The sequence below is a fragment of the Actinophytocola sp. genome (genome assembly GCF_035634895.1).
Lineage (GTDB): Bacteria > Actinomycetota > Actinomycetes > Mycobacteriales > Pseudonocardiaceae > Actinophytocola.
This window is the reverse complement of record NZ_DASQCC010000221.1, coordinates 1-57,671: the sequence shown is the minus strand read 5'-3', so window position 1 is coordinate 57,671 and position 57,671 is coordinate 1. Positions and strand designations below refer to the sequence as shown.

Here is a 57,671-nt window from a genome sequence, read left to right as displayed (position 1 = left end):
CACGTCCTCGTCGTCCCGGCGAGACATCAGGCTCGCCTCGCGCACGGTGCCGACGGCCGCGGTGCTCGCGAGCGTCGCCCGCACCCGCACGACGACCCGCCGTCTCGGCTCGTCCAGCTCCACGTGGAAGTCCTCCGCGGCGATCGGCGCCACGGTGTCGCCGGTGAGCCCCTGCCCGCCGCCGCCGTCGTCGTTGGCCAGCGCGGTCACGGTGACCGAGTCGGGCTCGTCGTCGCTGGTGCCCACCGCCATGTGCGTGATCGGTGTGCCGAGGCCCGCGAACAGGTCCGCGATGATCCGCCCGCCCGAGCGCAGCACGGTGTTGCGTGCCACGCGCTCGTCGAGCAGCGCGCCAGTCCGGTCGCGGACCTCCATCCGCAAGGTCGCTCGCATCGTTCTCCCCTACTGGTAGGCACTTTCGTCGAAGTCGGAGCTGCCGAACAGGCCGCCGACGTCCGGCGGACCGGCGATGCCGACGGTGCCGACCTCGTAGGCCCGCATGTCGTCGATGAACACGAGGTGGTCGAGCTGCCGTTGGCTGTCGTGCAGTGGCCGCAACCGGGTCTGCGTCGCGACTCCCGCGGCGGCGAGCGCGTCGACGCCCTCGGCGACCGAGGACGCCAGCTGGTCGCGGGCCTCCAGCGCGTCGTCGAGCCGTCCGGCGTGTGCGCTCAGCACGCCACCGTCGAGGTCGACCCGCAGGCTGGCCGGCACCCGCTCCGTCCACATGAGATCGACGATGGCGCCCGGCTCCTGGTCGAACAGGGCGTGGTCGAACGTGGCCTCGTCGAAGCGCCCCTGGCGCAGGTCGAGGTCGGCGAGCGCGAGCAGCACCCGGTCAAGGCCCGGCGCGTCGAAGTGCGCGACCGGCAGGAACCAGATGTCGTTGGGGCCACGGGGAAGTTCGAGAGCGCTCGGGTTCGGCCCGGTGTCCGCGGGCGTCCACGGCCGCCCCGGCACGACCCGGTGCACGGCTTGGAGTTTCGCGGTCACGTCCTCCCGGTTCAGCCGCGCCTCGACGGTTCCGTCGCCGACGGCACGCACCCACAGCCGGTCCCCTGGCCGCAACGCGCCGAGGAACGCGATCGCCTCACCGGTGGTGAGGTTGGCGATCACCGGCACGTACTCGCCGCCGCCGCATCCGGTCAGGAGATAGGAAAGCCGGGCGGTGTCGAGGCCGGTGTTGACCACCTGCTGCCTGGTCAGCGGCGCGGCGCCGGACTGGGCGCCGAGCCGGGCACCGGTGGTGCGCGGCGGGTTCTCCACGAGCGCGTGCCCGACGCGGGTCGGCGCGGTCGACCACTCGTCGAACGGCGGGAGCGCATCGACGTCGTTGGTGGCCTCGAACGCCTCGGCGTACCGGGACACGAAGTCCCGCAGGGCGTGCACGGTCACCGCGCCGTCCCGCAGCCGGGCGGTGCGGTGGGCGTGGAACCAGGCGCGGTACTCCCCCAGGCTCTGCCACGGCGCCGGCGCGATGTCCAGCAGCGCCCCGAGCGCGGCGGCCTCGGGCAGCTCGAGCGCGGTGTCGAACCAGTGCGCGCGCTGCACCGCCCTGGCTCGCTCGTCCAGGATCTCCAGCTGCAGGCCGAGCACGCCGGCGAGGCCCCGCACCAGGTCCCCGTCCCGGTAGAGGGTCGGCAACCGGGCGGCCATGTCCTCCGCGTGGGTCATGTCCCGTCCTCCGGCACGTCCATTCCCCGGCGCCGCAGGGTTTCCGACATGCCGGGCAGGTAGCTGCCCTGGCCGTCCACGAGTTGGGTGAACTGGCCCTGGTGCTCGACCAGCACGGTCACGAGCTCCCGCACCAGGCCGAACCGCGAGTCGTCGCGGATGGCGGCGGCCAGGTTGTCGACGGAGAGCGGGTCTGCCGGCCCGCGACCCGCGAGGTGGCTGTCGACGGCGAGGGTGATCGCGTCGGTCGCCTGCGCGAGGGTCACACCCGGCACCAGGTGGATGGGCAGGACGAGGTCGACGTCGGCGGTCGTGGCGACCGTCGCACCGGCCTGTTCGGCCACCGGCGGCGGGAAGGTGAACGGGCGCACCACGTCCAGCACCTGTCCCGTCTGCAGGACAAGGGTTTCGATCGGGGTGCCGTCCTGTGCGGCGAACGCGACGGTGGCGTCGGCGACCCGCTCGTCGGACAGCGCGGCGGCGGTGAGGGCGTTGACCCGGACCGTCGCGCCGGGACCGAGCGCGGTGAGCCGGGCCGCGATCCGCTCCTCGACGCCGGCGGTCACGTCGTCGAGCTCCGCGCCGCTCACTCCGGTGCCGGTGAGGATCAGATCGACCCGTACGGTGACCGTGAGGCGGGCGGCGACGGAGGACAGCACGCGGATGCCGGCGGGGCGCAGTTCCTCGATGCGTTCGGCGACGGCGGCCGCGGCGACCGGGTCGTCCGGGCTGGCGTAGGCGACGTCGACGCGGACCTCACCCGGCACCCCGTTGGGGAACTCGGTGATCTCGACGCTCTTCACGCCGGTCACCGACAGCACACCGAACCGCAGCGCGTCGAGGGTGCCGCGGACCGCGCCGTGCAGGGCGCCCTGGGCGCGGCGGCGCAGGTCCTCGTCGCTCTCCCCCGCGGCCTGCCGGTAGGCGGGTTCGGGGTTGGTGACCGTGGAGATCCCGGCGATCAGGGTTTCCAGGCGGTCGAGCGCGCCGGCGTCGACGAGTGCGGTGTCGGCGGTCGCCCCCGCGGCGAGCACCGCACGGGACTCCTCGCCGGCCTCGAGGGTCAGCGTGGCGACGGTGGCGTAGCGGTTGGCGGCGGCGTCGGTGACGACCGTGCCCGCGGGCAGCGTGACCTTCCCGCCCGACGCGGCGTTGCGCGCGAACCGGACCGTCGCGAGTGGATGGCCGGCGGGCAGCCGGCCGACGCCGATCAGGGCCACCACACGTTCCAGCGACGGGCCTTCGGCGAGTTCTAGGTAGCCGGAGCGGTAGATCCGCTCGAGGTACTGCTCGCCGAGCGCGATCTCCCTGGCCGTGGTCTCCAGCAGCGTCCTCGCGACCGAGCCGATGTTGAGATCGGTCAGTGGCACGGGGTTCGTGCGCACCGGGTAGTAGTTGACCGTCAACGTGCTGCCTGGCGCGGGTTTGCGGCCACCGTCGCGGAACACCACCGCGTCGAGCTCGCCGTCGCCGTCGGTGTCCGCGAGGGTGAAGTCCGCGTCGGTGAAGCGAACCGGCACCTGGGTGCCACCGGCCTCGGTGACACCCTCCAGATAGGACACTCGGGCGATCGGCCGGGAGGCGAGGCGGTCCAGCACGACCGGGCCCTCGGTGGGCGCCACCGCGGACTCGCGGACCGTGCCGCCGGTGAGGGTGGTCAGCAGGTCCCGGACGATCGCCGGGTAGGTCCGCGGGGAGTACTCGGGAGTCACAGGCCCACCTCGAGTCCGATCGTCACCGGGTCGCCGCCGTCGACGGGTCGCACGGCGATCTCCACGACGAAGTCCCAGGGTTGTTCACGTCGCGGGTCGAACGTGATCGCGAGTGGTTTGTCCTCCACGCGTGGCTCCTCGCGGACGGCCTCGAGGATGTAGGCCCGGCACAGGCCGCGCAGGGCCTCGGTCTTGCGGCGGCCGATCAGCTCGCCGAGGCGGGAGCCGTAGTTCGCGTGGCCGAGGTCGGTGAGCGCGCCCCTGGGGGTGAGCAGGCGCAACACCAGTGCCTGGGCGAGGTTCTCGCGACCGGTGAGCACGCCGAGATCGGTGACCTCGGTGGCGCCGGGTGGTTCCGGCCGCCAGCCCTGCTCGCCGTCCTCGTCCGCCGTCGCGGCGCGGAGGCCGCCGGTGCGCGGGAGAATCCGTTGCGCGGGCTTCGGCACCGGCGTCAGGTCCACTGTGGACGCGTCGTGGGCGCCGAAGCCCGGGGGGCCGAGGATGACCTTCAGATCCGTGCCCAAGCTGGATGGGGCCATCTCAGTTCACCTTCACCTGGGGGCCGGAGATTTTGACACTGGACTGGCCGGTCAGCTCGATGTCGGATCCCTTCAGCGTGAGCTTCCCGGTGGCGGTGATCTCGATGTCGCCGCGGCCGGTGACGGTGAACGTGGCGTCGCCGACCTTGATCTCGGCGCGGCCGCCGCCGCCCGAGTCCACCGTGGCCTCCGCGTCACCGGCCTTGAGGTGGACCTTCTTGTCGTCGGCCTCGATGGTGACGTCCTCGCCGAGGGTCAGGGTGAGCTTCGGGTCGGCGCCGCGCACGACGGTGGTGAACGTGGGGGTGTCCTCGCCGGCGGGCAGGCGGAGCACGATGTCTCCTTCGCCGTGTTCTGGCGGGGCCAGCTCGGCGTGGTAGAGCCGGCCGACGACGACCGGGGCGTGCACGTCGGCGTCGGCGAACACGACGATCACGAGGTCGCCGGGCGCTGGGGTGGCGGCGAACCCGAGCGCGCCGACGGCGATCGGCACCTGCGGCAGCACGAGGCCCAGCTCGCGCAGCTCGACGGTGACGGCGTGGTCCTTCGGGGAGCCGGTGCCGTCGAACACGTCGACGACGGTGCCGATGGCGGCGGTGGGGCGCGCGGCGGCCTCGTGCCGGGCGATGCGGCTGATGGAGTCGAACAGCGCCGCGGTCACAGCAGCCCCCCGAGGAGTCCGCCTGCGCTCATCGCCACGGCCGTGAGCTTCGTGGTGCCGCGGGCGCCGGGGCCGACGCGGTGTTCCGCGCGGGTGACGAGCCACGGTCCGGTGGCGTCGTTGGGGCTGTCGGCGATCTCGACGGTCGAGCCGGCACGGAGCTCCGGCACGAGCCAGCAGGTGGCGGTGAGCCGTGCCGCGCCGTTGAACGCGGCGAGGGCGTCGGAGGTGTTGCTCGCGGCGCTGGGGGTGCGCAGGGCGGGCGCGGGCACGCGGATGGCGGTGGCGCTCGGGCCGTCGGCGCCGTCGGGCACCACGGCGGTGGTCTGGGTGCGGGCGTCCGGGGCGCTGGCGTTGCCCGCCGGCCCGTTGCCCGCGACGACGAGGGCCGCCTGCGGCGCGGGGGTGGTGACGCGCAGCTCGGCGATCTCGCGGCCGTAGCGCAGCGCGGTGCCGGCCGGTGGCTCCGGAATCGGGACGACGTCGAGCTTTCCGTCGGCGCTGGCCGCCACGATGCAGCCGGCCCAGGACGCGAGGGTGGTGACGTGCTCGAGTGCGGTGCGGCCCTGGTGGGCGACGTAGGTGGGCAGGTCGAGGTCGGCGTCGATGCTGCCGGTGCCGGCGTCCGCCTCGCCGGCGAGGACGTGGATGATCGCGGCGGCGGACTGCTGCTCGAAGGTGGCGCCGGTGCGGATGGCGGCCAGTGCGGCGGTGGCGTCGCCGCAGAGCACGGTGGTGCGGTCGAGGCCGCGGCGTACGGAGTGGACGGTGCCGGTGAGGACGGTGGTGGCGTCGGTGCTCTCGCCGGTCAGGGCGACCTCGACGTCGTCGCCCGGACCGGCGTCCACGGGCACGTCGCGTGGGAGGACGAGCCGCGCGGAGCCGACGCCGGGCGCGAGCGCGAGGGTCACGTGTGCTTCGGAGAGGTTCCGTTCGTAGCGCAGGGACCCGATGGTGGCGGTGGCCGTGAAGGCGAGGACGGTCATGCGTCACCACCGAAGAGGGCGGCCAGGTTCGCGGCGACGTCGGCGTAGGTGGCGGACGCGGCGCCGACGGTCCCGACGGCGTCGCTCATGGGCTGGAGCGGGCCGCTCACGTCGAGACTGCCCAGTGCGGCCAGCGCGGAGAGCTGGTCGACCGCGGCCATGGCGGCGTCCACCGCGCCGGCCAGGTCGTCCGCCAGACCGGAGATGTCCCCGGCGATGTCGTCGAGGAGGTCGGTGTCGAACCCGAGATCCCCCACCCCGAAGTCGTCGAGGCCCCCGAAGGCCCCGACCGCCGCGGGCGGCGGCAGGGGCGGGCTCTCGACGAGCGAGATCTCGTACCCGACAAGGTCATGCGTCCCGGCGACGACCCGAGCCCGCAACCCCACGACGACGACCCGCTCGAGTTCGAGCGCGGTGGTGATGTCGGCGGAGAAGGGCACCTCCTCGCCGGCGGCGGCAAGCTGTTGCAGGGAAGCGAGATCATCCAGCGCGGTATCCCCGGCGAGCACGCCCTGGACCACGAGCGTGTGCGGTCCGCGGCCGGCGCGCTGAAGCACGGCCCCGTCAAGGCCTGGCACACCAACCGACTCGAACCCGGCGCCGAGCGCATGATCGATCCGTTGCACAGCACTGAGAGCGATGTCCCCTACCAATGGGATGGGCGCGGTCATGAGCGCATCACCCCACGCAGATCGGCCTCGTCCTGGAGCGCCGCGGCCAGTTCGTCAGCGATGTCCACCATGGACTCGCCAGCCGTGGGCCGGCTCGCGTGGTGCGGCACCGTGGCCAGGCCACCCAGTGCGTGCACGGCCTGCGGCGGCCCGTCAGAACCTGCCCAGAACGCGGCGATCCCAGCACTCACGCCGAAGTCCCGTGACCTGTCACCCCACAGAGCGGCGTCGACCGCCGAGGAGCTGCCGCCAGGCAGCCAGCGCGACCGAGCGGAGGTGTGACCGGCGCTGGCTCCGTCGTCCGCTGGCACCTCGGCGCCCGGCCGGGCGTTCCCGTAGCGCAGACCAGCAGAACCGCCGGTGATGTCGGCGCCTCGCCATTCACCCTCGACGCCGCTGGAACCGTTGCCCGGCACACCGGCGCCGCCAGGCATAGGGCTCGCCGGCATACCAACCTCGGCCACGGAACCAGCCACATCCTTCGGCGCGTTGGCCCTGCCGCCCGTGCCACCCAGCGACTCGACGGCTTCGCGGACGCGCCGAAACGTGCTCAGATCAGCCGCACCGGCCCTGCCGCTCAGCCACTCGCCGCCTGTCCCCGGTGCAGCCGCCCTGCCGGCCACATGATCAACGGCCGCCGCGGCTCCGCTACCTGACCTGGCCGCATCGAGACCAGCCGGATCCTCGGCCCGGCCAGTCGCATGCCGCCTCACCTCAGCTGAGCGACCTCCCGTTCTGGTGGCAGCCTCGCTGCCACGGCCAGCCGCACCAGCCCTGCCAGCCGCGCCGCTCAGCGACTGGCCCGACGCCCCCGGTGCGCCACTCAGAACCACTGGATCGACGCGCGCACCAGCCACGTCACCAGCCGCCCCGACGCCAGGCCTTTCAGCCAGGCCGGCCGGCGCGGCGGCGCTGCCGACTGCCTCCGGTACACCCGATCCGGTCAGATCCCGACGCCGGTGCGCCGGCTCGCCGGTGCCCGCATCCGATCTGCCCACCGTCGCACCGCTCCGGCCAGCCGAACCCGGCGCGGCGGCCCGGCCGGGCGGGTGGCCCAGCCACTCCTGGGCCCCGCCAGCTCTCGATCCAGCCGGCTCGCCCTGCCAGCCAGCCGGATCGCCGGCGAGTCCGGCAATGCCGGCACCCGATCGGCCGCTCGCTTCGTGACGAGCAGCCGCGTCGCTCGACGCGGCGGGCGTGGCCACATGGCCCGGATCGCCCTCGGTCGTGCCGGGACCCGTTCCTGCCGCCGCCTCGCTTCCCCAGCGGGCATCGCCGGCACTGCCGTCGATCCCCTCCTGCTGCGGGGGTGCCAGGAGAGGCGCCCGGCGGAGCAGGTCCTCGACCAGTCGGTCCCGGACCGACGCCGCGTCCTCTCCCGTCGAGGAGGCGGCGAACGCGATGTTCGTCCAGCCGTCGTCCTGGTGGGTGGGGCGGACCGCGCGGGCAAGGCGGTCGATCATGTCCGCGTCGGCGGAGGTGATGTCCGCGGCACTCCACCCGTAGGCGGAGGCGACCGCGGCGGCCGCCTCCGCGAATGACAGGGGCTCATCGTCCGGCCGGGCACCCGCGAGGTGCAGCGCCAGTGCTTCGAGCGCCACCAGCGACGGGCCGGCAGGGAGAACACCGCGCACCCTGGCCGTCGCGAGTACCGCACCGGCCAGTGTGCCGGCGGGTGCGTCCGCGACCACCCGGGTCCGTTCTCCGAAGGTCAGCGCCCGCAGCACCACCTGCCCCGTGGCCAGGCCACCGTCGACGGGCGCGACCTCGATCACCCGGTCACCGACGACCGCCCGGCCGGCACCGAGGTCCACGACCACTCCCGCGGTGGCCACCGGTCAGTGCTCCTCGCGCACGCGGGCGGCGCTGAAGCCGTAGACCGCCTGACCGTGGCCGCCGACCGACAGGTCGAACGCCTTGTCGGTGATGAAGCACTCGTCGAACGTCACGGTCGTGGTGGTGTCACCGTGGCGCAGGTTGGCGACGATCTGGAACAGTTGCTCACCCTCGAGCGCGTCAAGGGCGACGCTGGCCGAGGCGACCCGCAGCCGCCCCTCCACCTCGTAGGCGCCCGAGGTGACCCCGATCCGCTCGGTGCTGCCGAGCGCGTAGATGTTGTTGCGTGCCCGGCGCATCCGGTAGTCGATCCCCTGAACGCCCTCGACCGGCTGACCGTCCACGAGCACGGAGCTCTCGGTCGCGGCGAAAACCGTCGGCATGCCGTCTCCTTGTGTGTTGTGTCCTGAGTAGAACGTCAGTTCTTGACGCGGATGGTCGCGTAGACGTAGTCGATCGCCCTGACCGGACGGACCGCGATGTCGACGCGCACGATGCCCTGCGCGAAGTCCTGTTGCGTGGAGTAGACGTCCACGAGGAACGCCGGGTCGCTGCCGTCGGTGCTCGGCACGAGCGCACCCGACCGCTCCAGGCGGGTGAACGTCGCGATCAGCTGCTGCTTCAACGCCTCCCGCGCATCGGCGGAGTTGAGGCGGCCGATGAAGTTCTCGCTGATCGCCTTCGTCTCGCGGATCGCACGGTCGGCCACGCGCGTCACCGAGACCTGGTCACCGGTGGTGTCGATGCCCTTCAGCACGATCACGCCGCGCCCCACCCGCTGCTGCACGACGAGCAGGTTGGTCGACGAGCCGAGGAGCCGGTTGAGCTCGCTCTCCCGGAACTTGGCCGGCGGGATTCCCAGCAGCTGCGCGGACTTGAACGTCGGGGACTCCTGCGGCTCCATCCGTCCGATGAGGCCCGCGACGACACCGGCCGCGCCGGGCGGCGCCACGAGGACGAACCGCCGGTTGCGGACGGCGGCGGCGTGGTCGCGGATGCCGTCGAGGTCGTCGGCGTCGTCCGGGGTGATCGAGCCGAACGCGATCCGCGGCGCGCCGGAGTCGGTCATCGCGACGGCGTGCGCCAACAGTGACTGGTGGATCTGCACCACGCTTTCTTTCGCCAGCGCCGGTTCGAACGAAGCGAGGACGAGGTCGATGCGGGAGTCGTCGGACAGCCGCTCGATCGCCGTCTGGTAGGCGGTGACGTTCGGTGAGGCACCGTCGGCGAACGTGGCCGGCGCGGTGGTGGCCCTGGGAAGCCGGGCGGTGCCGGCGAGTGAGCTGCGCGGTGTGGCCAGGATGAGGCGGCTCTCGGCGGAGAGCACGGCCGGCAGGTGCCGCGCGGAGTCGGGGTTCATGGTGAGACCGGTGAAGATCTCCTGGCGGGCGCCGTTGCGGAGCACCTCGACGCCGATGGCGTCGTCCGCCCCGGTGATCTTGACGGTGACGCCCGCCGGGTCGCCGACGCCGCGGATGTCCATCAGCATCGTGCCGGTGGCCCCGGACTGCGGGATGGCCACCTTGCCCTGGTTGTCGAGGGCGTAGTCGCCGGGCTCCGGGTCGTCGCCCTCGAACCCGGGCTCGATCGCGACCACGTAGGCCGACCGCGAGTTGACGACACCGAACAGGTCGAACGCCTGCCCCGGCTCGACGACGAGGTCGTCGAAGCGCTCGACCTCCTTGTCTCCCAACAGGATCCGCAGAGTGACGCGGACGACGTCGCCCGCGGCGTTGGTGACCGCGCGGACGTCGGCGCGCAGGGCGTTGCCCCAGGCCCCGTTGGACCGGGCACGCAGCCGAACGGCCGGGTCGCCCGCGGTGTTGAGAAGGGACGTCCGAGCGGGCGCCCCGCCGGCGACCGGCGAGACGACGACCTCACGGGCGCCGCTGAAGAGGGCGTGTGCTGCCTCGGGCATCGAGGCCACGGTGCCGGGACCGAGCAGGTCCTGAAGCTCCGACACCCGGCTGACACCGACGAGACCACCGTCCGTTGGCGGCCTGTCGACGATGCCGACCACGCCGATGATGCCGGCGGCCGCCGGCAAGGGCGGCAAGACGTCGAATGTGGCCTCGACGGAGACACCGGGAACAACCAGAACTGGCATGGAATCCTCCCACGCGTACTGCCGCTGAATATTCCGAATAAGCGCGAGCCGCCGAACGCGTGAAGAAGATCGCGCGACGTTGGCAACGATATTGCCGATGGGACGCCGCGCCGACCGACCATGGTCCGCCAATGTGGACCGGAGTGAATGCACTAAGAGGCACACAGATGAACGTATCTGGCAGCCCGCGCCCGCCTCGTGCATGGAACGAGGCCGTGATTGCGGTGTGTGACACCAAATACGGGCACACGGTGACCTCACCGGGCGTGAACACGTGGATGATCGTGCCCGCCTCATCCGGCCAGCGGCCGACCCTCGGTGTTGGGGAAGCGGATGTGCGCGATGTCCAGGTCCGGGCCGTCGAACGGGGCGGTCAGCTCGAAGATCTCCCGGATGTGCGGCGTCGTCTTCGCCAGCGCGCTCTTCGACGTGCCCCCGCGGCCCATGCTGCCCAACGGGTTGAGCAGCACATACCGCGTCCGTTGGCGCGGACGAACGCGCACAGCCGTGCGTACTCCTCGTTCTCGGCGAGCGTGTTCGGAGTACACAGCAGCCCTTGCAGGATCCCGGCCGCGCCGAGCTTCTCCGCGGTAGCGGCGGTGACCGCGAAAGCTCGCCCGGTCACCGCCGAACTTGCCGTGCGAGTCGGCGGCGAACCCGTCCAGCGCACGTTGCAATGCACACCCAGCCCGGCCAGTTCACCGATCTGAGCGTCGTCGAGCGTGGTGGCGTCGGTGCAGATCCCGACGCCCATCCCGGCGCCACGGAACGCGTGCACGATGGCGACGTCACCGTACGTTCGCTGTGAACGGTGCGGGTGGGCCGGTGTGCGCACCGGCCCACCCGATGTGATCCAGACGTGGGAGTGGCGAACATCCGGTGTCCTGACCGTCACCACCGCGCCCCACCTCAACTTCCGCGGCGACGGCCGTGCGGCGCTCGAGTTCCACCAGAAGCCCTCCGGCGGCGACCTGGCCGTCATCACCTACGCGGACATGGGCAACGTGGAGAACCCGGACGAGGCCGACCAGATCGTCTGGGGCCAGGTCGGCGCCGCCAGCGGCTTCCACGTAGGCCTCAGCTCCGCACCGCGAGCGAGGCCGGGCAGGACTGCGTCTCGGGGTGCTCGACCAGCCGGATGAGGACGTCGAGCCGGCTCGCGGCGTCGCGCAGCGAGGAGATCCTCTCCGCGAGCCGCTCGCGCTCGACGACGAGCGACATCAGGAGATCCGGGTCGGCCCGCGGGTTGTCGACGACGTCCAACAGGGCCGAGATCATGCCGCTGCCGAGTCCGGCGGCGTAGAGCTCGCGGATGAGTCCCACCCGTTCGAGCGCGGCGGCCCCGTAGACGCGCTGACCGCTGGTGGTGCGATCCGGCCGCAGAAGCCCCATCTCCTCGTAGTAACGCAGGGCTCGCGGGGTGACTCCGGTCTTCGCGGCCAACTCGCCGATCCGCACTCCGCCCCCCTTCCCACTGGTGAAAGCGGTCACATTCGACAACCCCTCACGTCGACGTCAGGTCCTAGGTTACCGGGTGTCCTCTTCGGTCATTCTCATGCGGAGTTCTCCATGGGCACCACGATCTGCTTCGACGACTACGGCGACTCGTCCGTCCTCAGGGTCCGGGAAGAGGAAACTCCTCCCGTGAACGCCGGCGAGGTCCGCGTCTCCTATCGCGCCATCGCCGTCAACCCCGCGGACTGGAAGATCGTCTCGGGCTATGCCCGCGACTTCCTCCCACTTCAGCTCCCCGCCGTCCCCGGCAACGAGAGCGCCGGTGTGGTCACCGCGGTAGCGCCCGACGTCACCGGGTTCGCGGTCGGGGACGAGGTCATCCGCGTCGGGCTGGGCAACAGCTACCGCGCGGAGGCGAACGTCCCAGCCGCCGAGTTGCTGAGCAAGCCCGCGGACATCGACTTCGAGCAGGCGGCGTCACTCGCCGTCGCGGGCTGCTCGGCCTACGCCGGGCTGGAGCGGATCGCGCTCCAGGCCGGCGAGACCCTGCTCGTGCACGGAGGTGCCGGCGGTGTCGGCATCGCGGTCACGCAGATCGCGACACACCTGGGCGCGAAGGTGATCAGCACGGCGTCGGCGCACAACCACGAATTCGTCGCAGGTCTGGGCGCGACGCCGGTCACGTACGGACCGGGTCTGGTGGACGAGGTCAGGGCGCTGGGCGGCGTGGACGCCGTCTTCGACGCCCACGGCGGCGCGGGCTGCGTCGCCGCGACCCCTGCACTGCTCTCCGACCTGACGCGAGCCACCACGGCCGCCCAGGACGAGCATTCGGCCGCCGCCGGCATCGCACACGTGGGCGCGTCCATGGCGGACATGGGACGGCTCATGGCGGCGGTGACCGACCTCGCTCGCGAGGGCGTGGTCCGCTTCCCGGTCCAGGAGCGCATTCCTCTCGCCGAGGCCGCCCGGGCCTTCGACATCAGCCGGGCCGGACACGTGCGGGGCAAACTGGTCCTGGTCCCCTGACGACGACCGCGATCGGTCCGGGCGCGACGGTGGCGCGATCGGCCACGGCCGCGGTCAGGCGCTGGGCGTCGTGGGAGAGTCGGGTTCGGGCAAGTCGCTCACCGCGCTCGCCATCGCCCAGCTCGTCGAAGAGCCGGGCCGGGTGCAGGCAGACCGGCTGCGCTTCGCCGGGCAGAACCTGCTGGACGGCTCCGATCCCCGACACCGCGGACGGCTGCTGGGCCAGGGCCTCGGCATCGTCTTCCAGGACCCGATGAAGTCGTTCAACCCGGGCCACCTCCGGAGGCAACCCGCCGATACCAGGATCCCGCTGACTATCAGAAGTCCCAGACGGCCCGGATCGCTGCCGCCTCGCGTTCGGCCTGGCGCCTGCCGATGTGGAACGCCCGGCCGACGGTCTCCGGGTCCATCATCTTCACCGGCGCTTCGAGGTCGCCGAAGTCGGGGTCGACGGCCACCAGCCGGGTTTTTCCGCGCAACTGGGCCACTTCGGCGTCTGCCTTGATCGTCGAAGGGGATCGATCGCTGCCGGGTGCGCCACTCGGGGCCTCGAGCGGCAGGCAGGACACGACCACGAGAACGTCGCTCGGTGGCGCCGCCGCGGCGTTCAGGTGGTTCACGATTCCGCCGTCCATGTAGCGGTTTCCGTCGATGGTGACGGTGGGGAACAACATCGGCACGACGCAACTGGCCGCGACCGCGTGCGGCAGCGGCACACCGGATCCTTCGCCCCACACGACAAGCTCGCCGGTGCCGGTGTCGATCGCCGTGCAGCGGAACCCGGCGGGCCAGGCGACACCGTCGAGTGTTCCGAGCAGGCCTAGGTAGTCGTCTTCGGTGAGCGTGGTCGACGCTTCCTGTGCTGCAGAGCCGATCGCCCGCAGCGCTTGCCGCGGGTCGGCAGCGAAGACGGCTTGGCGCGACGCGTCCAGGAAGCTTTGCGAGCCCGCCCCCAAGCTGTCGAAGTCGAGCTTCTTCCCCACCTCCGCCAAGATGGCGAGCGCGTCGGTGACGTCACGGCCGCAGGCCAGCATCGCACCGACCAGGGATCCCGCCGACGTTCCCACGATCGCCGGTGCTTCCGCCAAGTCGACGCCGGCTTCACGCAGTCCGGCGAGCAGACCCGTCTGCCAAGCGACGCCAACGCTTCCACCGCCGCCCAGAACGACCGCGCGGGTGGGCGAGCCATTTCCTTGACGAGTCATTGCTGTTCCTTCCGTGATGTGATCGAAGGTGCCGCGAACGATCAGGCGCAATGCGGCGACCGCTGCCTCCACGTGCCAACCCCAGCCGAACGTCGCCAAGGCCAGGTCGGTCATCGGGTCGAAGCCGCTGTAAACGGCGTCACGGACCGTGCGCGAGGGAATCTGCGGGTGGATGAAGATCGGCTGCCGCAGAGCCGCGGCGGTGGCGAACAGGTCGTCGTAGCGCGGGTCGTCCAGCGGCGTCTCGGCTGTCCGCCCGTAGACCATCGCCCCGACGAACCCTGGACCGGCCGCGCGTTCGAGCTCCGCGGCGGCGGCCTCCGGGTCCGCCATCGGCAGCGTGGCGAAGGCCCGCAGCCGTGCCGGGTACCGGCCGACGGCCTCGGCAGCGATGTCATTGGCCCGCCTGCTCAGAGTACGTGCGTCCGCCGGCTCCAGCGGCTGTGTCCCGGGTGGCGCCAGCGAGAGGATCTGCAGGTCGACCCCCTGGGCGTCCATCGCCGCGATCCGGGCGTCGCCGATATCGTCGAGGCGTTCGAGGTTGTCGCCCAGCTCATCGAGCACGACGCTCGGGTCACCGCGGTCTTCCGGGAGCGCCTTCACCGCCGACGTGAGCTCGGGCAGGTTCCAGTGTTCTTCGATCGCGATGAGTGCCACGCCAGGTCCCCGATCCGCTGCGGGCAGTCCACTCAACCGCCGTTGAGTGAAACAGTACACGAATCGCTCAACGACTGTAGAGTGAAGCGATGACCGAGACCTCCCGCGACGCCAAACGCGCCCGTACCGCACAGCGGATCCTCGACGCCGCACGGCAGGAGTTCGCGACCCGCGGCTTCGACGGCACGACGATCCGCGGCATCGCCGGCGCGGCGGGCGTCGACGCCTCACTGGTGATGCAGCACTACGGCTCGAAGGCGGCCCTGTTCACCGCCGCTGTTCAGCTGCCCAGCGACGATGTCGAGAGCGCCGCCGAGCACCTGCTGGAGGTCCTCGGCAACCGACTGCGCGAACTGCCCCCGGAGACGAGCGCACTCGTCAGGTCCATGCTCACGGTGCCGGAAGCCGCCGACACGATGCGGTCCTATCTCGACGAACGCGTAGACAACCTCGCCCGGTCATTGGAGGGCGACGACGCACACCTGCGCGCCCTGATCACCGTGAGCGGCATCCTCGGCCTGACGATCTCGCAGCACTTCCTGAAGTTGCGCGCCTTCGACGACGCCTCCCACGAAGAGTTGCTGCGGGCCACGCGTGGCTGGACCGAGTATTTGTCGCGCGACTCGTAGGACTGTTCAGCAGCAGGCGATCGTTGCCCGCACTCGGTTGCCGTCGGATCCGGAACTTACGAGTTCCGGGCTGGTTAGGACAGCGACGCGGCCGCCCCGCTACGCTGGTGCCGGCGAGATGGGGAGCGCTCACGGACTGCACGCATCGCCGACCCCACGGGACTCCGTCCGGAACGTCTACGGACAGCGCTGGTTCGCAGCGGAAGCCAGAGGCGAAACCTCCCATCAGGAACCAAGTTCGCCGCGAGCGAGATGAGGCTCGTCGAAGAGATCCCGCCCGACGTGCTGCGACACTTCGCCGTCGGCTGCGCAAGGCGCAGCTTCGGGTACCTCGAGCAACGACACCCGGTGGACGCTCGGAACCTCCAGTGCATCCAAGCCACGGAAGGCTTTCTCGACGGCGTGCTCGGGACGGACGACCTCCTGGAAGGCCGCCAGGCCGCCGGCGCGGTCGTCGCCGATGGGGTCATCGGTCCCGACACCGGACGCCTCACAGCCGCGGCAATGGCGGCGTCCCAGGCTGCCGACGGGGATGCGGCGTCGTGGACGGCCGCCGCGGCGGGGGCCGCACACGCGGCCAACGTCGCGGCGGACGCCATCGACGCGGCTGCCGCCCTCACGACCGCATACGCCGGAATCCACAATGTCGCGAAAGGCTTCGCCGCCGCGAACATCGCGGAGCAGGCCGCCGCCGCCGCGCGCACGGCCGCGGCATCCGGCGCTGTCGCGCACGCCGCGGCAGTGGCCGCGGCCGGCGGCACCTATGCACCGGACACCGCCTCCGACGCCTACTTCGCGGCCTGGTCCGCGGCTACCGCACACCCCTCCGACCGTCACTACCTGGCCCAGAACGCGCACCTGCTCGAGCTGATCGCCGGTACACGAGCAAAACACGCCTGATCGACGCGGCCCGAGGCTGATCCGCCCGCGTCACGGCGTCAGCTCCGCGATCCTCGGGAAGCCGTTCCGCGATCCGCACCTGGGTCATGGTTACCGGGGCCGGGAACGGGGTCCAGCGGTAGACGGCGGTGTTCTCCGTGATGTGAACCTGGTCGGCCCAGGTCGTGGTCGATCGCGTTCGACGCACGTTTCACCTGGGCAAGACTTTCACGGAGTCTTGAGGACGCCCCCGTCGACGATCCAGTTGGAGCCGACCGCGCTGGGCATCGCCGGCGACGCCAGCAACAGCACCGCCCAGGCGATCTCAGCGGGTTCGATCAGCTTGCCGGTTACCATTCCCGACCGCTCCGGCATGGCCGCGAGCAACGTCTCGTGGTCGATGCCCATGCTCGCCGACAGCCGTCCCAGGTAGCCGTCCGGGCTGGTCAGGATCGCGGTCCGGGTGGCGCCGGGGGTGACGACGTTGACCCGGACGCCCGTCTCCCCCAGTTTCTCCGCCAACCCGCGGGAGAACGCGTTCAGCCCGGCCTTGGCCGCGACATAGGACAGCGGCGCCCCACGCGGGTCGCGCGCGGAACTCGAGCTGATGTTCACGATCGCTCCCCGCGCCCGCGACAACGCCGGCAGCGCGGCCCGCGTCAGCTCCACGGCGGCGCGCAGGTTCAGCGCGAGCACGTCGTCCCAGAGCGCGCTGGAACCACCGATGGGGTCGAGGAGGTCGGAGTCGGACGCTTCCCCGCCGCCCGCGTTGTTGACGAGCACGTCGAGGCGCGGGTCGCTCGCGAGCACGGTGTCGAGCACCCGCTGCGGCGCGCCGGGGTCGAGGAGGTCTGCGGACACGAACATCGCGCCGGTGGCTTCGAGCTCAGGGGTGTTCTTCCGCGACACGGCGACGACTTCGGCGCCTTCGGCGACGAACGCCTCGACCGTCGCCAGCCCGATGCCCCGACTTGCCCCCGTCACGAGGACACGCTTGCCCGCAAGATCCAGGTCCATGGTTGTTCTCCGTTCGCGTCTGCTTGGCCCCACAAACGCTACACCAAAGTCTCATTTAGTCGACAAGTCAAGACGTTGATGTTTCGGATGTAAGTTGATGCGGGACGTCTCGGTTGAGCCGAGCGAGGCCGAACAGGGAGGAGGGGCGCGGGCGGCCACGCGATCCTTTGGCGACGTCACGATCAGCGGCAACCGCGAAACGCGCCGTTGAGCGGCATGTCAAGCACGCGGGACCGGCCACGTTCTGCACCAGCCCGGCGATCACCAACTGTTGCGCCGCAACAGGGAACCCGCCGCAGACGTCAGGAGTGGGGCACCGAGGACCCGAGCATGAAGGCGGGGTTGACGATCACCTCGGTCACGCGGTCCATGGTCTCGACGGACGCGGCGTCGGACGGGCGGTCCAGCCGGGCAGGATCCCGACCGCGAAGCCGTGGCAGACGCCGGTGAGCAGCCCACTGAGCAGAGCCGCGACTCCGCGAACGGCCGTGCGGCCAGAACGGCTCGTGCCGAACAGCCTGCCCCGGTCAGCCACAGCTGTCAGCGGCATCCGTCAAAAGTGGATGGTGCGTCGCCTTCTCCGGACGACCGGTGATGCGAGGCGACGTCATCGTTCGTAGGTCGGCAGTATCGACCGCGGGATCGGGCCCTTGTTGCGCCGTCCCCCGGTCGTCTCCTCCCAGGCGTGGGCGAGGATGCCGACGCTGCGGCTCAGCACGAAGAGACCGCGGGCCAGTTCCGGAGCGAACCCGAGCTCCGCGTAGATCACGGCGGTGGCGCCGTCGATGTTCATGGGAATCGGCCTGGTGCGGTCGCGGTTGAGCAGCGCCTCGACGGCACGGGCGGCGCGGGCGTGGTGGCCGGCGACCACGCCGTCCGCCACGGCGTGGTCGACCAGGTCGAGGAGCGGACCACGGCGGGGATCGACGGGATGGAACCGATGACCGAACCCGGGGACGTAGCGGTTGCGCGACCGGTGTTCGGTGATGACCTCCGCCGTCGCGACGTCCAGGGTGAGACCCGCCCGCTCACGGGCGAGGATGTCGGCGAGGATCTCGACACACTGCTGACCGGCTCCGCCGTGTGAGTCGCCCAGTGCGTTGATGCCGGACGCCATGGCGTTGTTCAGCCCCACCCCACAGGTCGCCGTCATCCTGGCGATGGCGATCGACGGGGCCTGCGGGCCGTGGTCGACCGACGCCACCAGGGCGGCTTCCAGCAGCGCGGCCTGCCCCTTCCCGGGCAGCTCGCCCCGGAGCAGCAGCCAGACCATCGACACCAGGTCGACCTTGCCGATCAGGTCCTGGATCGGGACGCCACGCAGCGCCAACTCGCCGGGCGCCATGCGGGTGATGCCGGTCGCCCACCAGTCCGCCGCGGCGGTCATCGCTCGTCCTCCTCGGACAGCCAGCTGGCGACGAACTCCTCGGTCCGCGCGTTGTGCTCGCCGAGCAGCGGTGGCGAGCCGGCCGGACGCAGTGGTTCGCCGTTCACCAGGACGCCGTTGCCGCTGGCCCGGACGACCCGGTCCGTGTCTCCCGGGAACGGGAGGTCGGTGAAGAAGCCTCGGTGCGCCAACTGTGCCAGCTCGACCGCCTGGGGCACGGTCAGGATCCGTGCGGCCGGGACGCCGATCGCGGGCAGCTCGTTCTCCCACTCCACCGCGGGGCGCTTGCGCAGTTCGTGGGTCAGCTCGTCGTTCAGGGCGTCCCGGTGCCGCTTGCGTGCCTCGCGGTCGGCGAAGCGGGGATCGGTCACGAGGTCGGGGCGGCCCAGCAGCCCGCACAGCTTCTCGAACTGGGTCTGGCGGTTCGCCGCGATGTTGAGCAGGCCGTCGGCGGTCTCGAAGGTGCCGGACGGCGCGGCGGTGACGTTCTGCTGGCCCATGGGCGCCGGCCGCACGCCGGAGATCACGTAGTGCGAGACCGCCCAGCCCATCGCGGAGATCGACGCCTCCAGCATCGACAGGTCCAGGAAGGAGCCCTCGCCGGTCCGCTCCCGGCCGACGAGGGCCGCCGAGATGGACAGTGCCGCCATCAGGCCGCCGACCGTGTCGCTCACCGGGAAACCGACCCGCAGCGGCGCGGTGTCCTCGGTGCCGGTGATGCTCATCATCCCGGACAGGCCCTGGATGATCTGGTCGTACGCGGGTGCCTGGCTCATCGGGCCGGTCTGGCCGAAACCCGAGATCGCGCAGTACACCAGGCGGGGGTTGAGCGCCCGCAACCGCGACCAGTCGTAGCCGAGCCTGGCGAGGACACCGGCACGGAAGTTCTCCAGCAGGACGTCCGCGCCACGCACGAGATCCTCGAACACGGCACGCTGCCCGGAGTCCTTGAGGTCGACCTCGATCGACTTCTTTCCCGCGTTCTGTGCGAGGAACGACGCGCCGAGCCCCGCGCCGTTCAGCTCCGGCTCCGGGCCGAGGTGGCGGGCGAGGTCACCCGAACCGGGCACCTCGACCTTCACGACCTCCGCGCCGAAAAGCATCAGCTGGTAGCTGCAGTAGGGGCCGGCGAGGACGTTCGTGAGGTCGAGCACCCGAATACCGCGCAGCGGCGTTTTTCCCATGCGTCCACTCCTTCTGCGGGACACGCAGAACCGAAAAGAGAACCCGCGCGAACCCTCAGATGCGGAACGGGTGGTCGAAGCCGCGTTCGGCCATGTGCGCGGCCACCTCGGTGAGCGCGGCGACGAACTCGGTGATCCGTTCGTCCGGGAAGCGCACGGTGGGGCCGGACAGCGACAGCGCGGCGATGACCGCGCCGGCACGTCCCATGAGGGGAACGGCCACAGCGGACAGTCCCGTCTCGCGTTCCCCGTGGCTGAAGGCGAATCCGCGTTCGGCGGCCTCGTCGATCTGTGCTCGCAGCGAGTCGACGTAGTCCGGTCCGTACGGCGAGCTGCGTGCCACCCTGGCCAGGTGCGGCGTGTCGGCGTTGCGCAGCAGGATCTTCGACGACGCGCCCGCCCACAGTGGCAGCTCGTCACCGACGTGCACGACATGGCGTAGTGGCTGCGGGCTTTCTTGCTGTGCCACACACACGCGGTAGATGTCGCGTGTCACGTAGAGGTTGACCGTCTCGCGCTGACGCTGCGCGAGGCCACGCATCAGGTCCTTGGTCTCCGGCGGCAGCTCCCAGCTGCCCCTGGCGAGGTGCGCCCAGCGCCACAGGCTGGGGCCGGCCATGTACCCCTTGGCGGTCGCCCAGAGCAAACCGTTCTGCTCCAACGTCTGCACGAGCCGGATGACCGTGGTCTTGGCGAGACCGGTGGCACGCACGATCTCCGACACCGAGATCGCCGGCTGGGACTCGGTCAGCAGTCCCAGGATGTCGATCGCGCGCTGCACACTGCGCACCCCCTGGGTCTCACCGGAGTCGCCGGCGGCCTCAAGGTGATCCTCAGCGGCCTTCTCCGCACCCGTCGACTTCACCACTACGTTCCCCTCTTGCCACGACAGTCCAGTGAGCCGTACGTTACACGCAGTCCGTACAGCGGTCCATATGAACCGCCTAATGGTTCACGAGGAGAACTGTGGTGCTACCGGACGCTCTCGCACAGACCACACCGGACGCGCGGGCCTTCGTCGCGGGCGCGTGGGTCACCGACGGCCCACCCGTGTCCCGGACCGGTCCCTATGTGCACGAGACGGTGACGCGGTCCTATCCGGCCAGTGCCACGCAGATCGCGGTGGCACGCGAGTACGCGGCGGCGGGGGCACGCGTGGTCGCCGGGCTCGCACCCGCCACGCGCGCGGACGTGCTGGACCGCGCGTCCCACCTGGCGGTGGAGCACCGTGACGACATCGCGCGGCTCATCGCGTTGGAGCTGGGCAAGCCGGTGAAGGACGGCCGAGGCGAGCTCGACCGCGTGGCGGACACGTTCGCCGTGTGCGCACACGAGGCCAGGCAGATCGGCGGCGAGAACGTACCGGTGGCCGGGTGGGCGCGCGGGGTGGGCAACACCGCGCTCACCTACCGCGCGCCCGCGGGGGTCGCGCTGGCGATCACGCCGTTCAACGCACCCGCGAACCTGTTGGCACACAAGCTGGGCGCGTCGTTCGCGGCGGGGAACACCACGCTGGTCAAGGCACCACCGCAGGCGCCCGCGACGACCGCGGCCGTGGTCGCCCTGGTGCTCGAGGCGGGGATGCCACCCGAGGCGGTGCAGTTGCTGCATGGTGGCGGGGACGTTGGCGCGGCGCTGTGCGCGGCACCCGAGGTGAGCGTCATCAGCTTCACCGGCAGCCCGGCGACGGGTGCCGCGGTGGCACGCGCGGCCGGCGCCAAACGTCTCGTGCTGGAGCTGGGCGGGAACGCCGCGACGATCGTGTGTGCGGACGCGGACCTCGCGCACGCCGCCAGGATCTGCGCACGCACCGGGTACTCGAACTCCGGACAGAGCTGCATCTCCGTGCAGCGCGTGTACGTGCAGCGGTCCCGTTTCGAGGAGTTCGTGGAGGCGATGCGCGCGGAGGTCGACCGGCTGGTCGTCGGTGACCCGCTCGACCCGGCGACCGACGTCGGGTCGATGGTCGACGAGGACGCGGCCACGCGGGTCGAGAAGTGGATCGAGCAGGCCACCGCCTCGGGGGCGCGTCTCGTGACCGGTGGCGTGCGGGACGGGGCGACGCTGCGGCCGGCGATCGTCGCGGACCCGCCGCCGGACGCCACGCTCGTGACCGAGGAGGTGTTCGGCGCGCTCGTCGCCGTGCTGCCCTTCGACGAACTCGACGCGGTCATCGAGACCTGCAACGGCAGCAGGTTCGGCCTGCAGGCCGGGCTGTTCACCAACGACATCAACACGATCGTCAAGGCGTGGCGTGAGCTGCAGGTCGGCGGGCTGGTCGTGAACGGCTCGTCGAACTACCGGCTCGACCACGTCCCGTTCGGCGGCGTGAAGGACTCCGGCTTCGGACGGGAGGCGCCAAGGCAGATGATCGACGACTACACGGTGATCAAGACCCTTGTCCTGCGCGGTATGTCGATCTGGGGGCAGGCATGACGGTCACCGCAGCGGAGGCACTGGTCGCGCAGCTCGAGTCCTACGGCGTCGAGTACGTCTTCGGCACGTGCGGCCACACCAACATCGCGTTCCTGGACGCCCTGGGGCGCAGCGGGATCAGGTTCGTCATCGCCAGGCACGAGCAGGCCGCCGCGCACGCGGCCGACGGCTACGCACGCATGACCGGCAAACCCGGTGTGCTGCTCGTGCACGTGGGCCCGGGCCTGATGAACGCCGTCACCGGCGTCGCCACGGCGGCGCTCGACTCGGTCCCGCTGGTCACCATCGCGGGCGACATCCCGTCGTACTACCACGGCAGGCACCCGCACCAGGAGGTGAACCTGCACGCGGACGCCGACCAGACCGCGATCTTCCGGCCGTTCGTGAAGCGGGCGTGGCACGCACACCGGGCCGAGGACCTCGCCAGGTTCACCGAGCGCGCGTTCTGGACCGCGACCTCCGGCCGGCCGGGTGCCGTGCTGCTCAACGTGCCGATGGACCTGTTCTCCAGGCAGGTCCACGAGAACACGGCGTACCCGCTCCCCGGGCACGCACCCGCGGCGGCACTCCCCCAGCCAGAGGCCGAGCGCATCGCCGAGTTGCTCGTCGCCGCGGAGAAGCCGCTGATCTACGTCGGCGGCGGGTTGCGGAACGAGGCGGGCCGCGCCGCGCTGCTGCGGCTGGCCGAGCACCTGGACATCCCGATCGCGCACTCGCTCATGGCGAAGGGCACGATCGACGACCGACACCCGCTCGTGATGGGCATGACCGGGTTCTGGGGCCTCGACCTCACCAACAAGTACACAATGGACGCCGACGTGGTGCTGGCGCTCGCGACTCGGTTCGCCGAGACCGACGCCAGCTCGTGGAACGCCGACTACACCTGGCACTTCCCGCCCGCCAAGCTCATCCAGGTCGACATCGACCCCGCGGAGATCGGCCGCAACTACCCGGTCGAGATCGGCGTGGTGGCCGACGTCCGCCTCGCGGTCGAGGCCATCGCGGACGCGGTGGTGACCCTCTGTCCACAGGGGACCGAACGGCCCGCGCTGCGCGAGACGATCGCCGCGGAGCGGACGGCGTTGTTCGCAGGCAGCCGGGAACGCGGCCGCAGCGCGGACTTCCCGCTTCGGCCGGAACGCATCCTGGCCGACCTGCGGGACGCGCTCCCGTCCGACGCCGTGCTCGTCACCGACGTCGGCTGGAACAAGAACGGCGTCGCCCAGTGCTACGAGCTGCCGCCTGACGGCCGGTTCGTCACCCCGGGCGGGCTGTCCACCATGGGCTTCGGGCCGGCCGCCGCGATCGGTGTGCAGATCGCGGAACCGGAGAAGGTGGTCGTGGCGCTCGTCGGGGACGGCGGGATGAGCGCGCAGCTGCCGGCAGTGCCGATGGCCGTCGAACAGGGCCTGCCGGTGATCTTCCTGGTGATGAACAACCGCGCGCACGGGACCATCGCCGACCTGCAGGCCGCGAACTTCGGCGCCAGCTTCGGCTGCGAGTTCCGCGACCCGGACGGCAACCCGTACTCCCCCGACTTCGCCGCGTACGGCCGAGCATGCGGCGCCGACGGCTACGTCATCGAGGAACCGGGCGACCTGGCCACCGCGCTCCGCGAGGCGATCGAGCGCCGCAGGCCCGCGGTGCTCGACGTCCCGATGGTCAACGAACCCGTCCCAACCCCAGGACACTGGAACATCAAGGATATCTACCGCGGCGAGTTCTAGTCCCCACCGATCCCACAACGAGGTGAGAAGTTTCATGTCCACACAACGAACGAAACAGTTAGTCCTCTCCGCGGCCGCACTCATGCTCGCGGCGAGCACCGCGTGCTCGGCACCGGGCAGTACGTCGGAGGACCAGCAGGACGCCGGCGGTCCGTTCAAGATAGCCGTGGTCAACGCGCAGAGCGGGCAGCTCAGCTCGCTCGGCCAGTGGGAGTGGAAGGGCGCCAAGCTCGCCGCCGACCAGTGGAACGCCAAGGGCGGCATCAACGGCAGGAAGATCGAGCTGGAGCTGTTCGACGACCAGGGCGACCCCACGGTCGGCACCAACGTCGCGCGCAAGATCGCCAGCGAGGGGTTCGTCGCCATGATCGGCACCGCGGAGAGCGCGGTGACCGTCGCCATGATCCCGATCCTGCAGCAGTCGAAGATCCCGAACATCACCTCCGGCCAGTCCCCCGCGATCGCGGCGACCAAGAGCCCGTTCGCCTTCTACAACGGACCGACCAGCAACACCTACGACGAGACACTCGCGAAGTACCTGGTGGACGACAAGGGCCTCAAGAAGATCGCCCTGATCTCCAACAACGGGTCGTACGGCAAGGGTGAGCGTGACGCGTTCACCAAGGCACTGGCCTCCCGTGGCGTCACGCCGGTCGACGACCAGGTGGTGACCACCGACCAGAAGGACTTCAGCGCCGCACTCACCTCGATCCGGCAGAAGGAGCCCGACGTGCTGTTCGTCGGCTCCGAGGAGGTCGAGGCCGGGCTGATCGTCAAGCAGGCCAAGGAGCTGGGCATCAACGCGACCATCGCGGGCGCCGCACCCATGGGCACCCCGGTGTACCTGCAGACCGCGGGCGAGGCCAACGCGGAGGGCACGGTCGTCAGCTCGCCGTACCTGTCCAACGACACCGACGACGCGTCGAAGGCGTTCGCCAAGGCCTACCAGAAGGCACACGGCGAGGCGGCCGAGTTGCACGGCGCGAAGGCCCACGACGGCGCGAACATCATCTTCACCGCGCTGAAGAACTCCAAGGGCGCCACAGGGCAGAAGCTCGCCGACGCCATCCGCGCCACCAAGTACGCCGGTCTGCTCGGCGACTTCACCTTCGACGAGAGCGGGGTCGGCATCCACGCCACCTCGATCGGTGTCATCTCGTCCGGCAAGCTCACCGAATCCGCCAAGTGATCCTTCCCGGGGGCCGGGCACACGCCGTGCCCGGCCCCCGGCCGGACAAGGGACGATCATGGAAGTCTTTTTCCAAACACTCGTCGGCGGGCTGGGGTTCGGCGCGGTCTACGCACTCGTCGCCATGGGGTTCTCGCTCGTGTACCGGACCATGGGGCTGGTCAACTTCGCCCACGGACAGGTGGTCATGATCGGCGCCTACGCGGCGTCCACGTTCTACATGTCCGCGCATGTCCCGTTCTTCGTCTCCATCCCGGTCGCCATGCTCGTCACCGGGCTCATCGGCCTCGTCATCGAACGCGTGCTGCGGCCGTTGGAGAACAAGGACTTCGACCTCATGCTGATCGGCACCATCGGCTTCGGCATGGTGCTCGAGTCACTCGCCACGATCACCTGGGGCGCGACGGGGCACGCCGTACCGTCCCCTGTGGACACAGCGCCGCTCGACCTGTTCGGGATCCGGTTGCGCACCTACAGCCTGGTGGTACTCGGCATCGCCGCGCTGGCGACCGTCGCGCTCGTGCTGTTCCTGCAACGCACCAAGCGTGGGGCAGCCATGCAGGCGGTGGCCATGGACCACGAGGCGGCCACGGCCGTCGGCATCCACGTCGGCCGCAGCAACGCCATCGCCTTCGCGATCGGCGCGGGTCTGGCCGCACTCGCCGGCGCGCTCGTGGCGCCGATGCTCTACGTGAACCCCACCCTGGGTGGCTCGCTCGGCATCAAGGGCTTCGCCGCCGCCATCCTCGGCGGCTTCGGCAACATCCCCGGCGCGATCGTCGGCGGGATCGCGATCGGCCTGCTCGACTCCTACGCGGCCGGCCGTTTCCAGGCCTACTCGGAACTGGTGGTGTTCCTGGTGTTCACGGTCATCATCATGATCAGACCGACCGGGTTGTTCGGCGAGCGGACGGTGAACCGGGCATGAGCGGAGCCTGCGGAGCGAACCATCGGGCACCGCGGCGCCACGGAGCGGGCGAGGGGGCGGCATGAGGTACCGCATCGGCGCGTTCGCCGTTCTGGGGATCGCGGCCTGGTTCCTGCCCTACGGCCTTGGCCCGTACGGCATTCACGTCGTGGACATCGCGGTCGTGTTCGCGTTGCTGGCCGTGGGGCTCGGGCTCGCCATGGGCGTCGGCGGACAGATCAACCTCGCGCAGGTCGCGTTCTTCGGCGTCAGCTCCTACGCGGTCGCGATCCTGACCACCCGCGCCGGGTTCGGGTTCTGGACCTCGGCCGTCCTCGCGCTCGTCGCGGCCGCGCTGGTCGGCGTGTTCGTGGGCATCCCCGCGCTGCGGATGCAGTCGCACTATCTCGGCATCGTCACGCTCGGGCTCGCGCTCGCCTTCACCAACTGGGTCACCAACAGCACGATCACCGGCGGTGCGGACGGCATCTCGGGCATCCCGATCCCACCCCTGTTCGGCATCGACCTGTCCAGCGAGTACCTGTACTACTACGTCGAGCTGATCGTGTTCGGGCTCGCGCTGGGGTTCGCGGGTTTCGTCGCGCACACCGGGCTTGGCAGGCGGATGCGGGCGATGCGGGACGACTCGCTCGCCGCGGGCGCGGTCGGCGCGCCGGTGCCGGTGCTGCGGATGACCGCGTTCGTGCTCGCGAGCCTCTACGGCGGCGTCGCGGGCGTGCTGTACGCCGGGCTGGTCCGCTACGTCGCGCCGGAGACGTTCAGCATCGCCAACATGTTCCTGCTGCTGGCCATGGTGATCATCGGCGGGCGGCAGAGCATCCTCGGCTGCGTCGTCGGCGCGGTCGCGCTGTCGCTGCTACGCGAGGTGCTGATCGACTTCTCCGTCTACGCGCAGCTCGGGTTCGGCGTCGTCGTGGTGCTGATGGTCGTGTTGGCGCCGACCGGCCTGGCCGGCATCCCGGCACGGATCACGCGGGTGGTCCGGCGCAGGCGGACCGCGGAGCACCACGCCACGCTGCGCCCGTTCGCCCCGGCATCGGCGCCGACCGACGGCGGGACCGGCGCGGGGTTGGCGATCTCGGGCATCAGCAAGCAGTTCCGCGGTCTCAAGGCACTTCAGGACGTGTCGATGTCCGTGGCGCCCGGCGAGATCCGGGGTGTGGTCGGCCCCAACGGGTCCGGCAAGACGACGCTGTTCAACATCGTCAGCGGCATCTACACGGTGTCGGCGGGCTCCGCGTCCGTCGACGGCACGGTCGTCACCGGCAGGCGACCACACCAGCTGTCTCGGCTCGGGCTCGCGCGCACCTTCCAGAACCTGCGGCTCTTCGGCCAGATGACCGTGCTGGACAACGTCCTCGTCGCGCTGGACCGATCATCCATGTGGGCCGCGTGGCGTTATCCGTTGTGGCCCTTCGGGATCCTGCGCGCCGAACGCGACCTGCGCGTGCGTGCCGGCAGGTTGCTCGACCAGTTCGGCCTGACCGACTTCGCCGACGCGGCGCCGAAGTCGCTGCCCTACGGCATCCAGCGCCGGCTGGAGATCGCCCGCGCGATGGCGACCGGACCGCGGCTGCTACTGCTCGACGAGCCGGCCGCCGGCCTCAACGGCGAGGAGGTCGGGCAGCTGAGCGAGATCGTGCGATCCATTCGGGACAGTGGTGTGACGGTGGTGCTGATCGAGCACAACATGGGCCTGGTGATGTCGTTGTGCGACCGCGTGACCGTCCTCGCCAGCGGCGGCGTCATCGCCGACGGCACCCCGGCGGAGGTCGCGGTACTGCCCAAGGTCATCGAGGCGTACCTGGGCGACTCCATGAACACCAACGACATCGCGGCGGAGGTTTCCCCATGACCACGGACGAGTTGGTGGTGTCCGGCCTGTCCGTCAACTACGGCGGCGTACGTGCGGTCCGGTCGGTGAGCTTCACCGTCGGACCGGGGCAGTGCGTCGGCATCATCGGCGCCAACGGAGCCGGCAAGACCTCGACCCTGAAGGCGTTGATGGGGCTGGTGCCACGCACGGCCACGGAGATCCGGTACGGCGACCGCGACCTCATGAAGGTCAAGGCCCGCGACGTTGTCCGCCACGGCATCGGGTACGTGCCGGAGGGCCGGCACGTGTTCCCCGGGCTCACCGTCGAGAAGAACCTGCTACTCGGCGCGTACGTCCGGAAGTGGAACAGCGAGACCCGCAAGACACTGCGGGAGGTCGTGGATCTCTTTCCGGTACTCGGCGAGATGCGTCACCGCCTCGCCGGGGCCCTGTCCGGCGGACAACAACAGATGCTGGCCGTCGGACGCGCCCTGATGTCCAACCCCCGCCTGGTTCTCCTCGACGAGCCGTCGATGGGCCTGTCCCCCAAACTCATCGAGGACATCCTCGCCGCCCTCCAACGCCTGAGGGAGGCAGGCCACGCCCTCCTGCTCGTCGAACAGAACGCGAAGCTCACCTTCGAGGCCACGAAGACCTGCTTCGTCATGGAGAACGGCGAGGTGGCCATGACCGGCACCTCAGAAGAACTCAGCCGCGACCCGCGGGTCCGCCAGATCTACCTCGGTCTCTAGTGCGGTGACTGGCGGCCCGGCAGAGGCTCCATGCCGAAAGGGGCACCCTCAGGACGTTGAACGTCTCGAGGGCGGCCCTCAGGGCATGGCGTCCGGGGAACCTTCGCGGTCGGACGCTAGCGGCAGAAGGGCGCGGCACCCGCGGCGGACCGAATCCCACCCACGATCAGCTTCTGGAACTCGGCCGCACCGGGCGAGACCGGCGGCGAAGCGAAGGCGGCGGCGTCATGCCCGAGCGTGGTCACCCAAGACCGACCGCCGTCGTAGTACTGACACCACGCGAGGGGATGGTGGTCGCCGTGCCCGGGATGTCCCATCGAGCCGGCCACACCACGGGCGAGCGTCGACTCGTCCACCTCGGCAAGAACCCGCACCTGGCTCGGATACGGCACGAGGTTGTACCACTCGTCCGCGAACGCCCACCGGCCCGACAGGTCCTTTGTAGACACGTCATGCCGATCGACGGTCCGCACCGTACCAGGCTGGTACGGGCCATGGTCGTAGTAGTTGGCGCCGCCGAGCAATCCCTCGTACCAGGACCAGTTGTACTCGGTGCCGAACGCGTTGTGGATACCGACGAACCCGCCCCCACCACGGACGTACTGACGCAGCGAGGTCTGTGCCGCGTCGTCGAGGGTGTCCCTCGTCGTGCTCAGGAAGATGACCACGTTGTAGTCGAACAGCCTGCTGGGGCTCGACAGCTGGGCGACGTCCTCGGTCCAGTCGGTCGTCCAGCCGTTCTCCTGACCCAGCCGCACGATCCCCTGCTGCGCCACGTTCGCCGCCGACAACGGCGGATTCATGCCCGGCGCCAACGCGGGCCCGAGGTTCGCGTGCCGAGGCCCCGCGGTCCGCGAGTACACCAGCACCCGCGTCCCCTGCGACAGGTCGAAGTTGCCCCAGTCGTGGTAGCACTGCGGCTTGGCACCGCGGCACACGCCATAGTCGGGTGTACCCAGCGAACGCGCACCAGCACGGTCCCCGTTCGCCGCGGCGGGCACGCTCACGGCGAGCACGGTCACGGCCGCCGCGGCGGCCGCACTCACGATCGCGGTCATCAACGTCGATGCTCGTCTGTTCACCTTGCTGCCTTTCATGGTCCGCTGAGCGGACCGGATGATCCATGTCGGGCTTGTGAAGGACAACGTGGCGAGCCTACGCTGAACCATCACACAGTCCAAAGAGTCCGCTAGGCGGACCTAGTGCGTGCTTGCCAACGGAGGTAACGCGGCAATGGCGGAGATCCAGCGCAGGGATTTGATGAAGGGCGCGGCCGTGGCCGCCGTCGGGGTCGCCCTCACTGGCGGCGTACCGGCGGTTGCCGAGCCCGCAACGGCAGGGCACCACAGACCACCCGTGGCACTCATCCCGGGAGGCAGGGACTTCCCGAAGGTGGGTGGCAACCTCGGCAACCAGAACTACACCGCGCTGGACGGCATCCGGCGCGGCAACGTCCGCGAACTGGGCGCCACGTGGGTGAACCGGATCGAGGGCGGGCTCTCGTCGGGCAACAGCCAGAGCACCGCGGTCGCCGTCGACGGCGTGCTGTACATCGAGTCCGCACTCGGCAACGTGTTCGCCGTGGATGGTGCCACCGGCACCACGAAGTGGGTGTACCGGCAGACCCGCGGTTCCCTCACCCGCCGCGGTGTGGCCGTCGGCGACGGCAAGGTCTTCACGCACGGCAAGGGAAACTGGATCATCGCGCTCGACAGGGATACGGGCGCGGTCGTCTGGGAGAGGCAGATCGACGGCTACGGCAACATGGAGAAGGTCGCCGTCATCTTCCACGACGGGCAGCTGTTCTGTGGCACCGCGGACGGCGACCGTGCCGCGGGCCTGTCGCTCGACGCGAGCAACGGCGACCTGATCTGGCACTTCTGGGGCGCACCGGGCACCGGCGAGATCGGCAACGACACGTGGGAGGGCGACTCCTGGCAGACGGGCGGCTGCACGCCGTGGATCCATCCCGCGGTCGACCCGGACCTGGGTCTCGTCTACTGGGCGTTCGGCAACGCGCGCGGCAACCGGTCCTCACAGGACGGTTCGGAGCGCGCGGGACAGAACCTGTTCTCCAGCTCACTCGTCGCGATCGACATGAAGACCGGCGCGTACCGCTGGCACTTCCAGTCGATCCACCACGGCATCTGGGACATGGACAACACCATGGCGCCGGTGCTCGCGGACGTGCGCATCCACGGCAGACCACGCAAGATCGTGATCTACGGCAGCAAGTGCGGCATGTACTACATCCTCGACCGCGAGACCGGCGAGGCGCCGCTGGGCATCGACGAGATCCCGGTGCCACAGGACCCGCGCCAGAAGACCTGGCCGACACAACCGTTCCCGCGCCAGGGCCCGTGGACCGAGACCCGACCGGTGAACCAGCGCAACGGCACGTCCGTCCCCGGCCATCCCGCCCGCGCGGTGCCCAACTACCGGCAGGGCGCGCTCTACACCCCGCACTGGGACGAGCCGGTGCTGTCCATCCCCGGCCACGGCGGCGGCGCGGACTGGAACCACCAGTCCTTCAGCCACAGCACCGGCTGCGTCTACACCGGGTTCGGGTACGTCGCGGCCGCGCACTCGCTGACCGAGTCGAGCAACGGCCTGCGGCCGCCCGGCGAGTACCAGACCGGCGGGATCGTCGCGGTCGACGCGAGCACGAACCGGGTGCGGTGGAAGAAGAACATGCCGCACTCCCTCGCACACGGCAACGGAATGCTGACCACGGCGACTGATCTGCTCTTCATCGGCCAACCCGACGGCAACCTGCTCTGCCTGGACGCGCGCACCGGCCGGGAACAGTGGCGGTTCCAGTGCGGCGCGGCGATCAGCAGCAGCCCCATCATGTACGAAGTGGACGGTCAGCAGTACCTGGCCGTGTACGCGGGCGGCACCAGCATCCCCTACGGCGACTCCGCACCACGCGGGGACTTGCTGTGGGCGTTCAAGATCGGCGGCCACGTGGCGCCCGCGCCGACGCCCGCACCGCCGGTCATCCGCAGGCCGGTGCAGGGCGGGCCGGTGCAGGGCAGTGCCGTCGCCAACACCGTCGTGATCGGCCGCACCTACACCCCGGCCACCGGCACGATCGGTGCCACCGAGTCGACCGCGGTCAACGCCATGGCCCCGACGCACCTGCGTGTCCCCGCCGGGACCACGGTGACGTTCACCAACCACGCCGGAAACGCGGGAGTCCGCGGCGTCACCCAGTTCTTCGAGGGACTGTTCGACGTTCGCCTCGCACCGGGCGAGTCCTACACCCATCGGTTCCGCAAGAAGGGCGAGTACTTCTACAACGACCCGGCGAGCCCCCGCTCGACCGGCAAGATCGAGGTGTACTGAGAGGAAATCCCATGGCACCGGCGCGTGGTGGATTTCTCGTCGGTCTGGTCGGATCGGGGATCGGCACCTCGCTCACCCCGCCCCTGCACGAACGCGAGGCAGACGCGCTCGGCCTCCGCTACCTCTACCGCGTGCTCGACCTGGACACACTCGGCGCGCACGGGATCGGCGAGGTGGTGGCGGCCGCGCGGCTCGCCGGGTACGACGGCCTGAACGTCACCCACCCCGTCAAGCAGCTCGTGCTCGACCACCTCGACGAGCTCGTCCCCGACGCCGCGGCGGTGGGTGCGGTCAACACGGTGGTGTTCACGGAGGCGGGTGCGGTCGGCCACAACACGGACCTGACCGGATTCGCACGGGCGCTCGCCACCGGGCTGCCCGGCGTGGCCATGGACACGGTCGTGCTCCTCGGCGCGGGTGGCGCGGGCGCGGCCGTCGGTCACGCACTGGTCTCACTGGGTGTCCAGTCCCTCCGCATCGCCGACCTCGACCACGGCAGGGCCGAGCGGCTCGCGGACCGCATCCTCGCCGCGAAGGCCGTCCGGCTCGACGTGCCAGGGCTGCTCGACGGCGCGGACGGGCTCGTGCACGCCACCCCGACCGGCATGGTCGGCCACCCCGGCCTGCCTCTGCCCGCGACAGCCCTGCGACCCGACCTGTGGGTCGCCGACATCGTCTACCGCCCGCTGGAGACCGAACTCCTGACGGTCGCGCGGGCAGCGGGCTGCCGGGCGCTCGACGGCGGCCGGATGGCGGTGTTCCAGGCCGCCGACACGTTCCGGATCATCACCGGCCGCGAGCCGGACGCGGACCGGATGCTGCGCCACTTCGACGAGATCGCCAGGAGGTAACCGTGGTCACCGCGGAACTGGAGCGCACGACGGAGCCGACGTCGGTGACGAGGCCCGCCAGACTCACCATCGCGACGGTCTGCCTGTCCGGGACGCTGGAGGACAAGCTGGCCGCGGCGGCCTCGGCGGGCTTCGACGGCGTCGAGCTGGCACAGGACGACCTCGTCGCGTCGCCGCTCGCCCCGGAGCACGTGCGGCAGCGGTGCGCGGACCTCGGCCTCACCATCGACCTCTACCAGCCGTTCCACGACTTCGAGTCCGTTCCGCCGGACGTGTTCCGCGCCAACCTGCGCAGAGCGGAACGCAAGTTCGACCTGATGGCCAGGCTGGACGTGCGGACCCTGCTGGTCTGCTCGACCATGTCGGCCGACGCCTTCGACGACGACGAGCTGGCGGCCGAGCAGCTGCACACGCTCGCCGAGCACGCCGGCGCCCGCGGCCTGCGCATCGCCTACGAGGCGCTTGCCTGGGGCAGGTTCGTCGACACCGTCGACCACGCGTGGCGCGTCGTGCGCCGGGCCGCGCATCCCGCGCTCGGCCTGTGCCTCGACAGCTTCCACGCACTCGCCCGCGGCCGTGACCTGACCGGCCTCCGGGTCATCCCCGGTGCCAAGGTGTTCGCGCTGCAGCTGGCCGACGCCCCGCCACGGCACATGGACCTCGAACAGTGGAGCACGCACCACCGGCTCTTCCCCGGGCAGGGCGCGTTCGACCTCGCCGCCTTCGCGCGGACCGTGCTCGCCACCGGCTACGCGGGGCCGATCTCGCTCGAGGTCTCCAACGACGTGTTCCGCCAGACCGATCCCCGGCGCACGGCGATCGACGCGATGCGGTCGCTCATCGCCGTCCGGGACGGTTTCGCCGCGCAGCCCGCCGCTCCCGCACCACAGCCGACCGGCCACGCCTTCACCGAGCTTTCCGTGGACGACATCTCCGGCCCGGTGCTGGAGTCCGCGCTCTCCTCGCTCGGCTTCGCCCACACCGGCGGGCACCGCTCCAAGCCCGTGCAGCTGTGGGAACAGGGCGAGGCTCGGGTGCTCCTCAACGCCACGCCACGGGCCACGGCGATCCCCGGCACCGGCGAGGTCATCGCGCTCGGTCTCGAAAGCCCCGATCCCACCGCGTCGGCCGCGCGTGCGGAGCGGCTACTCGCGCCGGTCCGGCCGCGTACCCGCCAGCGTCGGGAGGCCGACCTGCCGTCGGTGTCCACACCGGACGGCATCACCGTCCTGTTCTGCCGCACGGGTGCCGAACAGGACGACTGGCTGGCGGACTTCACCCCGACCGGCGCGACGGCGGGCGGTCCCCTGTGCGCCACCGACCACGTCTCGCTCACCCAGCCGTTCGACGGCTTCGACCAGTCCACCCTGTTCTACCGGGCGGTGCTCGGGCTGCGTGCCCAGTCGGCGACCGAGTTCGCGGCGCCGTTCGGCCTGATCCGCAGCCGTGGCGCGACCGATCCACATCACCGGGTGCGCATCACGCTCAACGCCGCGCTCTACCGCCGCGGCCAGTGGGCGCCCGCGGTGCCGGAACCCCAGCACGTCGCCTTCCGCACCGACGACGCCATCGCGGCGGCACGGACCCTGCGTGAGCTGGGCGCACCGCTGCTGGCGATCTCGGAGAACTACTACGACGACCTCGACGCACGCTTCGAACTGCCCGCCGACCTGCTCGCCGACCTGAAGGCGCACTCGGTCCTCTACGACCGCGACGAGCACGGCGAGTACTTCCACTTCTACACCGAGATGCTCGCCAACCGCGTGTTCTTCGAGGTGGTCCAACGCGTCGACGGCTACCACGGGTACGGCGCCGCCACCTCGACCCCGGTGCGCATGACCGCCCACCGCCAACGCCGCCTCGTCGCGGCCACCGTCATCCCGGCCGTGCCGGCCGCCCGGGGCGAGCACGAGTACTCCGTGGCCCACCTGTCGGCACTGAGCCTGTCGCCACCCGAGCTGATCTCGGCCGCCGCCGACGCCGGCTACGACTTCGTCGGCCTCCGCCTCACCAGGGTGACGCCCGACGAGCCCCACTACCCCGTCGCGACCGATCCCGCCCTGCTACGCGAAACCAAGGCGCGCCTCGCCGACACCGGCGTCCGGGTGCTCGACGTCGAGCTCGCCAGGATCGGCCCCCACGATGATCCCCGGACGTTCCAGCGCTACCTGGAGGTCGGTGCGGAACTGGGCGCACGCCACGTGATCACCCAGCTCCCGGACGCCAACCGCGACCGCAAGACCGAGCACTTCGCCCTACTGTGCGACCTCGCCCGCCCGCTCGGCCTCACGATCGACCTGGAGTTCCCGTCCTGGACCGAGACGCCGAACCTCGCCGAGGCCACGTACGTGCTGCGGACCGCGGACCGCGTGAACGCCGGCATGCTCATCGACCTGCTCCACTTCGCCCGATCCCAGTCGAGCATCGAGGAGCTACGCGAGCTGCCCCGGGAGTGGTTCCACTTCGCCCACGTCTGCGACGCCCCGGCCCGCATCCCCGCCACCGTCGAAGGCCTGATCCACACCGCCCGCTTCGAACGCCTCTTCCCCGGCGAGGGCGGCATCGACGTCCGGGGCGTACTCGACGCCCTCCCCCGGAACATCCCGTACGCGCTGGAGATCCCGCGTGCCAGCCTGACCGCGCAGGTCGGCGAGCGCGAGTGCCTTCGCCGTGCCCTCGCCACCACCCGCGCCCACCTCAAGGCACCCGCGGGTCGCCCGTGACCGTCGCTGTCGACGGTTCGACGGTGGGGTTTTCCCCACCTCGGATCCTGGTCTGTGCCCCAGTGCTCGGTGGCCGTCTGGCTGGAATCGTTGTCCGGGTAGGCGTGTGGCGGGCGAGATGGGGAGTGACATGGTGACGAGGTCCGGTCGGCTGGTCGGGATGGCCGCGATGCTGGTCGTCGCTGTCGGAGGTGTCGTGTCGGTGTCCGACGGGCAGGACGCGGCGACGGGTTCGGAACTGCAGGGCGTCGTGGACGGGCTGACCCGCCAGGACGGGTTTCCCGCCGCGCTCGCCACCGTGAGCGAGACGGCCGGGCCGGACGGCACCGCCCGGTACCGGACCGTGCGCAGCGGTGTCGGCGACCTCGACACCGGAGCCCCCGTGCCCTACGACGGCCGGGTCCGGATGGGCAGCAGCACCAAGACGTTGGTGGCGACCGTCGTGCTGCAGCTCGTCGACCGGGGCCGGATCGCCCTGGACGCGCCGGTCGAGCGCTACCTGCCGGGACTGGTGCGCGGCAACGGCAACGACGGCCGCAGGATACGCATCCGGCACCTGCTGCAGCACACCAGCGGCCTACCGGACTACGCCGACCATCTGCCGTTCACACCGGAGAACCTCGACGCCCGGTTCCAGCGGTTCAGCAGCACGCAGCTGCTCGACCTGGCGCTCGCGCACCCACCGACGTTCCAGCCGGGAGAGACCGGCCGCTGGGCCTACACCAACACCGGGTACGAACTGCTCGGCATGGTGATCGAGAAGGTCACCGGGCACAGCTGGCAGCACGAGGTGACCGAGCGCGTCATCAAGCCCCTGGCCCTGGACACCATGTACCTGCCCCGGACCGGCGAGCACGAGCTGCGTGGGCCGCACCCGCGCAGCTACCTGACCGTGCCCGGCCCCGCCGGGCCCCGGCCGGCCGACGTCACCGAGTTCGAACCCTCGGTCTTCGGTGCGGCCGGCATGCTGGTGTCCACCCCACGCGACTACAACCGGTTCCTGACCGCACTGCTCGACGGTGACCTGCTGTCGCCGGAGATCCTGGCGGAGATGAAGCGAACGGATCCGGCGACGCGGATGTGGCCCGGCGCGGAGTACGGGCTCGGCCTCATCCGCACGCCGCTGTCCTGCGGCGGCTACGTCTACGGCCACAGCGGTGACGTGCCCGGCTACTCGACCAGGAGCGGTGTGGCCGTCGACGCCGCCGGACACCCCGGTCGCAGCGGCACCGTCGTCGTCACCCGGGCGTCCGACACCGTGGCGCAGGGCCTGGACCTGGTCGAGGCGGTCGACACCGCCCTGTGCGACCGAGCGCCGGTCGAGTGAACGCGGCGGGACAGCGCGGTGTGGCCCGAGTCAGCGGCCGCGTGCCGAGCGGTGGAACCCGTGGCCGGTCTTCTCGCCGAGCCGGCCGGCGGCCACCAGGTCGGCCAGCAGGGGGCTGGGCTCGAAGCGGGGGTCGCCGGTGAACCGTCGCAGTACCGCCAGGGTGTCGACGATCGTGTCAAGGCCGATCAGGTCGGCCGTGCGCAGTGGACCCATCGGGTGCCCGAAGCACTTCTGGAACACGGCGTCCACGGTGGCCGCGTCGGCGGTGCCCTGCGCCAGCACGGCGGCCGCCTCGTTGACGGTGAGCATCAGCACCCGGTTGGACACGAACCCGGGCCCGTCACCGACCAGGATGGACTCCTTGCCAAGGCTCGCCAGCAGCCGGGTGGTGCGGTGCAGGGTGTCCGCCGAGGTGCGGGGGCCGCACGCCACCTCGACGGTGTCCTTCAGCGGGGCCGGGTTCATGAAGTGGGTGCCGATCATCCGGCCGGGATCGCTGACCCAGCCGGCGAGGTGGTCGATCGGGATCGCCGAGGTGCAGGAGGCCAGCACCGCGCCGGGGGCGCTGTGCCCGTCGGCCTCGCGCAGCGCGTGTTCCTTGAGCGGCAGCCGTTCCGGCACGCATTCGATCACGAACTCCGGGGAGCCGAGCTGGTCCAGGCGATCGACCCAGCGAATCCTGCCGAGCACCTCGTCCGGGTCGTGTCCGGTGCGGCGCAGCATCCGTGCCAGCCGCACCCCGGCGCGCACGCGTTCCGGCCCGGCCGCGCGTGCGGTGGCGGCGGGCTCGAACACCGTCGCGGTGTGCCCTGCCTCGGCCAGGCACTGCGCGACGCCGCAGCCCATCGTGCCGCCGCCGAGCACCGCGTAGTTCTGCATCTCCGCTTCCTCCCGTGGATGGCGGTCAGTGGACGGCATCGGTGAGCACCCTGATGTGTCCGGAACGGGACACCGGTTCGCCCCGGTGCGCCAACAGCAACCCGTTCCCCTCCTCGCGCTCCACCTCGAAACCGCTGAACCGCAACGTGACCAGCATGATCCGGTTGACGTCGGTCGGCACGAACTCGGCCATCGGGCGCAGGCCCTCGGCCAGGGCGCGGCGCACGACCTGCTCGATCAGGGCCGCGCCCGCCCCTCGGGAGGCCACCCGGCAGGAGGTGAGCAGCAGCTTGATCGTGCTGGTGGTCGCGTCCTGCTCGGTCACGGCCAGGCCGATGATCCCGTACGGGCCGAACCGGTCGGTCAGCTCGGCGACCAGCACCTCGTGCCCCGGGGTGGCCGACAGCCCGTGCAGCTCGTCCTCGTCGAAGGTGCGGCCGGTGGTGTTGAGCTGGTTGGTGCGCACGGTCAGCTCGTGCGCCCTGGCCAGGTCACCGGGGGTGGCCCGGCGGAGCGCCATGGTCAGGCCGAGCGAGGCCAGGAACTCCGGCGCGGTGCCGGCGTGTTCCTGTTCCGCCGCGCGCCGACCGGCCTCCACCTGGTACAGCTTCCTGCGCTGGGCCGACTCCGCGGTTCGGGTCACCGGCCGGAACTCGGGGCGCCCGGGCAGCGAACCCACGTCCTCGGCCGGGTACGCCCGCACCGCCGGCAGCGCCGTGACGACCTCGGCACGTTCGACCGGGTCGTTGTCGACGAAGGCGAAACTGTCCAGGCCGAGGTTGAGCAGCTCCGCGACGCGGCGGACCGAGGCGGACTTGGCACCCCAGCCGATCTCCACCACCGTGAACAGGTCCCGCAGGCCGAGTGACTCCAGATGGGCGAGCGCGGTGCGCTCGTCACCCCGGCTGGCGACCGCGTGCAGGATGCCGCGTTCGTCCAGCACCCGCAACGTCTCGACCGCCCGCGGGAACGGTGCCGCGCGGTCCCCCTCCAGCACGACTCCCCGCCACAGGGTGTCGTCGAGATCCCAGACCAGGCACTTCACCGCGCGGGTCATGCCACACTCCCAGTTCTGTGCTGTCGCAGCAGGTGATCGGCGATGTGCAGCTCGCACACCTGGTCCGAACCCTCGATGATCTGCATGACCTTGGCGTCGCGGAAGAACCGGCCCGCGCGGCTGTCCCCGGCGCACCCCGCTGACCCGAGCAGCTGCACGGCGTCCCTGCTCGAGGACGCCGCGGCCCGCGCCGCCGCGTACTTCGCCATGACCGTGGTGGCGACCGCGCCCGGCTCCCCCGCGTCCCGGGCCCGGCTCGCGGCGAGGCACAGCTGGCGCGCCGAGGTGGCGTCCACCGCCATCCCGGCCAGCATCGACCGCACCAACTCGTGCTCGGCGAGCGCCACCGAGCCCTGCCGTCGCCGTACGACGTGCGCCGCCGTGTCCGCGACACAGGCGGCGGCCATGCCGGCACAGCCCCAGGCGACGGTGAAGCGGCCGTGGTCCAGCGCCGTGGCGACCACGTGCGACAGCCCGAAACCGGGCCGTGCCACCAGGTTGCCGGCCGGCACCCGCACCCGGTCGAAGGTGACGTGCGCGATCATGGCGGCCCGCAGGCCGAGTTGCCCGGACACCGGTTCGGTGGTCACCCCGGCACGCTCGGCCTCCACCAGCACCGTGGCCGCACGGCCGTCGAGCCTGCCGAGCACCAGGAACACCGTCGCCTCCTGGCCGAAGGTGACCCAGCGTTTCTCCCCGGTCACGGTGATCACGTCGCCGGCGCGCTCGAGCCGGGTGTCCACAGCGGACAGCTCGGTGCCGGCCCCCGGCTCGGTCGCGGCGAAACCGGCGAGCTGTTCCCCCGACGCCAGCGCGGGCAGCCAGTCCGCGCGCTGCTCGGCGGTACCCCAGCGGGCGATCGCGGCGGACACCATGCCCTGCACGGTGACCAGCCCGCGGACCGAACTGCACACGGCGCCGATCTCGGCGCACAGCTCACCGAGATCGGCCTGGGAACCGCCGAGGCCACCGTACCGCGCCGGCAGGTCGGTGCCGAACCACCCGGCCTTGGCCACGGCGTCGCGTACGTCGACGGGCAGCACCCCGCGGTCGTCCCAGTCGGCGGCGTCCAGCTCACTGGGACGCATCTGCGCCGGCCGTCTTGCCGAGCACGAACGCGGTCAACCGGTTCACCGTGCGGAAGTTGTCCAGGTCGAGGTCCTCCGCCGCGACCGTGATCCCGAACCGGTGCTCCACGAAGGCCACCAGCTCCAGCGCCGCCAGCGAGTTGAACAGGCCCCGCTCGAAGTAGTCCTCGTCCAGGCCGGGCTCGGCACCGACCAGCGAGCTGACGAACTCGAGCAGCTGACCGCGCACCTCGTCGGCCTCGACCCCGGTCTGCATCCGTTCCTCCTACAGGTAGTGCGTTTCGGTGTCGTCGCGCACGTGCTCGACGAGCAGCAGGCTCCAGGCCGCCACCGGGCTGGCGTTGACCACCACCGCCCGGGAGCCGGGCGGCAGCTCGCCGCCGGCGATGGCGGTGGACAGGTTGAGCAGGATGTCGTTGGGCCCGAGGTGGCCGTAGGACACGAGGTTCTCCGCGCAGGCGCCGGCGAGCCGGACGCCGAGCACCTCCTCGGTGAACCGGAACGCCCCGGCCGACAGGTTCTGGCTGAGATGACAGTTCACGTCGGCGGTGGTCATCCCGTTGCGGGCGAGCAGTTCGCGGTACAGCTCCCGCAGCCGCAGCCGGCCCTCCACGGCGAGCTGGAAGGAGTACCGCCGCGGGTCGGCGCACTCCTCGCGCCAGTCCCCCTCGGGCAGGTCCCGGAACCGCACCGTGTACAGGTCCCAGTAGTCACCGTTGGTGGCCTGCACCATGTCGAGCACCCGCAGCGGGCCGGTTCTGGACAGCAGCACGGCCTGCCCGCCGTCACCGCTGACGGTGACCGGATGCCGGTACCGCCTCGGGGTGGGCGGCCGGCTGCCGTGCACCACGAGCACCTGGTCCAACGCGGGATCCGCGGCGAGCAACCCACGTGCGGTGAGCAGGGCGGGGGTGATCGAGACACAGCCGAGACCGCCGACCGAGAAGGTGAGCGCGTCGCTGAGGCCGAGCAACGCCTGCAACCTGGTGGCCTCCGAGCTCATCAGCCGCTCGGGGGCGCGTGACCCGATCACCACCAGTGCGTCCGGCCTCGCTCCGGTCTCGGCGAGCACCTTCCCCGCCGCATTCGCCGCCAGCTCCACCGCGTCGTACCGGGGGTCCGCGCGGACCTGCTCGATGCCGAGGTCGAGGCAGGCCTGTCGCCGGTCGGCCGGCAGCTCGGCCAACTCCGGCAGGTCCACGACCTTGGCCACCCGTTCCGGCAGGAAGTCGGCGGTCGCCCGCACCGCGAGGGGTGCGGTCACGTGTCGGCGTCCAGCTCGGCGAAGGCCTCGGCCAGCCGATCGGCGAGGACGGTCGCCTCCTTGGCGTCGACGCGTCCACTGTGCACGAGCTGGATCTCCGTCTGCCCGCCGGTCACCCCGGTGGACAGCAACAACGGCGACAACGCCAGCAGCGACGGCAACGGCATCGGGATCGGCACGGAGCGGATCGACAGCGGCCCGCCGAGCCGGATCGGATGAAGCGTGCTGGTCTTGTGCTCGACCAACAACATCGGCTCGGCCAGCGAGCGCAGTTCCCGGGCCGCGGGCGTGGGCGGACTCAGGCGGCGCAGCATGCCGTAACCGACGCCGTCGTTCGGCACCGACCGCAGCACGTCGGCGACGCCGGGCAACGCGGCCAGGGCGCCCGTCGCCGGATCGACCGGCAGGTGCACCGGGAACACGTTGGTGAACCAGCCGATCGAGCGGGACCGATCCGCCGGCCGGAAGCGGTTCGGCGTGCCGTACCCGACAGTCCCCAGGAAGGCACCCGGTTCGCCACGCCACCAGGACCAGGCGCAGGCCGTGGCGCACAGCGCGGCCTCCCGGCTGGTTCGTCCCGGCTCGGCGAGCAGACGGGCGAGGCGCTCGCCGGGCACGACCCTGGTGATGATGCCCGGCTCACCGCCCGCGTCCTCGGTCGGCGGCAACGCGGCGGCACCCCGGCGCAGCACGCTCGTCCAGTAGTCGAGCTCGCCGGCGAGCTCGTCGTCCTGTGCGAGGCGGGTCATCAGGCGGGTCCACTCCCGCCACGCGGCCGGGCGTCCCGCCACCGCACCGGCGTTGCCGGCCAGGGCCTCGTTGAGGTCCTCGAGCAGCGGCACGGTGGAGATCGCGTCGTGCATGAAGTGGTGGATCGCCAGCAACACCAGGCCGGCGCGGTGGGCGCCCCGGTCGTAGTGGCGGGCCCGCAGCACCGGGCCGCGCCCGAGGTCGAGCTCCGCGGCCAGCTCGGCGGCGTCCGCGGCGAGCAGCGCCAGCTCCTCCTCCTCGCTCATCGGCGGCAGCACCCGGGTGTCCACGATGGAGTCCGAGCCGGCATCGGACAGCTCGAGCCGCCAGCCGAGGCGATTGCGGCGCAGCCGGTACCGCAGCGGCTCCTGCAGCCGGACGAGCTCGGCGAAGGCGGCCCGCAGTCGGTCGGGGCGCACACTCGGCGCGGCCTCCAGGACCTCCGTCACCACGAAGTCGGGCGCGCCAGGGGCGACCCGTTCGGCCGCGTCCAGCAGGCCCAGCATGAGCGGGCTGAGCGGGATCGGCCCGTCGTCCACGGCAGGTCCGATCGGTGTGTCGGCGGTCGGTGTCTCGGCGGGGGTCGCGGCCGCGGCCAGCCCCCGGAGGGTCGGGTGGCGCAGCACGTCCTGCGCGGTGATCGTCACCCCGGCTCGTGCGGCCCGCGCCGCGACGCCCACGCTCAGGATGGAGTCGCCGCCGATCCGGAAGAAGTCCTCGTCGGGGCCGATGGATTCGCGGTCGAGCAGCTCGGCCCAGATCCCGTGCAGAACCCGCTCGGTGTCGGTGGGCTTGCTCATCGAGTCTCCCTCTTCGCCGTCCAGCGCGGTGCGATCGACTTTTCCGTTGACAGTCCTCGGCAACTCCCGGTGCCGGACGATCCGGGCCGGCACGAGGTAGGGCGGCAGTTGCGCGCCGAGCGCGGCGCGCAGCCGCGGCTCGTCGGGCAGCCGGTCACCGGCGACGTGGGCCACCAGCCGCGGCACGCCGGCGTCGCCTCGCTCGGCGAGGACCGCCGACTCGCGCACTCCAGGCTGGGCGGTGAGCACGCGTTCCACCTCGGCCGGTTCCACCCGGTGCCCGCGGATGGACACCTGCTGGTCGAGCCGGCCGTGGAAGGCGATCGTGCCGTCCCGGCGGAGCGAGACGAGGTCACCGGTGCGGTACAACCGACTGCCGGGCGCGCCGAACGGGTCCGGTACGAAGCGGGCGGCCGTGAGCGCGGGCAGCCGGTGGTAGCCGCGGGCCACCTGGACACCGCCGAGGTACAACTCCCCCAGCGCCCCGGCCGCCGCCGGTCGCCCGTCGGGGTCGAGCACGTGGGCGGTGGTCCCGGCGACGGGCCGGCCGAGGTCCGGTAGCTCCGTGCCGTCCGGGGCAACCGGCCCGCACAGCGTGACCACCGTGCACTCGGTCGGACCATAGAGGTTCAGCATGCGGTACGGGGCACCGGCAGGCGGCCGGGAGCGAAGCCGGTCGCCACCCGCGGCGAGCACCCGCAACCCCGGCAGGTGCGGTCGTTCGGCGAGCAACAGCTCCGCCAACGCCGTCGGCATCGCCGCCACGTGGATGCCGTCCTCGTTCAGCGAGCGGACCAGCTCGGCGGGCGTGCTCAGCACGTCCGCGACGACGTGCAGGGTGGCCCCGTGCACCAGTGCGGGCAGCACCTCCATGATGGCGCCGTCGAAGGCGGGGGCGAAGAACTGCGCCACCCGGTCGCTTTCGGACAGTCCGAATTCGCTGCCATACCGGGACACCAGGTTCAGCAGGCTACTGTGCTCGATGTCGCAGCCGTGCGGACGGCCGGTGGATCCGGAGGTGTGCGCCACGTAGGCGAGATCGCGACCGGTCGGCCGGCCGGGGAACTCCGGCGGTCCCCCGTCCGGGGCGTACGGGTTCAGCACCGGGCGTGCCCCGGCGTCGAGCGCACGATCGGCGACCACGACCGCGGCGGCGAGCGACTCGACGATCCAGTTCCGCCGCGCCGCGGGCACGGCGGGGTCGACGGGCGCGAACGCGGCTCCCGCACCCAGCACGCCGAGCCACGCGACGACCAGCCCGGCTCCCCGGCCGACCACCACCGGGACCACGGTCCCCGGTCCGGCACCCGCGGCGACCAGCCGGCGGGACAGCGCGGCGGCCGCGTCGACGATCTCGCCGTAGCTGTGGACCCCGTCGTGGTCCACGACAGCGGGGTGGTCCGGTCGCCGCAGGGCGTGCCGCAGCACGAGGTCGTGCACCAGAGCGCCGGTGACCGCCGCCGGCGTCGGCACGCCGGTCGGTTCGGGAACCGGTCGACCGGCGTCGCGGGCCAGCTCGTTCAGCCGCCGATCGGGGTGGTCCAGCACCTCGACGACGATCCGCTGGTAGAGCGCGGACACCGCGCGCATGGTGGACTCGTCGAACAGGTCGGTGGCGTACTCGAGGTAGCAGCGCATCGGCCCACCGTCCTGATCGGACAGCCCGAGGGTGAGGTCGAACTTCGACGTGCCGTCGGCGATGCCGTAGCCGCCCTCCTCCGGCGGGTTGGCCCGCAGTCCCGGCAGATCGGCGGAGTGCGTCTCGGTGTTCTGGTGGGTGTAGCACACGGTGAAGAGCGGGTGGCGCGCCGGATCCCGCTCCTGGCCGAGGTCGGCCACGATGTCGGAGAAGGGCAGCTCCTCGTGGTCGAGCACGCCCGCGACGGTCCGTGCGCACCGCCGGACGACCTCCCGGAAGTCGACCCCGCCGTCGAGCCGGGTGCGGAACGGCAGCAGGTTGTTGAAGTACCCGATCAGCTCGTGGGTCAGCGGGTTGACCCGTCCCGTCGTCGCCGCGCCGACCACCACGTCCCCGTGCCCGGCCCACCGGTACATCAGTACGTCGAACACCGCGAGCATGGTGACGAACGTGGTCACGCCGGCCGCCGCGCTGAACTCACGCAGGCGCTCGGCGTGCTCGAGTGTCAGGGTGAACCCGAACAGGGCGCCCGCGTGTGACCCGACGGCCGGCCTCGGCCGGTCGAGCGGCAGCTCCTGGCGGGGCACGCCGGCCAGCTCCCCGCGCCAGTACTCGAGTGCCCGTGTGCGGCGCCGGTCGTCGAGCCAGGTGCGTTGCCAGCCGGCGAAGTCCGCGTACTGGATCGGCAGCTCGGGCAGCACTGGCGCCCTGCCTTCGACCCTGGCGGCGTAGAGCTCGGCGAGGTCACGGAAGAAGGGCTTGGGTGCCCAGCCGTCGAAGGCGATGTGGTGGAAGGTGCAGACGAGCTGGTGGTCGCCAGTCCGGTCGTCGCCAGCCTCGTTGTCCCCCTCCTGGTTGTCGCCCTTCTGGTCGTCACCGTCGGCCAGCACGAACAGCACGGCGCGCGCCAGCGGGCCGGCGGCGAGGTCGAACGGCCGGCTCCCCTCCACCCGCACGGCCTCCCGCAGCTCCGCTTCCCCGGCCGAGGTCAGGTCCACGGTCCGCAGCTCCAGCGGCGGCAGGTCGGCCAGCACGTACGGACGGCCGTTCTCGTCGGCGACGATCCTGGTCCGCATGACCTCGTGCCGGATCGACAGGTCGGCGAGCGCGCCCCGCAACGCCTCCCGGTCCAGCGGGCCGTGGTAGCGCAGGTCGACCGGGATGTTGTAGAGCGCCGTCCCCGGTCGCAGCTGGTCGAGATACCACAGCTGCTCCTGCCCGGCCGAGATCGGCAGCGGTCCCCCGCGGGGCAGCACCGGGACGGTCCAGTCCTCGACACCAGCGCCGGCATCGGCACCCGCCCCCTGGCGCCGGGCGATCAGTGCCGCCAGCGCGCGGACCGTTCGGTGCTCGTACAGCTCGGTGAAGCCGATCCGGACCCCCAGTTCGGCCTCCAGCTCGCGGATCAGGCTGATCCCGGCGATCGAGGTGCCGCCGAGGTCGAAGTAGTCGGACTCCGGTCCGATGCCGGTGGCCTTGAGCACCCTGGTCCACACCGCCGTCACGGCCTGCTCGACACCGCCGGTCACCTGCCCCGGTTCCCCGGCCGGCTCGGTACCCCTGACCCAGCAGGACACCTGCTCGAACGGGTAGGTCGGTGCCTCGATCCTCGGTGGCCGGCCGGCGGCATGGTGGGCGGACCAGTCGATGTCCACCCCGAGCTCGTACAGCTCGGCCAGTGCCGCGACCGGTCCACCGCCGCCGAGCAGCCGCACGACCGGCAGGTCCGGCGCCAGGGCCGCGACCTCGCGGGAGAGCACCCCGTCCGCGCCCATCTCCAGCAGCACCGCGCCGTCGGCGACGAACCCGCGCACCGCCCGGCGCAGGCCCTCGGCGTTGATCTCCGCCGACATCCCGGCCGCCGCCGCCTCGGCCTCGGCCGGGGTGGTCCGGCCACGGGCCAGCCGCACGGCCAGGTTGCCGATGCCGCTGCCGACCATCCTCGTGTCGTCCAGTCCGAGTGAGCGCACCAACTGGTACAGCTCCCACTGCCGCGTCCAGTGCTCGCCGTCACCGGAGAACAGCAGCACCACGGGTGCTCCCGCGGGCGCCGGCCGGTCCGGCGGCGTTGCCAGGCGCAGCGCGGTGGTGAGCTCGTCGAGACCCGGCACGACGAAGGCGCGCCGATACGGGTGGTCGTCGCGTCCCTCGTTCAGGGTCGCGGCGACCTGTGCCAGCGAGTGCTCGGTGCGCTCGGTGAAGTCCGCGAGCACCCGCAGGTACTCGCCGAGGGCGGTCCGGGTCTTCGCCGACACGGTCACCAGGCGTGGCTCGCCGTCGTCGGCTCCGGTGCGCTCGGGCGGCACGTGTTCCAGGACCGCGTGCACGTTGGTCCCGGTGATGCCGAAGGAGCTGAGCCCGGCCCGTCGTGGTTGCTCCCCGTCCGGCCATCCGACCGGTTTCGTCAGCACCTCGACCGGCACCGAGAAGGACGGGTTGAGCCGGTCGAAGTGCACTGTGGGGTAACGGGTTCCGTGGCGCAGCGCGGAGATCACCCTGAGCAGACCGGCGATCCCGGCGGCATGGTCGAGGTGGCCGAAGTTCGCCTTCACCGAACCGATCGCCGGCACACCGCCGGGGAACGCCTCGGCCAGCCCGGCCACCTCGATCACGTCACCGAGCGGCGTGGCCGACCCGTGGCCCTCGACGTAACCGATGGTCTCCGGCGCGACTCCCGCCTCGCCGTGGGCCGCGCGGATCACCTCGGCCTGGGCGGACGAGCTCGGCGCGCTCATGCCAACCGCCCTGGCGCCGTTCTGGTTGACCGCGACGCCGCGGAGCACCGCGATGACGTTGTCCTGGTCGGCCAGGGCAGCCGAAAGCCGCTTCAACACGACGAATCCGCCGCCCTCGCCACCGACCGTGCCGTCGGCGGCCGCGTCGAACGGACGGCACACGCCGGCCGCGGACATGACCCCCGGCACCGGGTCGTGCCCCTCTTCGGGCACCAGCACCGACTCCACGCTGAAGCCGCCGCAGACGGCCAGCCCGGCCCGGCCCGACCGCAGCTGGGCCACGGCCAGCGCGACCGCGGTCAGGCTGCCGCTGCAGGCGGTGTCCACCACCAGCGCGGGCCCGGTGAAGTCGAAGACGTGGGCGATCCGGGCCGCGGCGGCCGCCGGTAGGGAACCGAGGATCTGCCGGGAGTCCTCGCCGGTGTACAGACCGGCGTAGGACGGGGTCGGGGCGCTGACCACGACCGCGGTGTCCGAGCCCCGCAGGCGGGACGGCGCGTAACCGGCGTGCTCGAGCGCCTCGTGCACCAGCTGCAGGCTCATCCGCTGGTGCGGGTCCACCAGCTCGCTCTCCCCGAGGGACAGACCGAAGAACCCGTGGTCGAACAGGTCGACCCGGTCGAGGTAGCCGAGCGAGACGTAGTCCACGTCGGACCGTCCGCCCGCGTTGACCACACGCTCCCTCGCCGGCGGGCGGATCGCGTCCAGCCCGGCGGACAACGCGCCGTGCAGCGCGTCGAAGGTGCGCAGGCCGCCCGGCAGCGCGAACGCCGCCCCGACGACGGCTATCGGCTCGGCTGCCGTCCCGTTGGGGTTCATCGCCGCCTCACAGCTCGTGGTCCGCGGTCGCCCGGGTCCCCGGGCCGATCCGGCCGGCCATCGCCTCGATGGTCGGATGGTCGAGCAGCACCGCCACCGGCAGCTCGGGCCGGCCGAGCCTGGCGAACTCGCCGGCCAGCTGGACCAGCGTCAGCGACGAACCGCCCGCTTCGAAGAACCGCTCCCTGATCCCGATCTCCGTGCGGCCGAGCACCTCGGCCCAGGCCCGTGCCACCAGTCGTTCGCTGTCGGTACGGGGCGCCAGGTACTCGGCACCGGGAGCGAGGGCGGTGGCGGGCAGCCGCGCCCGGTCGATCTTGCCGCGCGAGGTCACCGGCATCCGGTCGAGCGTGCCGAACTCGGCGGGCACCAGCTGTTCCGGCAGGATCGCGGCCAGGTGGTCGCGCAGCTCGCCGGCGGACGGGCCCGGTCGTTCGTGCGGCACGGTCCAGGCCACCAGCCTGCGTGCCGCCCCGGAACCCGTGGCGGTGACCGCCGCCGCACGGACGCCGGGGTGGCGCAGCAACGCCGCTTCCACCTCACCGGGCTCGATCCGGACCCCGCGCACCTTCACCTGGCCGTCCGCGCGGCCGGCGAAGTACAGCGACCCGTCGGCCGACCAGCGGGCGAGGTCCCCCGTGCGGTAGAGCCGTTCCCCCGGCGCGCCGAACGGATCGGGCACGAAGCTCGCCGCGGTCAGGCCCGGCCGGGCGTGGTAGCCGCGGGCGAGCCGCTGCCCACCGAGGTGGATCTCGCCGACGGCACCGACCGGAACCGGTCGCAGCCACGGATCCAGCAGGCGCACCACCATGCCGGCCACGGGGCCGCCGATCGCCGGGGCGTCCACTCCGGACAGAGCGGGGCTCATGGTCGCGCAGATCGTGCCCTCGGTCGGCCCGTAGGAGTTGAACAGCCGACGTCCGGCCGACCAGCCGGCCGCCAGCTCGGCCGGGAGCGCCTCGCCGCCGCAGACGATGGTGATCCCCGGCGGCAACGAGCCGGCGGGCAGCACCGCGAGCACCGACGGCACCAACGTCATATGGGTCACCCCGTTCGCCGCGACCACGTCCGCCAGACCGGTGACCGGAAGACCCTGCGGCGCGAGCACCTGGGTCGCCCCGGTGAACAGTCCGGTGAGCAGCTCGAAGACCGAGGCGTCGAAGGCCGGGGACAGCCAGTGCAGCACCCGGCTGCCCCGGCCCACGCCGAGCGCCGGGCCGAGGGCGGCCGGGAGAGCGGCCAGGCCGCGGTGTGGCAGTACCACGCCCTTGGGCCGGCCGGTGGTCCCCGACGTGTAGATCAGGAAGGCCGCGTCGTCCGGCCGGGACGGGCGGTCGAGCACCGGACCGCGGTCCGGCCCCGGTAGGTCCACCCGCAGTTCCGGCACGCCGACCGGCGAGAACCGGCCGGCCGAGGCGCGGTCGGTCAGCACCAGGGCGGCACCGGCGTCCCCGGTCAGCCACCGCAGCCGTTCCGCCGGCTGCCCCGGGTCCATCGGCAGGCAGGCACCACCGGCCCTGAGCACGGCCAGCACGGCGGTGATCGAGGCCGGCCCACGGTCGAGGCAGATCCCCACCACCGACTCCGCGCCGATACCCAGCTCACCGAGCCGGTGCGCCAGCCGGCCGGACCGTTCGTCCAGCGCGCGGAAGGTGAGCTCGGTGCCGGCCGAGACGGCCACCGCGTCCGGCGCCAGGCGGACCTGTTCGGCGAACAGCTCGACGGCGGTCCTCGGCGAGGCGGGTCGCGTCGCCGGGCGACCCCAGCTGTCGAGCAGGTCGAGCTCCGCGCGCGGCAGTACGCCGACCCTGCCCAGCGGCTGTTCCGGCGCGCCGACCAGCGCGGACAACACGGTGGCCAGGCGGGCGCACAACCGCTCCGCCGTGACGTCGTCGAACAGCTCGACGTCGTAGACCAGCTCGAAGCACAGGGCCGGCTCGGGCAGGACGACCAGCCCGAGCGGGAAGTTGGTCGTCTCGTCGCCCTCGACCGCGACCACTCTCGGTCCGTTCTCGCCGACGGCGAACGGGTCCTCGACGTAGTTCTCGAAGGCGATCGTGCTGTCGAACAGGTTCACCCCGGGCGGGATCTCCGTGAGCCGCTGTTCCTGCGTGGCCGGGTAGAAGGCGTACTCGTGGGCCGCCAGCTGCCTGTCCTGGATCTCCGCGAGCCAGTCGAGCACCGTGACGTCCTCGTCGACGGTGAGCCGCACCGGGAGGACGTTGATCAGCGGGCCGAAGATCGTCTCGGCACCGGGCAGCTCCGGCGGGCGGAGCGAGACGGTGGTGCCGAAGACCACCTCCCGCCGCGCGCCGCTGTGCCGGGACAGCAACAGCCCCCAGGCCGCCTGCACGATCGTGTGGGTGGTGACCCGGTGCCGGCCGGCGAACCGCCGCAGCTCGGCGCTCTCCTCCTCGGTCAGGCGCAGCGTCCGCTTCCTGACCGCGCGGGTGCGGTGGCCCGGCGCCGGCCCGCGGTCGAACGGCAGCGGCGTCGGCTCGCACAGACCGGCGAGCACCGTTGCCCAGTAGGCCGCCGCGGCGTCGTGGTCCTGCGCCGCGAGCCAGTCGCAGTAGTCGCGAAACGGCCGCTGGGGCGGCAGGTCGGGGGTTTCGCCCCGGCTCAACGCCACCGTGCGGGCCGCGACGCCGGAGAGCAGTCTGGCGATGCTCCAGCCGTCGATGAACAGGTGGTGCGTGGTCAGCAGCACCTGCACCTGTCGGTGCGGCAGGAGCGCGACGGCCACCCGGATCGGCGGCTCGGCGGCGAGGTCCATGCCGTCGGCCGCCTCGCGTTCCCGCAGCTGCCGCACCATCTCCGCGCGCCGCTCCGCGGAGAGCGCACGCCAGTCGTACCGGGTCACCGGCAGCGTCGTGGCGTGGTGCACCACCTGAACCGGCTCGGGCAGGCCGGCCCAGTGCACCGTGCTGCGGAGCGCGGGTGCCGCACCGACCACCAGCTGCCACGCCCGGACGAACGCGTCCAGGTCGGTCACTCCGTCGACGATCATGTCCATCCGGCGGGCGTAGACGTCCTCGGCACCACCAGCCAGCGTGTGGAACAGCATCCCGGCCTGTATGGGGGTGAGGCGGTACACGTCCCGCACCGCCCGCCCGTCGCCGACCAGCCGGTCCACCGCGGCCTGATCGAGGCCGGCGAGCGGGAAGTCCGACGGGGTGCGGCCACCCGCTCCCTCGGCGAGGCAGTGCGCGATGATTCCGCGCAGCGCGGCCGCGGTGTGCTCGGCCAGCCGGCGGACGGTCGGCGTGGTCACGGTGCCCGGGCAGTAGTCCCAGTGCAGCACCAGCTCCCCGGCGACCACGACCGCCGTGAGCTCCAACGGGAACGGCCGCACCTCGTCGGGATGTGCGCCGTCGGCGACCGGCAGCTCACGCAGGTACAGCTCGTTGGCGGAGTCGGCGAACCGGCCGAGATAGTTGACGTTGATCTCCGCGCGGTGCCCGCCGTCGAGTGCGCCGGTGCCGGCCAGGTGGCGCAGCGCGTCGTATCCGTGCCCACGGCCGGGGATCGCCCGCAGCTGTTCCTTGACAGACCGCAGCACCACTCGCCAGTCCCTGGTGTCCGGCAGGTCGACCACCACCGGGAACTGCGTGGTGAACCAGCCGACGGTCAGGGACGGGTCCGCCTGGCCGGCGAGCTGGTCCCTGCCGTGGCTCTCCAGGTTGACCAGCACGCTGTCGTGCCCCGTCCAGTCGGCCACCGCCACCGACAGCGCGCTCAGCAGTACGTCGTTGGCCTGGGTGCGGTAGACACCGGGCACCTGACGCAGCAACGCGGTGGTCTCCTCGGCGGTCAACCGGACGTCGAGGGTCTCGGCCGGCCCGGCCACGCCGGAGCCGTCCAGCGGAAGCGGCGGCACGATCCGCTCGTGCACGCTGGTCCAGTACGCCAGCTCGTGGTCGAGCGCGCCGGCCACCACCTGTTCGCGCAACAGCCGGGACCAGCGCCGGAACGACGTCGTCTTCCGCCCGAGGTCGACCGGCTTTCCGCGACCGGCCTGGGCGCAGGCGGTGCGGAGATCGTTCAGCAGGATGCGCCAGGAGACACCGTCGACGACGAAGTGGTGCACGGTCAGCATGAGCCTGGCCGGCCGGCCGGCGCCGAGCTCGAAGTGGTCCGCGCGCAGCAGCGGCCCGCGGGCGAGATCGAGCTCCGCGCGGGCGGCGGCCACCCGGCGACCGATCTCCGCGTCCACGTCGTCCACGCCGGACAGGTCGGACAGGCCGGACAGGTCGTGACCGCGGAACACGACTCCGGTCTCGACCTCGGGCAGGTGCTGCCGCCACGCACCGTCCTGCCGGGTGACCCGGATGCGCAGGGCGTCGTGGTGCTCGACCAACGCCAGGACCGCCGTGCGGACGACCTCCCGCTCCACCCCGGGCACGAGCTCGAGGAACCGGGACATCGTGAACTGTTCCGGGTGAACGGTGAAGTGGTCGAGGAACCACCGCTGGATCGGGGTCAGCTCCACCTCGCCCCAGGCGCGTTCGTCGTCGGCCCCCTCCGGGACGCCCTCGGCGGAGAGACCGGCCGCCAGACCGGCCACCGTCTGCCGTTCGAACACCGCCCGCGAGGTCAGCCGCAGACCGGCCCGGGTGGCGGCCGCCGCCACCCGGATGCTGAGGATCGAGTCGCCGCCGAGGGCGAAGAAGTTGTCGTCGACGCCGACCCGCTCCACCTTGAGCACCTCGCGGAACACCCGTGCGAGAACGGTTTCTGCGTGGGTACGCGGGGCGCGGTACTCCGTCCCGGGCCGCGCCCGCGGCACCGGTAGGGCCCGCACGTCGACCTTTCCGTGCGACGTCAGCGGCAACGCGTCGAGGACGACGAACACCGACGGCACCATGAAGCCCGGCAGGATGTCGGCGGCGTGCGTGCGTAGTACCTCGGCCGGCGGCGCCACGGTGGCGTCCGCCGGGACCACGTAGGCGATCAGGCGCCCGCCGCGGTCGGCGGTGACCACCGCCTCGGCGATCCGGGGGTGACGGGCCAGCACGGCCTCGATCTCGGCCGGCTCCACCCGGAACCCGCGTGCCTTGACCTGGCGGTCGACCCGGCCCCGGAACTCCAGCAGGCCGTCGGCGAGGCGACGGGCCAGGTCACCGGTGCGGTACATCCGCGCGCCGGGCGGGCCGTAGGGGTCGGCGACGAACCGGTCGGCGGTCAGCCCGGGGCGCCCGAGATACCCGCGGCCCACGCCGGCGCCACCGACGTACAGCTCGCCGTCGACACCCGGCGGCACCGGCCGCAGGTACCGGTCCAGCACATAGGCGCGGTTGCCGTCGATGGGCGTGCCGATCGGCACCGACGCGCCACGTCCCGGCTCGGCGGCTCGGGGCAGTACCAGACCGGTGGCGTGCATGGTGGTCTCGGCCGGTCCGTAGAGGTTGCCGAAAGCCGTGTGCGGCAGCCACTCGCGGGCGAGGTCGACCGGGCAGAGCTCACCGCCGACGAACACCAGCTCCAGCCCGGACACCGACTCGGGATCCACGGTGGACAGGAGAGCCGGCGGCAGCCCGAGGAAGGTGACCCGGTCCCGGCGGATCTGCTCGGCGAGGGTCAGCGTGCCGTCCCGCTCCCCCGCCTCGCCCAGGCAGACGGCCGCCCCGGACAACAACGGCATCAGCACCTGCATCAGGCCGAGGTCGAAGGTGATCGGCGAATGCAGCAACATTCGCGAACCCGGACCCAGCCCGACGTCCGCGTGCAGGTTCCGGACGCAGTTGACCAGCGATTCGTGCCGGATCATCACCGCCTTCGGCGCCCCGGTGGAGCCCGACGTGTACTCGACGTAGACCAGGTTGTCCGGCCAGGGGGTGACGTCGCGGCGCTTCGGCGCGACCGGATGGTCGCCGTCCACCCGGATCACCCGCGTCCGGTCGGGCAGCCGGTCCGCCCCGGTGGAGTCGGTGACCACCGCCATCGCGCCGGAGTCGTTCAGCAGAGCGGCGATGCGCTGGCGGGGGTGCTCCGGGTCGATCGGCAACAACGTCCCGCCCGCCCGGAGCACCGCCAGCAGGCTGACCACCAGGTCGACCCCGCGCGGCAGGCAGACACCCACCAGCGACTCGATGCCCACGCCGTGTTCGGCCAGCCGGTCGGCCAGGGCCTCGACGCGTTCGGACAGCTCCCGGTAGGTCAGCTCGACCGCACCGGCCACCACCGCCACCTCGGCGCCGTGCCGCCGGACGATCTCGGCGAACAGGGCCGGGGCCAGCGGCAGCCCGCACTCCTCGGTGGCCTCGGCGGCCGCCGGCGGCATCGTCGGTGACACCGTCAGGGGCATCGTCCGCAGTGGCCGGTCCGGCTCGCTGACGACGGTCGAGAGCACGTCGGCCAGCTGGTCGGCGTAGCGCTCCACGGTGGTCCGGTCGTAGAGCTCGGTGCTGTAGTTGACCAGGACCCGCAGCCGGTCGCCGACCAGGCGGAACTCGGTGGTGAGGTCGAAGTTCGCGGTGATCATCGGCATCTCCACCTCCTCGGTGGACAGGCCGGGGAAGTCCCTGCGCCGCGCGGGGGCGTTCTGCAGCACCACCATCGTGCGCACCAGCGGCAGGCCGGTGAGATCGCGTTCCGGCGCCAGCGCCCTGACCACCCGCTCGAACGTCAGCTCCGCGTGGTCGATCGCCTCCAGCACGGTCTCCCGTACGTGGCCCAGCAGGCCGGCGAAGCTCAGCTCCTCGTCCACGGTGGACCTGATCACCAGGGTGTCCACGAAGAACCCGGCCACGTCGGCGAACTCGGTCTGCTCGCGCCCCGCCTGCACGGTCCCGATCGCCACGTCGGGGTCGCCGGCGATCCGGGAGTGCACCAGTTGGCACGCCGCGACCAGGGTGGTGAACAGGGTGACCCGCCGTGTCCTGGCGAACTCGACCAGATGCGCGGTCGCCCCCGGTGCGAGGTGGATCTCGTGGGCGGCGCCCGCCGTCGACCGGCGGGCGGGCCGGGCCCGGTCCGCCGGCAGCGCGAATGGCCGCAGTCCTGAGAGCCGGTTGCGCCAGAAGGACAACTGCCGTTCCTCGGCCTCGGGAGTGAGCCGTTGTCGTTGCCAGCGCGCGAAATCCGTGTACCGCAGGGGCAGCGGCGCCAGCCGGGCCGACTCGTGCGAGACCTCGGCGCGGTAGTGCTCCGCCAGCTCCGAGAGGAGGATCTCGTTGGACCAGTCGTCGGTCAACAGGTGGTGCATGTTCAGCACCAGCACGTGCTCCCTCGGCCCCAGCCTGGCCAGCACGAGCCGCAGCGGTGGTCGTCGCGCCAGGTCGAAGACGACGGCTGCCTCGGCGTGCAGCAGCGTGTCGAGGTCCGCGTGCGGGTCGGGGCTCGCGGACAGGTCGGTCAGCTCGAGGTCGACCGGGGCGGGTCGCCACACCAGCTGCACCGGCTCGTCCTGGTGGACCGGGAAGCTCGTGCGGAGGATCTCGTGCCGTTCCACCAACGCGGTCAACGCCAGCCGCAGCGCCCGCACGTCCAGCTCGCCGGCGAACCGCAGGGCCTTGGGGAGGTTGTACTCCGAACCGGGCGCGTGCTCGTGGAGGAACCAGAGCCGCCGCTGCGCCGGCGACAGGGGGTGGCGATCATCCGGTCCGCCGGCGCGTACCGCCACCTCGGCGGCCGGGACCGCCGGTGACGCCGCGAGCTGTGCCACGGTCGGCCGGTCGAACAGGGCCCGGTGCGGCAACGCGAGCCCCAGCCGCGCCCTGGCCAGTGCGGCGACCTGGATGCCGAGGATGGAGTCCCCGCCGAGGTCGAAGAAGTTGTCGTCGACCCCCACCCGCTCGACCTCGAGCACCTCGCGCCAGATCTCGGCCAGTACCCGTTCCGCCTCGGTGCGCGGCGCGGTGCCGTTGGTCACCAGCGGCGGTGCGGGGAGCGCCCGCCGGTCGACCTTTCCGTCTGGCAGCGTCGGAAACCGCTCCAGAGCGACGAACGCCGTCGGCACCATGTGGTCGGGGAGCCGGGCGGCGAGGAAGTCCCGGAGCTCGTCGACCGTCGGTGTTCGCTCCCCGGCCGCGACGACGTAGCCGACCAGTCTTCGGCGCCCCGGCTCCCCCGGTGCCGCCACCACCGCCCGGTCCACCGCGGGATGCCGTACCAGCAGGCCTTCGATCTCGGCGGGCTCGATCCGGAAACCCCGGACCTTGACCTGGTCGTCGGTCCGTCCCAGGTGTTCCAGCACGCCGTCGGCCCGTCGCCGGACCAGGTCCCCGGTGCGGTACAGGGTCCGGCCGGGCGCGAACGGATCGGGCAGGAAACGCGACGCGGTCAGGCCCGGCCGTCGATGATAGCCACGTGCGACACCGTCGCCGCCGACGTACAACTCCCCTACCGTGACCGGCTCCATGCGATCGTCGAGCACGTGCACGGCGGTGCCCGGGACGGGCCGGCCGATCGGCACGGACGCGGCATCCCGCCATGCCTGTTCCGCCTCGCCCGGCTCCAGGCGGAACAGGCAGGAGTCCACTGTGGTCTCGGTGGCGCCGTACGCGTTCACCAGCCGGGTGTCCCGGTCGAGCAGGGCCAGCAGTTCCCTGCCGTCCTGGGCCGGCCAGGTCTCCGAGCCGACCGACAGCAGGTCCAACGGTGGCATGCCACCACGTCGCACTGCTTCCCGGCCGAGCGCCCTGGCCAACGACGGCAGCATCTCCAGTGCGGTCGCACCGGTGCGCTCGACGAGGTCGAGCAACAGCGCCGGGTCCGTGACCGCCTCCCTCGGTGCGATGACCATCGTCCCGCCGCGCAGCGCGGACCTGGCGAAGTCGGCGATGAACAGGTCGGTGCCGAAACCGGTGACGGACACGAACCGCTGGGGCCGTTCGCCCAGGCCGTACACCTCGGCCCAGGCCGCGCACATGTGCGCCAGCTGGCGGTGTTCGACGACGACGCCCTTGGGCGGTCCGGTCGATCCCGAGGTGTACATGAGGTATGCGGCGGACGCCGGGGCGATCTCGCGGACCCGGCGCGGTCGCGCCGGATCCGCGTTCCCGGCGTCGGCCGGTACCACCACGAGGTCCCCGAAATCGCCGGGCAGCGGGGAGTCCGACACCACCAGCCCGGCACCGGCGTCCTCCAGCATCCACCGCAGCCGCTCGGCCGGGTAGGCGACGTCCAGCGGTACGAAGGCCGCCCCGGTCCGCAGCACGGCGAGCAGGCCGGTCACCATCGCGGGGCCACGGTCCAGGTGCAGCGCCACCACCTCGCCAGGCCCGGCTCCGTCCTCGGCGAGCCGGGCGGCCAGCCGTGCCGCGCCGGTGTCCACCTCCGCGAAGGTCAGGCCGGTCCCACCAGAGATCACGGCAATGGCGTCCGGTGTACGGGAAACCTGTGCCGCGAACAACTCGGGCACGGTGGGTCCGCGCATCAACCCTCCCGGTCGGTCGACTGGACGACGGCCCCAGCGTGGTGGCGCACTCTCTACATTGGCTATAAGTCCTTGCCCGCAACGGATGTCGTGCCGTGGGGCGAGGACCTATATCACGCCCTCCGAACCTTGGGGGAAAACTATGGCTCCGCCCGGTTAGCCTGCGCGGAACCTGAGTCCCCGACAACGCGGGAGGGCACCACCGTGGGCCAGCGGGAGAAGGTAGTGCGCGCGGGTGACCAGTGGATCCGGCGCTACCACCCGTCGCCGTCGGCGCGGGCGACGCTCGTCTGCCTGCCGTACGCCGGCGGGTCGGCCAGCTACTTCTTCCCGGTGTCCCGGGAGCTCGCGCCGAACGTGGAGGTGCTGGCGATCCAGTACCCGGGGCGGCAGGACCGGCTCCTCGACCCCATGGTGTCCACTGTGGAGGAACTGGCCGACGCGGTGACCGAGGTGCTGCTGGCCACCGTGCCCGGTGACCGGCCGCTGGCCCTGTTCGGGCACAGCATGGGCGCCACGACCGCCTTCGAGGT

40 protein-coding genes and 1 pseudogene (1 of these 41 running past the window's edge) are annotated in these 57,671 nt (G+C 71.7%); 15 read left to right on the top strand and 26 right to left on the bottom strand.

The genetic code is table 11. The features are described from left to right. From VET29_RS33845 to VET29_RS33790, 12 genes are all read right to left on the bottom strand, one after another. Nucleotides 1-393, bottom strand: partial view of a hypothetical protein gene (locus VET29_RS33845; protein WP_324928395.1) — the 5' portion only. The gene continues 111 nt to the left of window position 1, outside the view; only the first 393 of its 504 coding nucleotides appear in the window; its start codon is at nt 391-393; its stop codon lies beyond the left edge, outside the window. Between the two features lie 9 nt (nt 394-402). Then, complete coding sequence (locus tag VET29_RS33840; RefSeq protein WP_324928393.1) at nt 403-1,674, bottom strand: hypothetical protein; 1,272 nt, start codon at nt 1,672-1,674, stop codon at nt 403-405. Further along, complete coding sequence (locus VET29_RS33835; RefSeq protein WP_324928391.1) at nt 1,671-3,386, bottom strand: baseplate J/gp47 family protein; 1,716 nt, start codon at nt 3,384-3,386, stop codon at nt 1,671-1,673. The genes VET29_RS33840 and VET29_RS33835 overlap by 4 nt, the downstream gene beginning before the upstream one ends. Then, a complete protein-coding gene (locus tag VET29_RS33830; protein ID WP_324928388.1) occupies nt 3,383-3,925 on the bottom strand; it encodes a hypothetical protein in 543 nt (180 codons plus the stop codon). Before VET29_RS33830 ends, VET29_RS33835 begins: the two co-directional genes overlap by 4 nt. A 1-nt stretch (nt 3,926) precedes the next feature. Beyond that, a complete protein-coding gene (locus VET29_RS33825; RefSeq protein ID WP_324928387.1) occupies nt 3,927-4,586 on the bottom strand; it encodes a hypothetical protein in 660 nt (219 codons plus the stop codon). Beyond that, nucleotides 4,583-5,572 carry a hypothetical protein gene (locus VET29_RS33820; RefSeq protein WP_324928385.1) on the bottom strand — a complete coding sequence of 330 codons (990 nt, stop codon included), beginning with the start codon at nt 5,570-5,572 and terminating at the stop codon, nt 4,583-4,585. Before VET29_RS33820 ends, VET29_RS33825 begins: the two co-directional genes overlap by 4 nt. After that, entirely contained in the window at nt 5,569-6,150 is a 582-nt protein-coding gene (locus VET29_RS33815; RefSeq protein ID WP_324928383.1) for a hypothetical protein, read from the bottom strand. The genes VET29_RS33820 and VET29_RS33815 overlap by 4 nt, the downstream gene beginning before the upstream one ends. A gap of 89 nt (nt 6,151-6,239) precedes the next feature. Then, nucleotides 6,240-8,078 carry a hypothetical protein gene (locus VET29_RS33810; protein WP_324928381.1) on the bottom strand — a complete coding sequence of 613 codons (1,839 nt, stop codon included), beginning with the start codon at nt 8,076-8,078 and terminating at the stop codon, nt 6,240-6,242. Between the two features lie 3 nt (nt 8,079-8,081). Further along, nucleotides 8,082-8,462: a hypothetical protein gene (locus tag VET29_RS33805; protein WP_324928379.1), complete on the bottom strand. Its 381-nt coding sequence runs from the start codon at nt 8,460-8,462 to the stop codon at nt 8,082-8,084. Nucleotides 8,463-8,497: 35 nt separating this feature from the next. Continuing rightward, a complete protein-coding gene (locus VET29_RS33800; protein ID WP_324928377.1) occupies nt 8,498-10,186 on the bottom strand; it encodes a phage tail sheath C-terminal domain-containing protein in 1,689 nt (562 codons plus the stop codon). Between the two features lie 293 nt (nt 10,187-10,479). After that, entirely contained in the window at nt 10,480-10,689 is a 210-nt protein-coding gene (locus VET29_RS33795; RefSeq protein WP_324928375.1) for a hypothetical protein, read from the bottom strand. Nucleotides 10,690-11,263: 574 nt separating this feature from the next. Further along, nucleotides 11,264-11,644 (bottom strand): MerR family transcriptional regulator, encoded by a 381-nt coding sequence (locus tag VET29_RS33790; protein ID WP_324928373.1) that lies wholly within the window; start codon nt 11,642-11,644, stop codon nt 11,264-11,266. A 111-nt stretch (nt 11,645-11,755) separates the two neighbouring features. On the opposite strand from VET29_RS33790, the gene VET29_RS33785 reads away from it, so the two are divergent. Together VET29_RS33785 and VET29_RS33780 are read left to right on the top strand one after the other, a co-directional pair. Further along, nucleotides 11,756-12,670: an NADP-dependent oxidoreductase gene (locus tag VET29_RS33785; protein ID WP_324928371.1), complete on the top strand. Its 915-nt coding sequence runs from the start codon at nt 11,756-11,758 to the stop codon at nt 12,668-12,670. Nucleotides 12,671-12,722: 52 nt separating this feature from the next. Continuing rightward, nucleotides 12,723-12,941 (top strand): annotated as a pseudogene (locus tag VET29_RS33780) (ATP-binding cassette domain-containing protein); the annotation flags it as partial. 46 nt (nt 12,942-12,987) lie between these two features. Here VET29_RS33780 and VET29_RS33775 read toward each other — a convergent pair. Beyond that, complete coding sequence (locus VET29_RS33775) at nt 12,988-14,532, bottom strand: patatin-like phospholipase family protein (protein WP_324928369.1); 1,545 nt, start codon at nt 14,530-14,532, stop codon at nt 12,988-12,990. Nucleotides 14,533-14,621: 89 nt separating this feature from the next. Here VET29_RS33775 and VET29_RS33770 point away from each other — a divergent pair, with 89 nt between their 5' ends. Both VET29_RS33770 and VET29_RS33765 read left to right on the top strand, forming a co-directional pair. Beyond that, the gene (locus VET29_RS33770) at nt 14,622-15,161 is read left to right on the top strand and encodes a TetR/AcrR family transcriptional regulator (RefSeq protein WP_324928367.1); all 540 of its coding nucleotides are present in this window, start codon (nt 14,622-14,624) and stop codon (nt 15,159-15,161) included. Nucleotides 15,162-15,413: 252 nt separating this feature from the next. Further along, the gene (locus tag VET29_RS33765; protein ID WP_324928365.1) at nt 15,414-16,061 is read left to right on the top strand and encodes a hypothetical protein; all 648 of its coding nucleotides are present in this window, start codon (nt 15,414-15,416) and stop codon (nt 16,059-16,061) included. Between the two features lie 207 nt (nt 16,062-16,268). Here the strand turns inward: VET29_RS33765 and VET29_RS33760 are convergent, their stop codons facing one another. The 5 genes from VET29_RS33760 to VET29_RS33740 form a co-directional block, all read right to left on the bottom strand. Continuing rightward, a complete protein-coding gene (locus VET29_RS33760; protein ID WP_324928363.1) occupies nt 16,269-17,057 on the bottom strand; it encodes an SDR family NAD(P)-dependent oxidoreductase in 789 nt (262 codons plus the stop codon). Between the two features lie 358 nt (nt 17,058-17,415). After that, nucleotides 17,416-17,607 (bottom strand): hypothetical protein, encoded by a 192-nt coding sequence (locus VET29_RS33755; protein ID WP_324928361.1) that lies wholly within the window; start codon nt 17,605-17,607, stop codon nt 17,416-17,418. Between the two features lie 57 nt (nt 17,608-17,664). Then, nucleotides 17,665-18,444: a citryl-CoA lyase gene (locus VET29_RS33750; RefSeq protein WP_324928359.1), complete on the bottom strand. Its 780-nt coding sequence runs from the start codon at nt 18,442-18,444 to the stop codon at nt 17,665-17,667. Beyond that, a complete protein-coding gene (locus VET29_RS33745; protein WP_324928357.1) occupies nt 18,441-19,628 on the bottom strand; it encodes a CoA transferase in 1,188 nt (395 codons plus the stop codon). Before VET29_RS33745 ends, VET29_RS33750 begins: the two co-directional genes overlap by 4 nt. Nucleotides 19,629-19,683: 55 nt before the next feature. Beyond that, nucleotides 19,684-20,493, bottom strand: a complete 810-nt coding sequence (locus VET29_RS33740; RefSeq protein WP_324928355.1) for an IclR family transcriptional regulator — start codon at nt 20,491-20,493, stop codon at nt 19,684-19,686. Between the two features lie 104 nt (nt 20,494-20,597). Between VET29_RS33740 and VET29_RS33735 the strand changes: the two genes are divergently transcribed. The 6 genes from VET29_RS33735 to VET29_RS33710 all read left to right on the top strand — a co-directional run bounded on the left by VET29_RS33735 (nt 20,598) and on the right by VET29_RS33710 (nt 28,476). Next, nucleotides 20,598-22,064, top strand: coding sequence for an aldehyde dehydrogenase family protein (locus tag VET29_RS33735; RefSeq protein WP_324928352.1), 1,467 nt, complete (start codon nt 20,598-20,600; stop codon nt 22,062-22,064). Beyond that, nucleotides 22,061-23,791: a thiamine pyrophosphate-binding protein gene (locus VET29_RS33730; RefSeq protein WP_324928350.1), complete on the top strand. Its 1,731-nt coding sequence runs from the start codon at nt 22,061-22,063 to the stop codon at nt 23,789-23,791. Before VET29_RS33735 ends, VET29_RS33730 begins: the two co-directional genes overlap by 4 nt. A gap of 34 nt (nt 23,792-23,825) precedes the next feature. After that, entirely contained in the window at nt 23,826-24,980 is a 1,155-nt protein-coding gene (locus VET29_RS33725; RefSeq protein WP_324928348.1) for an ABC transporter substrate-binding protein, read from the top strand. A gap of 58 nt (nt 24,981-25,038) precedes the next feature. After that, the gene (locus VET29_RS33720) at nt 25,039-25,908 is read left to right on the top strand and encodes a branched-chain amino acid ABC transporter permease (RefSeq protein WP_324928346.1); all 870 of its coding nucleotides are present in this window, start codon (nt 25,039-25,041) and stop codon (nt 25,906-25,908) included. 61 nt (nt 25,909-25,969) lie between these two features. Beyond that, nucleotides 25,970-27,763, top strand: a complete 1,794-nt coding sequence (locus VET29_RS33715) for a branched-chain amino acid ABC transporter ATP-binding protein/permease (protein WP_324928344.1) — start codon at nt 25,970-25,972, stop codon at nt 27,761-27,763. Continuing rightward, entirely contained in the window at nt 27,760-28,476 is a 717-nt protein-coding gene (locus VET29_RS33710) for an ABC transporter ATP-binding protein (protein ID WP_324928342.1), read from the top strand. Before VET29_RS33715 ends, VET29_RS33710 begins: the two co-directional genes overlap by 4 nt. Nucleotides 28,477-28,592: 116 nt before the next feature. Here the strand turns inward: VET29_RS33710 and VET29_RS33705 are convergent, their stop codons facing one another. Then, nucleotides 28,593-29,534: a ThuA domain-containing protein gene (locus tag VET29_RS33705; protein WP_324928340.1), complete on the bottom strand. Its 942-nt coding sequence runs from the start codon at nt 29,532-29,534 to the stop codon at nt 28,593-28,595. A 298-nt stretch (nt 29,535-29,832) separates the two neighbouring features. Between VET29_RS33705 and VET29_RS33700 the strand changes: the two genes are divergently transcribed. From VET29_RS33700 to VET29_RS33685, 4 genes are all read left to right on the top strand, one after another. Then, nucleotides 29,833-31,824, top strand: coding sequence for a PQQ-binding-like beta-propeller repeat protein (locus VET29_RS33700; RefSeq protein ID WP_324928338.1), 1,992 nt, complete (start codon nt 29,833-29,835; stop codon nt 31,822-31,824). 11 nt (nt 31,825-31,835) lie between these two features. Beyond that, a complete protein-coding gene (locus tag VET29_RS33695) occupies nt 31,836-32,675 on the top strand; it encodes a shikimate dehydrogenase (protein ID WP_324928336.1) in 840 nt (279 codons plus the stop codon). Between the two features lie 2 nt (nt 32,676-32,677). Then, nucleotides 32,678-35,398 carry a TIM barrel protein gene (locus VET29_RS33690; RefSeq protein WP_324928334.1) on the top strand — a complete coding sequence of 907 codons (2,721 nt, stop codon included), beginning with the start codon at nt 32,678-32,680 and terminating at the stop codon, nt 35,396-35,398. Between the two features lie 130 nt (nt 35,399-35,528). After that, nucleotides 35,529-36,725, top strand: a complete 1,197-nt coding sequence (locus VET29_RS33685) for a serine hydrolase domain-containing protein (RefSeq protein ID WP_324928332.1) — start codon at nt 35,529-35,531, stop codon at nt 36,723-36,725. Between the two features lie 30 nt (nt 36,726-36,755). Here VET29_RS33685 and VET29_RS33680 read toward each other — a convergent pair whose 3' ends face one another. The 7 genes from VET29_RS33680 to VET29_RS33650 are packed head-to-tail and all read right to left on the bottom strand — an operon-like array spanning nt 36,756 to nt 57,138. Continuing rightward, nucleotides 36,756-37,646 (bottom strand): 3-hydroxyacyl-CoA dehydrogenase family protein, encoded by an 891-nt coding sequence (locus VET29_RS33680; RefSeq protein WP_324928330.1) that lies wholly within the window; start codon nt 37,644-37,646, stop codon nt 36,756-36,758. Further along, entirely contained in the window at nt 37,633-38,664 is a 1,032-nt protein-coding gene (locus VET29_RS33675) for an HAD-IIIC family phosphatase (RefSeq protein ID WP_324928328.1), read from the bottom strand. The genes VET29_RS33680 and VET29_RS33675 overlap by 14 nt, the downstream gene beginning before the upstream one ends. After that, nucleotides 38,661-39,752, bottom strand: a complete 1,092-nt coding sequence (locus VET29_RS33670; RefSeq protein WP_324928326.1) for an acyl-CoA dehydrogenase family protein — start codon at nt 39,750-39,752, stop codon at nt 38,661-38,663. Before VET29_RS33670 ends, VET29_RS33675 begins: the two co-directional genes overlap by 4 nt. Beyond that, on the bottom strand, nt 39,739-40,008 hold the full coding sequence (locus VET29_RS33665; RefSeq protein ID WP_324928324.1) for an acyl carrier protein: 270 nt from the start codon (nt 40,006-40,008) through the stop codon (nt 39,739-39,741). Before VET29_RS33665 ends, VET29_RS33670 begins: the two co-directional genes overlap by 14 nt. 9 nt (nt 40,009-40,017) lie before the next feature. Beyond that, nucleotides 40,018-41,016 carry a 3-oxoacyl-ACP synthase gene (locus VET29_RS33660; RefSeq protein WP_324928322.1) on the bottom strand — a complete coding sequence of 333 codons (999 nt, stop codon included), beginning with the start codon at nt 41,014-41,016 and terminating at the stop codon, nt 40,018-40,020. Beyond that, nucleotides 41,013-47,759 carry a non-ribosomal peptide synthetase gene (locus tag VET29_RS33655; protein ID WP_324928320.1) on the bottom strand — a complete coding sequence of 2,249 codons (6,747 nt, stop codon included), beginning with the start codon at nt 47,757-47,759 and terminating at the stop codon, nt 41,013-41,015. Before VET29_RS33655 ends, VET29_RS33660 begins: the two co-directional genes overlap by 4 nt. A 7-nt stretch (nt 47,760-47,766) precedes the next feature. Continuing rightward, the gene (locus tag VET29_RS33650) at nt 47,767-57,138 is read right to left on the bottom strand and encodes a non-ribosomal peptide synthetase (RefSeq protein WP_324928318.1); all 9,372 of its coding nucleotides are present in this window, start codon (nt 57,136-57,138) and stop codon (nt 47,767-47,769) included. A 225-nt stretch (nt 57,139-57,363) separates the two neighbouring features. On the opposite strand from VET29_RS33650, the gene VET29_RS33645 reads away from it, so the two are divergent. Continuing rightward, the coding region (locus VET29_RS33645) for a thioesterase II family protein (RefSeq protein ID WP_324928317.1) at nt 57,364-57,671 on the top strand (308 nt) is incomplete at its 3' end.

Coding starts and splice junctions, on each gene's coding strand:
- VET29_RS33840 (WP_324928393.1), bottom strand. CDS start 1,674: ATGACCCACGCGGAGGACATGGCCGCCCGGTTGCCGACCCTCTACCGG.
- VET29_RS33830 (WP_324928388.1), bottom strand. CDS start 3,925: ATGGCCCCATCCAGCTTGGGCACGGATCTGAAGGTCATCCTCGGCCCC.
- VET29_RS33820 (WP_324928385.1), bottom strand. CDS start 5,572: ATGACCGTCCTCGCCTTCACGGCCACCGCCACCATCGGGTCCCTGCGC.
- VET29_RS33805 (WP_324928379.1), bottom strand. CDS start 8,462: ATGCCGACGGTTTTCGCCGCGACCGAGAGCTCCGTGCTCGTGGACGGT.
- VET29_RS33800 (WP_324928377.1), bottom strand. CDS start 10,186: ATGCCAGTTCTGGTTGTTCCCGGTGTCTCCGTCGAGGCCACATTCGAC.
- VET29_RS33785 (WP_324928371.1), top strand. CDS start 11,756: ATGGGCACCACGATCTGCTTCGACGACTACGGCGACTCGTCCGTCCTC.
- VET29_RS33770 (WP_324928367.1), top strand. CDS start 14,622: ATGACCGAGACCTCCCGCGACGCCAAACGCGCCCGTACCGCACAGCGG.
- VET29_RS33765 (WP_324928365.1), top strand. CDS start 15,414: ATGAGGCTCGTCGAAGAGATCCCGCCCGACGTGCTGCGACACTTCGCC.
- VET29_RS33760 (WP_324928363.1), bottom strand. CDS start 17,057: ATGGACCTGGATCTTGCGGGCAAGCGTGTCCTCGTGACGGGGGCAAGT.
- VET29_RS33755 (WP_324928361.1), bottom strand. CDS start 17,607: ATGCCGCTGACAGCTGTGGCTGACCGGGGCAGGCTGTTCGGCACGAGC.
- VET29_RS33750 (WP_324928359.1), bottom strand. CDS start 18,444: ATGACCGCCGCGGCGGACTGGTGGGCGACCGGCATCACCCGCATGGCG.
- VET29_RS33745 (WP_324928357.1), bottom strand. CDS start 19,628: ATGGGAAAAACGCCGCTGCGCGGTATTCGGGTGCTCGACCTCACGAAC.
- VET29_RS33730 (WP_324928350.1), top strand. CDS start 22,061: ATGACGGTCACCGCAGCGGAGGCACTGGTCGCGCAGCTCGAGTCCTAC.
- VET29_RS33725 (WP_324928348.1), top strand. CDS start 23,826: ATGTCCACACAACGAACGAAACAGTTAGTCCTCTCCGCGGCCGCACTC.
- VET29_RS33720 (WP_324928346.1), top strand. CDS start 25,039: ATGGAAGTCTTTTTCCAAACACTCGTCGGCGGGCTGGGGTTCGGCGCG.
- VET29_RS33715 (WP_324928344.1), top strand. CDS start 25,970: ATGAGGTACCGCATCGGCGCGTTCGCCGTTCTGGGGATCGCGGCCTGG.
- VET29_RS33710 (WP_324928342.1), top strand. CDS start 27,760: ATGACCACGGACGAGTTGGTGGTGTCCGGCCTGTCCGTCAACTACGGC.
- VET29_RS33705 (WP_324928340.1), bottom strand. CDS start 29,534: ATGACCGCGATCGTGAGTGCGGCCGCCGCGGCGGCCGTGACCGTGCTC.
- VET29_RS33695 (WP_324928336.1), top strand. CDS start 31,836: ATGGCACCGGCGCGTGGTGGATTTCTCGTCGGTCTGGTCGGATCGGGG.
- VET29_RS33685 (WP_324928332.1), top strand. CDS start 35,529: ATGGTGACGAGGTCCGGTCGGCTGGTCGGGATGGCCGCGATGCTGGTC.
- VET29_RS33680 (WP_324928330.1), bottom strand. CDS start 37,646: ATGCCGTCCACTGACCGCCATCCACGGGAGGAAGCGGAGATGCAGAAC.
- VET29_RS33675 (WP_324928328.1), bottom strand. CDS start 38,664: ATGACCCGCGCGGTGAAGTGCCTGGTCTGGGATCTCGACGACACCCTG.
- VET29_RS33670 (WP_324928326.1), bottom strand. CDS start 39,752: ATGCGTCCCAGTGAGCTGGACGCCGCCGACTGGGACGACCGCGGGGTG.
- VET29_RS33665 (WP_324928324.1), bottom strand. CDS start 40,008: ATGCAGACCGGGGTCGAGGCCGACGAGGTGCGCGGTCAGCTGCTCGAG.
- VET29_RS33655 (WP_324928320.1), bottom strand. CDS start 47,759: ATGAACCCCAACGGGACGGCAGCCGAGCCGATAGCCGTCGTCGGGGCG.
- VET29_RS33650 (WP_324928318.1), bottom strand. CDS start 57,138: ATGCGCGGACCCACCGTGCCCGAGTTGTTCGCGGCACAGGTTTCCCGT.